We start from the raw sequence: 55,892 nt of genomic DNA on the forward strand, positions 1-55,892 counted from the left end.
ACCGACACCACGCGCTCCAGTTCTACGGCCGGGTGAGGGGAAACCGGCTGCAGAAGGCATCATCGCGACACATCAGCAGAAGATCACGGACCTCGACGTGTGTCCCTCGAATTGGCCACCAGGGTCCACAAGGTCCAGGCCCGGCGGAGCAGGCGACGATGCCACGCCGGCAAGGTGGCCGGGGTTGACCAGCCGATGAGCGCGCAGCACCGCCGGCAACCATCGGGCCAGCGCCGCGAGAACCGCCCGATCGGCCCAGTCCGGCTTCGGGCGCGCGACCTGACGCCGCAGCACCGCCACCTCGTGACGCAACACCATGAGTTCCACGTTCTTCGACGCTTGGCTCCGCCCCGACCCGCTGAGTCGTTGCTCAGCCTGGCCCGTGACGTCGTCCGCCATCTGGAGTGCCTACGCCCGGGTGCCGAGGCCGAGGACGAACAGATCACCGCATCACGGATGCCGGCCTGCGACAAGCGATCTTCCTCGTCCGCGTCCACGACCGCATCCTGCGCACCGGCCTGGCCGAGCTCACCGACCCACGACCACCCACGACGACCTCCCTACGCCAGGCTCAAGCTGCCTAGAGGCCTTCGATCCCGCAGCGCCGCCACCACAGCCCACTGCGTCGCATGTCACACCGGTCTCATGTCACGGACCGGCGAGCAGCTTGCATCTCGTGGTTGTCCGCATGAGAAAGAAGGGCACAACGATGACCACACACCACAAAACCGGCATGGCGGCCACTCATCACGTTCTGATTCTGGGGTCGGGGTACGCGGGCATGGCCGCGGCGATCCAGCTCGCGGCTCGGGTCAAGCGGCGCGAGGACGTGCAGGTGACCCTGGTGAACCCGCAGGAGCGGTTCACCGAGCGGTTGCGGCTGCATCTCTCGGCGACCGGGCAGCAGGTCGCCGAGATGAACATTCCGGAGCTGCTCGAGGGCACGGGGGCGCAGTTCGTGCGCGGCTGGGTGACGGCGGTGGACGCGACCGCGAAGATCGTGCGGATCGACGACAATCGGGTGCTGCACTACGACACGCTGGTCTACGGGCTGGGCAGCATGGCCGACACGACGCAGGTGCCGGGCGTGGAGGACCACGCGTACACCCTCAACAGTGCCGAGGACGCTGAGTTGCTGGCCGAGCGGCTGGCTCGGCTCGGCCGCGGCACGGTCGTGGTGGGCGGTAGCGGGTTGACCGGCATCGAGTCGGCCGCGGAGATCGCCGAGCAGTACCCGGAGCTGAACGTCGTGCTGCTGGGCCGGCAGGAACCCGGTGCGGCCATGAGCCCCAAGCCGAAGGCGTATCTGCAGGCCACGCTCGAGCGCATGGGTGTCCGGGTGCGCAGCGGGATCGAGGTGGTGAAGGTGCTGCCCGACTCGGTCGAGCTGGCGGGCGGGGAGAGCATCGCCGCCGCTGTCGTCCTGTGGACGAGCGGTACGCGGGTGTCGCCGCAGGCGGTCGCCGCCGGTCTGACCGTCGACGAGCGCGGCCGCATCGTCACCGACTCCGCGCTGCGGTCGGTGTCGCACCCGGATGTGTACGCCGTGGGCGACGCGGCCGCGATCCGCCAGGGCTACGGCGTCATGCACGGCACCTGCCAGGGCGGCATGCCGACCGGTGTGCATGCCGCGCTGTCGATCGTCCGCACGCTGAACGGCAAGCAGCCCAAGCCGTTCCGCTTCGGCTACTACCACACGCCGGTGAGCCTGGGACGGCACGATGCGGTCGTTCAGTTCACCCACCCCGACGACAGCCCCCGACGGGTGTATCTGACCGGCCGCATGGCGGCACGGTATAAGGAGACGGTGACTGCTTCGCCCTGGCCGACCTACGGTCGCATGAAGAAGATGCCCGCCTCAGGCGCGTTCTGGCCCCGCGGCGGCCGCTTCACCCGTATCCGGGGTGTGCGGTGACCCACCCGTCGCCTGACCACGACCAGCAGGTGTTCAACCAGCATCGCAACCTGCTGTTCTCGGTGGCCTACCGCGTCCTCGGCACCGTGACCGACGCCGAGGACGCGGTCCAGGACGCCTGGATCAAATGGTCGGCCGCCGACCGTTCGAAGGTGGCCGACCCCAAGGCCTATTTGGCGCGGATCGTGTCGAATCTGGCGCTGCAACGGCTGCGCTCCACCCAGCACCAGCGCGAGACCTATGTGGGGCCATGGCTTCCCGAGCCCATCCTCACCAGCGGCGACACCGCCGACGCCATCACGAACACCGAGTCGGTATCGACGGCGATGCTGGTGGTGCTGGAAACCCTGAGCCCGCTTGAGCGTGCGGTATTCGTGCTGAAGGAGGTCTTCGGCTTCAGCCATGCTGAGATCGCGGAGGCGGTGGAGCGTTCCGAGACCGCCGTGCGTCAGGCCGCGCACCGTGCCCGCGAGCACGTGCGAGCCCGGCGGCCACGCTTCACCGCGGACCGGTCGCAGCAGCGCGACGTCACCGAGCGGTTCCTCGCCGCCGCGACTGGGGGTGACATCAACACCCTCATGGAACTGCTGTCCCCGGACGTCACACTGTGGACGGACGGCGGTGGCAAGGTCCGCCAGGCCCTGCGTCCGGTCGTGGGCGCACAAACGGTGGCCGCCTGGTTCGCCGCCATTGGCAAGGTCACTTACCAGGGCGTCGGGCCGGCCGAAATGAACGCCGAACTGGTCGAGATCAACGGTGGCCCAGGCGTGGTGTTCCGCGGCCTGGGCCGCGTGATCGCCACTGTCACTTTCGACTTCGACGCTGATGGCCGCATCACCACCATCCACAACGTCGCCAACCCGGACAAACTCCAGGCCATCACCGACGGGACCACCCGCGACATCGGCACGCCCTGAGACCTGCGCGGGTCCACCCTCGGCACCGTCTACGGCCGCCAATCGCGCGAGTGGTCCGGCCGGGCTTCGTCCACCGTCTGCCAGCGGACCGGGGATGGTGACGGATGCCGCGCGGCCTTCAGCTAGTACGACCGCAAGAACGCCGGCAGCGCTGTGTGGGGACGGCCTCCCCCGAGCACTGTCCCCGCACGGACCCTCTCGGGCCAGGCGCCGAGGAACCGGCGAGGTGCTCCGTTCACGCCGGTCGGCCTTCATGGGTCCCGTATCGAAGGCCGCAGCACTCATCATGCGGGCCGCAACCGTCGATGTGAATCATGCTGGCGGGCTCGCGCCAGACACTTGTCCACTCTTGACCTCCGTAGCGACCTTCTCCCGGCCCGGAGCATGGCTATGAGGCATGCGATGGCGACGGTCAGGGTCGATCACCTCTCCCAAACGATCTAAAGATCCTTAGGGAGGGAGGTGAGTAATGATCCGACTACGAAGGGTAGGTTCCGGGCGTTCCGACTAGGAAAGGACACTCATGGAACAGCAGCAGGCCCAGCAGGTCGAGCAGCAGTTGCGGCAGAACTGGCAGCAGATCCGGTATCAGATCCTCGACTTGTTCGCCGAGGTCAGTCCATCCGATCTCGACTTCGCGCGCAACGTCAACGATCTCGTGGAGCGGATCGCGGACAAGTCCCACCACAGCGATCGGTACGTGGAGACGCGCCTGATGGAACTCGTCGGCGTCGGGGGCACCACGGCGGGACCGCAGGGCCAGCCGTTCGGCGCCTCCCGGGGACCGCAGGGCGGACAGCAGGCCCGGATGGGGCAGTAACGCTGCGAGCACGTTAGATGAGACGATGAGTTGGTCGGGCGATGCGGCTCCGATCCGCAGCGGAAGTGCGCGCCTGGCCAGCCCATTGCAGGGTTGCACCTTCGAGGGAAGCGAGTCGGTCGCCTCCGGACACTACCTGAGATCAGACAGGCAGCATGGCTCGGTAGTCCAGCAGATCGTCGATGATCTTGGTGACGACCTGAGTGCGAGGCATCTGCTGGAGTTCAGTCAGCATCGCATCCACCTGTTCGACGGTAGGTCGATCGCGCACCGACGCGGCCAGACTCACCAGCCTGCTCATAGGACCTCCAAGGGCTAGTTTGTCCCCATACGGTAATAAATGTACCATTTTAGCTTTCTGTTCAGGTGCGACGTCAACTCCTGCGGCTGGCCCGAGGCGGTCAGCATGAGCGAGAGCCCGGCCTTCAAGCGCGGAAGGGGCCGGGCGCTGCGTACTCCATTGGCGGGCTTGCTGTGTCGGTCGCGCGGGCTGGAGGCAAGAGGTTGAGGCTGGGCTGGGGTGTGGTAGCAGTTGGCCCGCGTGGGACGAGCTTCCCCCGAACGCCGTCCCCGCCTAGGCCCACCCTCGGGACCAGTTGCCGAGAGAACCGGCGCGAGGAAGAGCAGGGAGTCACGCCGGTCGAGCCTTTACATGGGCCACTTCGAAGGCCGCAGAATTCATGATGCGGGCCCAACCGGCGACGTGCATCGCCCCTTGCGCGCTCGCGGCAACCTTTGTCACTTATGACCTCCGGGGTGCGGCGTCCTCCCACCCCTGTGCAGAGTGAACACTCGCAGGTCACACCCCCCAGCGGGTGTTACAGGTGGGTGAGGTCGATGGCGTCGGCCATCGCCTGGTAGCCGACGTCGTTGAGATGCAGGTGGTCACCGGAGTCGAACGTGCCGTCGAGCCTGTCCGGGACGGACGGGGAGGTTAGCGCGCGGTCGAAGTCGATGACGGCGTCGTATTCTCCGCCGGTACGGATCCAGGTGTTGATGGCGGCACGTTTGCCCTCGCTGCGCATGGTGGAGAACACCGAGGGCTTGGCGGGCATCACGGTCGCTCCGACGACCCGCAATCGGGCGGCACGTGCCTGCCGGATCAGGTCGCGGTGGCCGGCGATGACCTCCTCGGCGGAGACCTCGGTGTAGGGCGCGAAGGTCGGAAACGGTGACGCCTCGGCGACTTCGCTGATGCCGATGTCGTTGATGCCGAGCAGGATGATGACCGTCCGCACGCCCGGCTGGCCTAGGACGTCGCGCGCGAATCGGGCGGTGGCCCGCTCGCCGAGCCACTCCGAGTCGACCGTCACCCGGTTGCCGCCTATTCCCTGGTTCAGCACGGCACGTGCCCGACCCGCCGTGACCAGCCGCTGCGCGAGCAGGTCGGGGAAGCGGTGGTTAGTGTCCGGGGTGCTTCCTGTGCCGTCGGTCAGGGAATCGCCGAACACCACGATGCCGTCGCCGGTGGCTCCGGTCACGTCGACTCCGCCGAGGTAGTACCAGGACTGTGAGGTCTCGGTGAACGCGGCGCCGTCACCGTCTCTACGATGGTCACCCGCCGCACGGTATGTCGTGGCCAACGCCTGTGCGTGGTAGGTCGCGGGCCCGGACGGGTCGGCCAGGTGCATCGTGATCGTCACCGAATCCAGCGCGTCGACGGCGTACGACACGGCATCGGTGGCCAATTCGGCGCCCGCGGGGACGGCGAAGGCTGGCTTGCCCGCGACGGTCAGCTCGCGCAGCGTGTCGGGCTTGATCGCCGCGCCACCCGTGGCGGCCGCGACGGTCAGACCGGCCACGTGAAGGGGCGTCGTGCCGAAGCGGTTGGACAGTCTCACCCTCAGCCCGTCGCCGCCCACGCTGAGCCGTACCGTCTGGCGGATCGTCCGGTCGGTGAAACCCTCTTCGGACCAGTTGGGGGCGAAGCCGACGCCCGGCCGTTGCGGTGAGGTCGTCCAGGCTGCGGTCCAGCCGCTCATGCGAAGAACCCCACGATGCTGCTGATGCGGTCGGCGTCGAACTCCACCACGTCGTAGCCGGTGGCGACCCTGTCGAGCCGCCAGGTGAACAGCGCCCGGTCATGGTGCGTGCCGATCACGGTGTCGAGGGCGAAACGCAGGTCGCCGAGCTTGTCGCGAGCCTGGCCGATCGCCTCCGACAGCGCGGCGTGCCCGCGCAATCCCGCGTTGTCCGGGTCGGCGTAGAAAACGTCCTCGGTGAAGACCTCTTCCATCAGCTTCAGGCGAGCGGCAGGGTCCCGCTCATTCCAGATGTCGAGGTATTGCGTGATGAGGTCGGTGGTGGTCACTGGTTGGCTCCTTCGAGGACAGGGGACTGCGAGGTCGAGCGGAGGGTGGGAAGGGCGAGGGCGATCAGGCCGCCCGCGACGGTGAGGGCCGCGGCCGTCCATCCGGCGGCGTGCAGGCCGTCGAGCAGATGGGTCGAGCCGGTGGCGATCGCGACGAAGAGCGACAGGCCGATAGCTCCGCCGATCTCCTTGGCGGTGCTGGCCGTACCTGACGCGATGCCCTGCTCGTGGGGTGCGACGCCGGAGCCGGCGGAGGCGAACAGGGCGACGAAGGCGACCCCGCCGAACAGGCCCCAGACGATGCTGCCGGGCATCAGGGTCCAGAATCCGCCCCCGGTGGTGGTGCCCGCGACCAGGAGGGCGATGCCCGCGCCGGTCCCGACCGTGGAGACGGCCAGGGTGGTGCGGATTCCCCAGCGGCCCAGCAGCGGCGGGGTGAGCTTGAGCGCGGCGAGCATGCAGACCAGCGAGAGCGGCAGGAACGTGAGCCCCGCCTCCAGCGAGCTGTAGCCGAGGACGGGCTGCAGGTAGGAGGTCAGCACGTAGTAGCCACCGCCCAGTGTGCCCTGGAAGATCGCGATCACGATCATCGTGGTGCGGAGGTTACGGCTGCGCGCCAGCCGAAGCGGGATCAGCGGGTCGCGGGTGCGAGCCTCGACCACGAGTAGCAGCACGAGCAGGACTGCCCCGGCCGCCACCGCCCCGACGCCGCGAAGCGACATCCATCCCACCTCTGGGCCGCTGGCCAGACCGAACACCAGCAGCGCCGAACCCGCGGTGGCCAGGATCGCCCCCGGCACATCGAAAGCACCAGGAGTGCGGGCAGGATCGGCGGGCAGCAGTCGCGGCGCGGCCAGGGCGGCGGCGAGAGCCAGGGGCACGTTGACGAAGAACACCCATTCCCAGCCCAGGTAGTTGGTCAGCACCCCGCCCAGCAGCGACCCGGCCGCCAGCCCCGCGCTGCCCGCCATGCCCCAGGCGCCGAGCGCCCGATTGCGCGCCGGGCCTTCGGCGAACCCCCGGTAGATGAGCGCGAGAGTGGCCGGAGTCAGCAGCGCCCCACCGACGCCTTGCACCGCTCGGGCGGCGATCAACAGTTCGGGGTCGGAGGCCAGCCCGCCCGCCAGTGAGGCCACGCCGTACAGCGCCAGCCCGGTCATGAACATCCGGCGTGCTCCGAGTCGGTCGACGGCCCGCCCGCCGAACAGCAGCAGCCCGCCGAGCCCGACGGCGTAGGCGCTGACCACCCACTGCACGGACTGGGGGCTGAAACCCAGCGCGTGCCCGATGTCGGGCAGCGCCACGTACACGATGTTGTAGTCGAGAGCCACGATGAGCTGCGTCAATGCCAGCAGCCCGAGGCGTAGCCTGTCCCGTTTCATTATCCACCTACATGCCGTTGGATTAGTACACGGCGTTCAATCTACATCACGGCGTACAACGGTCAAACACTGTAGACTGGAAGCGTGACCGAGCAGACCATGAGCCGCCGTGACCGGCTGCGCGCCCAGACCAGCGCCGAGATCAAGGCGATCGCCCTCAAGCTCATGGCCGGCGGCGGGCCCGACGCCATCTCTCTGCGCGCCATCGCCCGCGAGATGGGCATGACGGCCGGCGCGATCTACAGCTACTTCCCCACCCGCGACGACCTGATCACGACCCTGATCGGCGACGTCTACACCTCGGCCGTGGACGCCGCCGAGTCCGCCCGTGACGCCATACCGTCAAACGACCCCGGCGGCCGGATCCTGGCCTGGGCCCAGTCCATGCGCGAGTGGGCGCTCGCCAACCCCGAAGGATTCCGACTGATCTACGGCGACCCGGTGGCCGGCTACCAGCCACCCAACGACGGGCCCAGCAAAGCCGCGGGACTGCGGGCCTGCACCGGCCTCACCGATCTCGTCGCCGCCGCCTGGCCGACAGCGGGGCTACTCCAGCGCGACGACCGCACATACGTCTGGGACGACTTCGACCCGGACCTGGTCGCTCACGTCCGCGAGCTCTTCCCGGACCTCCCGCCCGTGGCGCTCGCGCTGACCCTGCGCGTGTGGGGACGCATGCACGGCCTCATGGCCCTGGAGATCTACGGCCACCTGCGCCCCCTCATCCACGACCCGGCGACCGTCTACCGCGACGAAATGCGCGACCTCGTCGCCTCCCTCGGCCTATAGCGGCCCGCCAGGTGGCCGACTCGCGCGGTCGATCTGGGGAAGATCGACGTCGGTCTCGCGTGGTCGTAGTCTCGGGTGAAGTCAGGCTCGTGCTCGGCGAGCCTGGCACGCGTTTCAATGACCGTGGCTCTCAGGATCTCCCCAGCCCGGCCAAATCGGGGCATGGCGACCTGCAGGAGGAGCATGCGTGCCTCGTCCTCTTCTCGCTCCAGGTGGGCGACGGTGAGCAGGTAGGCGATCGCTGGTAGCGGCGCTCCGGGGCAGGTGCGGAGCTTCCATCTCACTACCGTGCGGACAGTGTTGCGACGGAGTCGGTCATGCCGAAGTCCCTTTCGTGCGGGTCAGCCTTCGTGTCCCTTCGTCATCGCGACTCGCAGAGCTTCTCAGCCAAGATCGTTCACAGACAGGCTCTCACCCCCCCACCCACCCAAGATCAGTAACGGTCACCATCACCGCTGCTAGGTGCTGTCCAAAACTGACCGTTAAACGCTGCTACTCGTCGTCGACGAAATCAGCTGGGGCTGGTGGCGGGGCCCGCGAGCAGCGCCGTCACCGCGAGGAGCCCGGCCAGGCGTTCCCGCCGATCGAGGGCTCCTTGGGATTCAACATGCAGCGGACGCGGGTCAGCGCGGTCTCGCCGCCGGCGCCCAGCGCGAACGCGGGCACTCGGCCCGTGGCCAGCCGGACGAGGGCGGCGGCGATGTGGATGCGCGGGTGGCGGCGGGCGGCCAGGTCGTCGGCCACCACCGCGTCGAGGGTGGCGTCGTGCCGCTCGAGCAGGGCCAGCGTGGCGGCGTGCCGCCGGCGTTCCCGCCGGGCGCCCAGCAGGACCGCTCCGCCCGTGTGAGCCAGCCGGGTCAGGGCGAGCCCGCCGGCGATGGCCGACGACCTGAGCTCGGGGATCTCGCATGTTGTCGACGACCTTGACCGAATCGACGCCCAGCTCGCTCGCTTACGCATCTCTAGCGGATTCGATCAGCCGGGCGCCTGCTAACCGTTGAACCGGTCGTTCGGCTGGTTCAGCGGTTCGCCTATCGGGTCAGGATGCGCACCCGGAGTCGGTGCAGCTGCGGCATCAGCCCGTAGATCACGATCGGCACCGCAAGGGTGGCGAGCACGAAGGTGCGCAGGACCGGGGCGAGCGTGCTCAGCCAGTCACCGAGGGCAAGATTGAGGACGGTGAGGGTCGGGAAGACGGCCAGCCAGATCATGAGCGCCAGATGGTGCTTTGTCGGGGGGCCGGCCACGGCGGGACCGGGACTCGGGTTGGGCCCCGGGATGGCGCTGGGGCGGCGGTTCGGGTTGGTCATGTCGCTCCTTGGCTCGTGATGAAGGGTGCGGCGGTGTGTGGAGATGCGGTTCTGTTCCGCGGGCTGTCTGTCTAGGGGTCAGGACACGAGGCCCTGGTTGAGGTCGCGGACGGCGTTGTGCACGTCGTCCTCGACCAGCTCGGCGTTGAGCGCGATGGCGGCCGCGGAGCCGGCGCCGGCGGCGGTGATGACCTGGGCGCGCGGATCCACAAGATTGCCGGCGGCCCAGACGCCGGGGACGCTGGTGCGACCGGTCCCGTCGACTGCGACCCAGCCGTCGTCGTCGACGGCGCAACCGAGGCCGCGGAGGAGGTGGTTGTTCGGCACGAACCGGGGCGGCACGAACAGCGCGTCGCGAGGAACCACACAGCCGTCGTCCATCTGTACGCCGCGCAACTGGTCGTCATCGATGACCAGCTGCGCGATGGTGCCCTCGACCACGCCGATGGTGCGGGCGACCAGCTCGGATCGCTCTGTTGCGGTGAGCATGTCAGGCGGGGTGAAATAGACGAGGTCGTGGGTCCACTGGCGCACGATCTGCGCGTATCGGACCGCGCCCGGGCTGCCGCCGATGACGCCGAGCCGGCGGTCGCGGACCTCGTGGCCGTGGCAGTAGGGGCAGTGCAGGACGTCGCGTGCCCATCGGTCGCGCAGTCCCGGCACGTCGGGCAACTCGTCGCCTAGGCCGGTCGTCACCAGGAGCCGCCGTGCCGACAATCGCTGCCCGTCGGCGAGGAGGACCCAGAACCCGCTTCGACCGTCGGGCACCAGCTCGGTTGCGGCGCCCACGAGGATGTCGCCGCCGTAGCTCCTGACTTCGGCCCGCCCGAACGCCAGGAGCTCACCGGGTGGGAGACCGTCGCGAGACAGATAGCCGTGCATGTGGGCGGCCGGGGCGTTGCGCGGCTTGCCGGCGTCGACCACGAGAACCTTGCGGCGGGCCCGCGACAGGACAAGGGCTGCGGACAGTCCGGCGGCGCCTCCGCCGATGACCACTACGTCGTACTGACTCATGTCCCAAGGCTGAAGCCGCATGGATTTCTCACCAACAAATGTTGCTGTTCCTGGGAATCCGCTATGGGATGAGGCTCGTGGACGACACCTCATCGGCTATCGCCGCCGTGCTCCAGCAGGTGGGGCCGCGGCTGAAGCGGCTTCGCACCCAGCGCCACATCACCCTGACCGGTCTGGCGACCGCGACCGGCATCTCGAAGAGCACGCTCTCGCGACTCGAGACCGGACAGCGCCGACCAACCTTGGAACTTCTCCTCGCGCTCTCGCAGGCCTACCGGGTGCCGCTGGACGACCTCGTCGGCGCGCCCGAAGTGGGCGACCCACGCATCCGCCTCAAGCCTGGCCGCGTCAAGGGCAGGACGGTCATCCCGCTCACCCGGCAGCCCGACGGCATGCAGGTGTGGAAGATCGTCGTCCCGACCAGCAAGGTCAGCCCAGAGCCTCGGGCACACGACGGTCACGAATGGATTTACGTCCTGTCTGGACACATGCGACTCGTCGTCGGCGAGCGGGACTGGGTCCTCGGGCCCGGCGAGGTGGCCGAGTTCGACACCCACGTGCCGCACTGGTTCGGCAGCACGGGGCAGGAGCCGTCAGAGATCCTCAGCATCTATGCAAGACCCGGCGAACGAATGAACGTCCGAACGCCCACCCCGCAGACGTAGGCCACGGTCCACGTCCGCTCCCAAACAGACCCACCCAGCGATCCAGCCGAACTGACGCTCAGACTCTTTCGGCCACCATTGATCCACCGCCGCCGGTGGGCAGAAGCGTTCCCCGTCACCCCCTGCTGGGGGTTGCCTGGGGAGTGGCGGCCAGCGCGGACGTGGTTGCGCCGGCCAGCACTATCAGGGTTCCGATTCCCGCCGTGATGAGCTTGCTGCGTGTGTTCATGGCCCTAGGCTGCCGGTGGCCGCGAAATGCCGCGCTAGCTGATCGTTAAGCGCCGGCTAATGAGCTGGTGCGTATTTCGACTGGCCGGGCAACGCCTTCGTCCTGCTGGACGGCACCGTAGTGTGGTCGAATCCCGGAAGGGTGCGCTCAAGTGAGCTCGGCGATCAGGTCGCCTTCGTCGAGGACGTCGCCTTCGCTGACGGTGAGTCTTGTCACGGTGCCCGCGCATTCGGCCTCGACAGGGATCTCCATTTTCATGGATTCGAGGATTACCAGGGTGTCTCCTGCGGCTACGGTGCTGCCTTCGGACACCAGGACCTTCCATACGTTGGCCGCGATGTCAGCGGTGATCTGGGTCATGTGCCGGCTCCATTTCGGGTTCGGGGCGGTGAGCAGCTGCACGCGCAGTTCCTGGCGTTCCGTCCGGCGCCGCGAGGATCTCGGCCAGCGGGACCGTGCCGATCCCGTGGTCGGTGAGGGCCTGGTGCACCGCCGCCGCGGTCTCCACGCCGTTGGGCGCGTCACCGTGCAGGCAGAGCGAGACGGCCTCGATGTCGAGCTCGGTGCCGTCCTGGGCGGCGACCCTCTGCTCCAGCACCATGCGGACCGCTCGCCGGGCGACCAGCGCCGGATCCCAGGCCAGTTTGACCGGTTCGATGATGAGGCGCCCGGAGCCGTCGTAGTGGAGGTCGGGGAACGCCTCAGGGACCAGCCGGACGCCCTCGGCCGCCACAGCGTCCGCGGTCGCGAGGTTCAGCAGCATCAGCGGCAGCGAGGCGTCGATCTTGGCCACGGCGCGGGCTACCGCGGCGGCCAGGGCGGGATCCTCCGAGGCCATGGCGTACAGCGCGCCATGCGGTTTGACATGGGCCAGGCGTCCACCGGCGGCCCGCACGAAGGCGTCCAGCGCGCCGAGCTGGTAGAGGCAGTAGTCCTCCAGATCGCCGGGCGGGATGATCATGCGCCGCCGGCCGAAGCCCATCAGGTCGGGGAAGGCGAGGTGCGCGCCGATCGCCAGGCCCCTCTCGACCGCGGCCGCCACCGTACGGCGGATGGTCGGCGGGTCACCAGCGTGGTAGCCGGTGGCGATGTTGACCGACGTGAGGTAGGGCATCATGCCGAGGTCGTCACCCAGCGTCCAGCGGCCGAAGCTCTCACCCATGTCACAGTTGACGTCGATTCGGTGCATCACAGCTCCTCGTAGTGGCGTGGGTCGGTCGTGTCGTCGATGCGAGCGGAGAGTGCCAGTGCCTCGTCCAGCGTCACCTCACGGAAGCGGATGGTGTCGCGACCGGGCCGGAGCTGGCCGATCTTCCACAAACCCGCCTGGACCACGGTGCCGATCACGGTGAACCCGCCGGCGGTAGGCCCGTCAGGGCCGAGGATGACCGGGACGTCGCCGTTGGTGTTGATCCCGCCGATCGGATAGCTGCCGTCGAGTACGTTGGACGGGTGCCCGCCGGCCAGGCCGCCGGAGGAGCGGGCCCACTGGAAGCGGTGGGCGTCCAGCCGGGTGCCGACCCGGTTGGAGTTGAGGTCCACCTTCCATTTCCGGGCGAGCAGGTCCTTCCAGTCCTGTTCCGTGAGGAAGTCGGGATCGGCGTGCGGGCCGCGCATCACCTCGATCTCCCAGTCGTTCGCCAGCGCGGGCCGCAGCGAGTCCGGCACCCGGAGGCGGGCAGGCGCGGGCACGGGGCTCCCGTGCAGCACGTCGCCCTTGGTAAGGGCGCGGCCCTGCACGCCGCCGATTCCGCCCATGGTGTACGTGGCACGTGACCCCAGCACCACCGGGACGTCGACGCCGCCCGCCACCGCGAGATAAACCCGGAAGCCTGGGCCCTTGACGATCGAGCAGGCGATCTTGTCACCTGGGACCACGGGCACGGTCTGCCACAGCGGCATGGGAGCGCCGTTGAGTGTGATGCCGGAGCCTTCGGCGCCGGCGACCGCGATCGAGGTCCCGGTGAGCACCCGCAGGGTCAGCCGGCCCATGGGGATCTCCAGCGCTGCGGCGCCGGGATCGTTGCCGACGAGGGCGTTGGCGATGCGGAAGGACAGGTGGTCCATCGGGCCCGCGGGGAAGAATCCCTTGGACTGCAGCCCGCGGCGGCCGGGGTGGTCCTGCACCAGCGTCTGCAGGCCGGGCGAGACGACGTCGAAGACCGCATGCGTACCGGTCATCACGGCACCTCCATTCTGGCTGCGGCGGCCTCCCGGGCGGTGCGCCGTGTTTCTGCCTCGGCCCGCAGGCCGGCGGCACGGGCGAGGTATTCGGCGACGGGGAAGGGATCGTCCTCGATCAGGTACTCGTAGCGGTTCTCCAGGACGTCGCGGCGCATCCCGAGCAGTTGGTCCTCGCTCACCTGCTGGAAACGCACCCGGTCGCCGGGACGGATCAGCAGCGGGTCGCCGCGGAAGACGTCGTGACGGGCGAGGATGTCGTAGATCGGCACGGTACGGCCGAACAACTGATAGCCGCCGGGCGCGTCCACGGGGTAGATCGCCACGCACGGGCCGCCGATACCGACCGCGCCCTCGGCGGTCCAGGTGCGGGTCGGGTTGTACTTCGGCACGGTGATGGCGTTGCGCGGGTCGAGCGGGAACATGAACGGCAGGCCGGGGAAGAAGCCGGTGTAGGCGTTCCACCAGGTGGTGCCGGTCACCGTGGCGTACAGCGCCGCGCGGTCGCGCAGGCCGTTGTACTCGACGATGTAGTCGATGTTGGAGTCGTCCCGGACGTTCGGCGCCTCCTGCCGGATCGTGGTGGCATAGCGGCGCACGGCCTCGCGGCTCGCGGAGTCGTCGAAGGCGATCGGCAGGGTGATCAGCCGGCTCGGGATGACGAGAGATCGCACGGACTGCTGGGCTTCGTGCACCTCCTCCATCGCCTCGATGAGGGTCTGGCGGTCGATGAGCGAGGGCTCGTGGTGCAGCAGCAGCGAGCGGAAACCGGGTGCCGCCTCCACCAGCCCGGGTACGCGGTGCCCGGCGAGTTGGGCGGATACCGCGGTGACGAAGAAGCTCAGCTCAAGGTCCAGGGCCATCTCGCCGTACTCGACGAGGACGTGCCGGTCCCCTGCGGCCCGGTAGGTGATGGCCGGCCGGTCGCCCTGGGCGGGCCGGCTGGTGATGATGGCGGTCATGGTTCCTTTCTCATGGGTCGGGATGCCAGACGGCGGACGTCAGGGCATGACGTCCCCGGAGTTGGGGCCGAGGGTCTGCCCGACGTAGAGGTTGCCGCCGGGTTCACTGGCGAGCAGGACCGCGGTGGGGGCGACCTCCTCCGGCCGGCCGAACCGGCCCAGAGGGAGCTCGGCACGCTTGGCGGCCTTCCACTCCTCGGTGATCCCGGCCACGAGCGGGGTCTCGATGGGACCGGGGGCGATCGCGTTGACCAGCACGTTGTGTTCTGCGACCTCCAGGGCGAGCGACTTGGTGAACCCGATGACACCGGCCTTGGCGGCGGCGTAGTGGGTGAGCGAGTGGCCTCCCTTGATGCCGAGCTGGGAGGCGATGTTGATGACGCGGCCCCACCGCCGCCCGACCATGTGGGGGACGACGTGGCGGCAGCACAGGAAGACCCCGGTGAGATCGACCGTGATCGTCTCCGTCCACATCCGGAGGTCCATCTCGACCAGCGGCGCCTCGGTGAGGATGCCGGCGGAGTTGACGAGCACGTCGATTCGGCCGAGCCGTTCCATCGCGGCCTCGACGGCCACGGCCACAGAGGTGTCGTCGCTCACGTCGACGGCGATGTGGCCGGCCGCTCCGGTTTCCGTGGAGACCTCGGCCGCCCGTTCGGCGTCGCGGTCGGCGACGATCACCTCGGCTCCCTCCCGGACGTAGGCGTCGACGATGGCCCGGCCTATCCCGCTCGCGCCTCCGGTGACGAACGCGGTCCTGCCCGCAAGAACCGGCATGAGATCCTCTTTCGCTTTTATCGATTTATGCAGTCATCTCAAGCGGGCATGCGCACGGTGAGCCCGCCGTCGACGACGACGGCCTGACCAGTGACGTAATTGGCGTCGTCGGAGGTGAGGAACCGGATCACGGACGCCACCTCCTCGGGGCGTCCGACGCGGCCCCAGGGGATGGAATCTCCCGCGCGGGCCAATCCCAACGGGCCCAACGAGTTCACCGGGTCGGAGGACTGCGGGGTGACGATCAGCCCGGGAATCACGGCGTTCACTCGAATGCGCCTGGATGCCAGCTCCACCGCCAGGCTGCGGCACAAGCCGACCACCCCCGCCTTGGCCGCGGCGTAATGCGCGTGCTCGCCCCAGCCGTACACGCCACCGGCGATGGAGGAGACGGCGACCATCGCGCCGTCACTCCCCATGCGCGCGGCCGCCGAGCGGAAGGTGCGCAGCACACCGGTCAGGTCGACCTGCAACATGTCGTCCCAGGCGGCGTCGGTGAGCTCCGCGAGCGCGGCCTTGCGCAGCACGCCCGCGTTGGCCACCGCCATGTCGAGGCGGCCCCACTCGTCGATCGCGCGCTGCGCGAACGCCTCGACCTGCGCGGCGTCGCGCACGTCCACCTCGTGTACGACGCACTCGCCCCCGGCGGCCTTGACCAGGCGGACGGTCTCGGCGGGGTCGTGCGGGTCACCAGGGTAGGCACCCACCACGGTTCGTACTCCGTGGGAGGCGTAGGCCACGGCCAGCGCGCGGCCGATGCCGCTGGCGGCGCCGGTGATGATGGCGACCCGGCCGGAGCGGCCAAACGGGATGGGTGGTGTCATGTCGATCTCCAGTGGTGGCGGGTGGTGTGGGGTGCCATACGGTCCGCTCAGGCGGCGGTGTGCGCGGTGACGGACACGTTGACCTGCTCGAAGGCGTCTCTCACGCTGGCCGGGCCGGCCCCGGTCGCCAGCAGCAGGCTCAGCAGGATGCGGGCCTTGGGGCCGTCGAGGAAGCCCGCAGGGATGAGTCCGCGGGACAGGAGGTCCCGCTCGGAGCCGGGGAAGCCGTAGGTCTCCCGCAGCAGCTCGCCGCCACCGGTGCGCGAGGCCAGGACGACGGGCAACCGCCCGGCCAGGTGCTCGAGCGCCGGGACTACGCGGGCGGGCACGTGGCCGCCGCCGAACGCCTCGACGACCAGGCCGGCGTACCCGAGGGCCGCCACCTGCTCGACCAGGCGGGAGTCGTCGCCGATGGTGAGCTTCAGCAGCGCCACCGCGGGAACCTCGTCGCCCACGGCGGTCGGTTTCCCTTGCAGCTCAGGGGCGCGGAAGGCGATGCGGGGGCGACCCTCCACCATCCAGCCGAGCGGTCCGGCGGTCAGGGAGCGGAAGGTGGCGGGGCTGGAGGTGTGGGTCTTGCGCACGAAGCGGGCGGCGTGGATCTCGTCGCCGAACACGACCAGCGTGCCGAGCCCGGCCGCCTGCGGGGATGCCGCCACCTGCACTGCGGCGAGCAGGTTGGCCGGGCCGTCGGGACCCGCGAGGGTGGGGTTGCGCATGGCTCCGGTCACCACGACGGGTCGTGGGCCGCGGACCAGCAGGTCAAGGGCGAAGGAGGTCTCTTCGATGGTGTCCGTGCCCTGGGTGACGACCACACCGGCGGTGCCTGACTCGAAGCGTTTCGTGATCTCCGTGGCCAAGGAGACGAGGTCGCGCAGGGTGAGGTCACCGGACGCCGTCCGGCGGAACGCCACCGTCTCCAGCTCGGCGACCTCCCGCAGCTGGGGGACCGAGTCCACGAGCTCCCTGGCGCCAAGCCGAGGCGTGACCCCGCCGGCGTCGCCGCCGGAGTCGTTCGTCGAGGCGATGGTCCCGCCGAGGGAGAAGACCGTCACCTGGGGCAGCCCCGCCTGAACCGTCACAGTGTCACTTCACTTTCCGTTGATGGCGAGAAAGGTGTGGAACGAGCGCTCGAGCAGCTGGGTGTCGATGCCGCGGACGATGAGGACCAGCCGCGTGCCGGGAGGGACCGGACCGTCCAGGTGCTCGGGCCGGTGGACGACGTGCTGGACGCCGTTGACGGCCACCGGCCCGGCCCCGCGGATGTCGAGCACGCCCTTGACCCGCAGTACGTCGGGCCCGCGGCTGTGCAGCAGCAGGCTCAGCCACACGGAGAAGGCCTGCCAGTCGAGGGGCTCGCCGGTCACGACCTCCAGGGTGGACACGCCGGCGGTGTGGGTGGCGTCGGCCACGGGCAGGCCGCTCGGCCTGCTCTGGGCGGAAACCGCTTCCTCGGCGCGCAGCAGCTCACCGTTCGCCGTGACGCTCACGCCCGCTGACGGGTTCATCTCGTGCAGCGCCAGGACCAGCTCGTCCACGTCGCCGGGCGCGGCCAGATCCGCCTTGGTGACGATGAGCTCGTCGGCCGCCAGGAGCTGACGAAGGGCGACCTCGTGGTGCTCGACGTTGCCCATGCCGGTCAGGGCGTCGACGGTGACGCAGACCCGGGACAGCGCGTAGTGGTGCTTCAGCACCGGGTCGTGGGCGACGGTGAAGGCGATGGGCCCGGGGTCGGCCAGCCCGCTGGTCTCGATGACGACGTGGTCCCGGCGCGGCGCGCCTCCGCGCTGTTCGGAGTCCAGCAGGTCGGCCAGTGACCGGGCCAGGTCGTCCCGCCGCGTGCAGCAGGCGCAGCCGTCCGGCAGGACGACCGGGCGTTCCCCATCGGTGGTGAGGAGAACGTCGTCGACCATCGTGTGACCGAAGTCGTTGAGGATCATCGTGGGTGCGTTCGCTCCGGCGCGGGCCAGCTCGTGCCGCAGCAACGTCGTCTTGCCCGAGCCGAGGAAGCCGCTGAGCAACGTCACGGCGCGCCGGCTCTGCCCGGACGGGCCGGCCGGAGTGAGGGCGGGCAGTCGCAGGAGACTCACGCGTCCGCCGGACCAGGTGCCAGCGCCTCGAGCAGCGCGGGGTCGAGCACGTCGATGCGCCGGGAGCTCAGCCTCTGGGCCGCCTGCCACACCGCAGGCAGGCCGACGGCGATCTCCGCGGCGCCCTTACGGTTCGCGACCACGCAGTGCGGGCCGGTACCCGGATCGGACACCGTCAGACCATAAGGAGCCAGGACGGCCGACAGGAGGCGCGTGCGCCGGTATCTCGAGCGGCCGGGCACCGCCTCAGAAACCCCGTCCGACCAATGATCCTCGGGGGTCAGCTCATAACACAACACACACATGGAACGCCTACCTTCGCGTCTTTCTGCCTGGCCAGGGGCGGGGTCGGGTGGCCGTGACCATCTGACCCCGCCCTCTGGTCAGGAACCCGGCATGAACGGGCTGCCCTTGGGCCCGGGGAAGGCGTAGCGCTTGCGGAAGTCGTCCGCCGCCGCCTCCATGGTCACCCAGCTGACGCCCTCGTGGCCGCTGATGTACTCGATCAGGCGTTCGAGCATGAGCAGCACCTGCGGCCGTCCGGCGACGTCCGGGTGGATCGTGAAGGCGAAAACGCCGTAGTCCTGCTCCCGATACACCCAGTCGAACTGGTCCCGCCACCAGGCCTCGACGTCGCGGGGGTTGACCCAGCCGGCGCTGTTCGGGGCCTTCTTGATGAACATCATCGGCGGCAGGTCGTCCATGTACCAGTTGGCACCGATCTCGACCAGGTCGATGACCTCGCCGCGCTGCAGCGGCGTCATCCAGGTGCTGGCCTCCTGGGAGTAGTCGATCTTGGTCCAGCTGTCGCCGACACGAGCGTAGAACGGCATGAAGTCGTGGAAGCCCTGGCTGTGGTCGTAGGTGAACCCGTACTTCTTCAGCAGCGACGCGGTGATGTTGGACATCTCCCACCAGGGCGCGACGTAGCCGCGAGGGGCCCTGCCGCTGACCTTCTCGATGAGATCGACGCAGTAGGAGAGCACGTCCTCCTCCTGCTTGGGGGTCATGGCGATCGGGTTCTCGTGGGAGTAGCCGTGCGCGCCGATCTCGTGGCCCGCGTCGACGATCTTCTTGACCGAGTCGGGAAAGGTCTCGATCGAGTGACCGGGGATGAACCAGGTCGCCGGGAGGTCGTACTTCTTGAAGAGGTTCAGCACGCGTGGGGTCCCGACCTCACCGGAGAACATCCCCCGCTGGATGTCCGACGGCGAGTCCTCGCCACCGTACGAGCCGAGCCATCCTCCGACGGCATCGATGTCGACGCCGAATACGCACTTGATGTCCTTGGGCATGTAGATCTCCTCCTAGATGGCGAACACCCCGGGTTCGCGGCGGTCGGGACTGTTGACGGGAACGGGGCTCGGATCAGTCGAGCCGTACCTTGCGGGGGTCGACGTTGCGGGCAGCGAGGATGATCAGACCCGAGGCCAGGATCGGCAGGCAGCCGAAGATGAAGGCCGTCTTGGTCCAGCTCTCACCGCTGGCCAGCGCCCAGGTGATCAGCACGCCGCCCAGGATCGCGCCGACCTGGCCTGCGGCGTTGATGATCGAGCCGCCGGTCGCCCGGGTGTGGACGGGGAAGCTCTCGCCGTTGAAGAACAGCAACGCCGCGTAGGGACCGATCAGGAAGAACAAGCCGGCGCTGTAGAGGGCGATGATCAGGCCGAAGCTTCCGTTGGGGACGAGCAGCATGCCGCTGAAGGAGACCGCGGACATGATCCACCCGATCACGATGGCGTTGCGACGGCCGATCCGGTCGCCGAACCAGCCGTGGAAGAGGTAGCCGGCGAAGGCCGTCGCGTTGGAGATGATCAAAATGGCCAGCGCGTTGTCGAAGGTGATGTCCTTGCCGTCCGCGGCGGTCAGTAGCGAGGTGCCGAGGATCGCGAAGGCGAGGACGCCGAGCCAGTTGAACAGGGTGGCCAGGCCGATCACGAGGGTGGAGCGCAGCGACTCGCCCTTGAACGCGGACGCCAGCGGGGCCGACTGGTCGGTCAGGTCCACGCCGGCCGTAGCCGCGAGCGCCTTGGCCTCCTCGGTGTGTCCTTCGGCCAGCAACTGCTCCGCGCGGCGACGCACCGCGAACTGCGGGCTCTCCTTGAGGTAACGAGCCGCCCACAACATGAAGATGGCCGGGAACACGGCGACGATGAAGCACAGTGCCCAGCCGCCGATCGGGAACAACACGTAGATCGACACGGCCGCGAGCACGGAGCCGATCGGCCAACCCGACTGCACCAGGGAGTAGATGAAGCCGCGGCGGCGGGCCTTGGCCGGATCGGAGTACACCTCGGCGAACATCTCGTTCAGGTAGGTCGCGTTGATCGCCTGCTCGGCGTAGCCGAGACCGGCCAAGGCGCGCACCAGGATCAGGATCACGACGCCTATACCGGCGACCACGCCGACGACCCAGCCCGCCAGCGCGGTGAGGAGCGAGGCCACGGCCGCTCCGATGACGGAGATGATGATGCCCTTGCGGCGGCCGACGCGGTCCACGAAGGGCCCGATGCCGAAGGCGACGAGCGCGGTGCCGGCGGTCACCCAGGTGTTGATTCCGGTCGATTGGGACGATGACCAGCCGTGGTCGGCAGCCAGTTCGGGAAGGAGGTTGCCGAACAACACGAAGTCGTAGACGGCGAAGGTCCAAGCGAAGAAACACACCCAGGTCGCGATCTTCACGTCCTTGGCGGTGACACGATGCGGCTGGGAGGCCTGCCCGGCAGGAGCACTCAGTGACGCCGAAGAATCCATTTGCCTTTGTTCCGTTTCCTAGAGTCCGCACCGGGCCGGTGACACGGGGGCGGCGGGGGGTGGGTGCGGGCTACCCAGCGGTGACGCGGGAGGGCAGACCGATACGCGCGGCCGGTCGTCGGGGGAGCGATGAGGTCTGTCTATCCAGCGGCGCGCCTTGTTAGACTCATGACCAAATCGGCGAATATGTAAGGCCATTTATAGCCAGGGGATTGTGGCCGGTCAAGGGTCTGTTTGCCGCTTCTTGCGGCGGCCTTGATGTTCCGGCGCAGTACGCGCGGCTTGCGGATCGCGGCGGAGACCAGAGGGCCGGCCGTCAAGGATCTCGGGTGCCGCCTGCAAGAGTCAGCATCGGGCTGCTCGGGAGGGTTGAAAGAATCTACGATGTTGTCCAGCATTTGGTACAACAAATGCGTCCCGCTTGACCCAGCGCTAGGAAGGAACCCGGTGAGCTCAGCGGCGAAGACCGAGCCGGCGTTCCGGCGCGTTTGGGGCGACCTCCGAGCGCAGATCCTGGGTCACGCGTTCCCGCCGGACACGCCCCTGCCCACCGAGGCCGAAATCGCCCGCCAGTACGCCGTGAGCCGCCAGACCGTCCGGCGTGCCTTCCAGGACCTGGTCGCCGAGAACCTGGTGTTCCGCGTGCCGGGCAGGGGCACCTTCGTCATCCCGGCCTCGGGCCGCTACCTGCGGCAGTTCGGCTCCGTCGAGGACCTGATGGGCCTGTCGGCGGACAGCCAGTTGCAGGTCGTGCACCCCCTCGCCGCCGCGGTGGACACCAACTCGGCCAGCAGGCTGCGTCTGCCCGACGACCGGGTCGTCACGATGTCCTTCCTGCGTCTCCATCACGCTGAGCCCTTCTCGCACACGAGGGTCTATCTGCCGCCGCGCGTCAGGGCGCACCTGGGTGAGGTCGAGGAGTTGACGACACCGGGGACGGTCAGCGAGGTCACCGTCATCGGGCTGCTCGACCAGTCCCTCGAGGCTCCGATCCAGGACGCCGAGCAGAGCATCACCGTCGGCAACGCCCTGGCCGAGGTCGCGGAGAGCCTGGACCTGCCGGTGCACACCCCCCTGCTGCGGATCGACCGGATGTACTTCGACACCAACGGTGATCCGGTCGAGCTGGCGATCAGCCACTTCCACCCTGACCGCTACTCCTACCGCACCCGGCTTCGCCGCCACCACGCGTAGGGCTTCCACCCCTGCTGGCTAGCCGGTGCCTCTGTTTCGCGGCATGGTGCTGAGAGGTGTTGACGCCTGACCAACTTTCTGCCTAAATGGCCGTACATTTACGTTCATAGCCATCGCACATCCGAGGAGCTGACGCTGTGATGTCCGTTGCCCGGGAGGTGGCGAACTGGGCCGCAGGCCTGCGCCCCACCGCTGAGGATCTCGAACTGGCGGACCGTTCCCTGCTGGACACGGTCGCGGTCGCGGTGGCGGCGCGCAACGAGCCCGTGGTCCAGGCGGCCTCGTCCCTGTCAGAGGCGGGCCGATGGGCGGTGGCCGCGCACGTGCTCGACTTCGACGATCTGCACATGGAGTCGACGACCCACATCAGCGCCGTCTGCGTGCCCGCGGTCCTGGCAGCCGGGGGAGACGCGCGTGCCTACCTCGCCGCCGGCGGAGTGCTGGCCCGGCTGGGCGGTGCGCTCGGCTGGTCGCACTACACCTCCGGCTGGCACGTCACCACCACCGCCGGCGCACCGGCCGCGGCCGTCGGCGCCGGTGTGGCCCTCGGGCTCGACGCCGACAGGATCGCCACGGCCATGGCTCTCGCGGTGCCCGCGGCGGGTGGTGTCCAGCGAGCGTTCGGCACCGACAGCAAGTCGCTGCAGGTCGGCTTCGCCGCTGACGCGGGCGTCCGGGCCGCGTATCTGGCCGCCGCCGGAGTCAGTGCGGACGTCTCCGCGCTGGACCAATGGCTGGAGCTCGTCGGGGGCGACCCGAATGCCCTGGATTTGACCGGCCCGGCGATTCCCGGCGGCATTGGCATCAAGATCTTCCCTTGCTGCTATGCCTTGCAGCGCCCGATCAGCGCCCTGGCCGAACTGGCCGGCAAGGTGGACGCCACGCGGGTCAGCCGCATCGTGCTCAAGACGCCCAAGGGTACGGTCACCCCGCTGATCCACCACCGGCCGGACACGGGGCTGCAGGCCAAGTTCAGCCTCGAGTACGCGGCGGCGACCGCCTTGCTGGACTCCCATCAAGGCTTCGCGAGCTTCACCGACCACGCCGTACAACGACCCGAGGCCCGTCACCTGGCGGACCTGGTCGACGTACGGCTCGGCGAAGGTGACGACGGGCTGCTCGCCGGAGAGTTCGAGGCGGAGGTCCACCTCGGCGACGATGTGCTGCGCGTCAGGTCCCGGTTCCCGCCCGGTTCACCGCAACGTCCTCCCACGCGGGAGGAGCTCCTGCGCAAGGTCGAGGACTGCCTCGACGGCACCACGCTCGACCCCGAGACCATCCGATGGTCCTCCGCGAGCCGGATCCTGCGCGACCACCTCTGAGACCGAACCGCGTAGCGCACTGAGGCGCCGCATCGACCACGAACGGAGAGGAGCTCCCGTGGAGGGACTGCATGAGGACGAGCAAGCGATCGTCGAGATGGTCCGGCACTTCGTCGACCGGGAGGTGAAGCCGGTCGCGCGGGAGCTGGACCACACCGACACCTACCCCGAGAAGCTCATCGAGCAGATGAAGCAGTTGGGCGTGTTCGGCCTGGCGATCCCTGAGCCCTGGGGCGAGGCTCGCGTGAGCACGCCCTGCTACGCGCTCGTCACCGAGGAGCTGGCCCGCGGCTGGATGAGCCTGGCCGGCGCCATGGGTGGTCACACGGTGGTCGCGAAGCTCATCCTCGATTACGGCACCCAGGAGCAGAAGGACACGTACCTGCCGCGGATGGCGACCGGTGAACTGCGCGCCACGATGGCGCTCACCGAGCCCGGCGGCGGCTCCGACCTGCAGGCGATGCGTACGTCCGCGTCCCATGCCGGTGACGAGTACGTCATCAACGGCTCCAAAACGTGGATCACCAATGCCCGCACGGCAGGGCTCATCGCGTTGTTGTGCAAGACCGACCCGGCCGCCACCCCGGCGCACACGGGCATCAGCATCCTGCTGGTCGGGAAGGGCCCGGGCTTCTCACTCTCCCGTGACCTGCCCAAGCTGGGATACAAGGGCGTGGAGAGCTGCGAGATCGCCTTCGACGACTTTCGCGTCCCGGAGTCGTCCCTCCTGGGCGAGCGCGAGGGCGAGGGGTTCGCGCAGATGATGCGCGGGCTGGAGATCGGCCGCATTCAGGTGGCCTCCCGGGCCCTCGGCGTCGGCCGAGCCGCGCTGGAGGACGCGCTGCGCTACTCCCAGGAGCGGGAAAGCTTCGGCAAGCCGATCTGGAAGCACCAATCGATCGGCAACTACCTCGCCGACATGGTCACGAAGCTGACCGCCGCCCGCCAGCTCGTTCTCCACGCGTCGCGCCGTTTCGACTCGGGCGAACGCAGCGACATGGAAGCCGGCATGGCCAAGCTCTTCGCCTCCGAGGCCGCCATGCAGATCGCGCTCGACGCCGTCCGGATCCACGGCGGGTACGGCTACTCCACCGAGTTCGACGTGGAGCGTTACTTCCGGGACGCGCCCCTGATGATCGTGGGCGAGGGCACCAATGAGATCCAGCGCAACGTCATCGCACGCCAGCTGGTCAGCCGCGGCACGGTGGCACCCTGACATGAGCGCACACGCCGAACCCCGCCGGCCCGCGACGGTGGATGTGCTCAGCGCCCGCTCCTGGTTGTTCGTCCCTGGTGACCGCGGCGACCGGTTCGCCAAGGCGGCCGCGAGCGGCGCTGACGTCGTGGTCTGCGATCTGGAGGACGCCGTCGCCGCCGATGCCAAGGAATCGGCCCGCGCGGAGGTCGTGCGCTGGCTCGGTGCGGGCGGCGCCGCCTGCGTGCGGATCAACGCCCACGGCACTCCGTTTCACGATGCGGACGTCTCCGCGCTGACCGGGATACGGGGCCTGCGTGCCGTCATGCTGCCGAAGGCCGAGGATCCGCGGGTTCTGGCCGAGCTGGGCGACGTCCTGGGCCCGGACACGCCGGTGGTCGCGCTGGTCGAGACGGCGTTGGGCCTGCACCGCGCATTCGAGCTGGCCTCGGCGCGGTGCGTGGCCCGCCTGGCCTTCGGCTCGATCGACTTCGCTCTTGACCTCGGTGCCGAGGATGCCCCGACGCCGATGTTGTACGCGCGTTCCTCTCTCGTGGTGGCGTCGCGCGCGGCGCGGGCAGCCGCACCGGTCGACGGTGTCACCGTCGTCCTGGACGACCCTGCCGTCGTCGAGGCGGAGGCGGCCACCGCGGCCGGTCTGGGCTTCGGCGGTAAGCTGTGCGTCCACCCGCGCCAGGTGAGCGCCGTCAACGCCGCGTTCAGCCCCAGCGAGGAGGATGTGCGCCGGGCCTGCCGGATCCTGAACAGCGCTGCTGACGGCGGTGCGGGACGGCTGGACGGCCAGATGGTCGACCGGCCGGTCGTGGCAGGCGCCCGGGCGGTACTGCGACGGGCCGGCCTGGAGCCCGTCCCTGACGACCCGAGGAGGTCCTAGTGCTCCCGTTGGAGGGCATCACCGTCGTCGCGTTGGAACAGGCCGTGGCGGCGCCGTTCGCCACCCGCCAGCTGGCCGACCTCGGCGCACGCGTGATCAAGGTCGAGCGTTTGGGCGGCGGGGACTTCGCCCGTGGCTATGACGGTGCGGTCAAGGGCATGTCGAGCTACTTCGTGTGGCTCAACCGGGGCAAGGAGAGCATCACGCTCGACATCAAGGCACCCGATGACCGCGCGCTCCTCGACGCGATGCTCGCGCGGGCGGACGTGTTCGTGCAGAACCTCGCGCCAGGGGCGGTGCAGCGGCTCGGCCTGGACGGGGAGACCCTGCGGGCGAAGCACCCACAACTGATCACCTGCTCGATCTCCGGTTACGGCTCGGCGGGTCCCTACCAGCACAAGAAGGCCTACGACCTGCTCATCCAGTGCGAAGCCGGCCTGCTGTCGGTGACCGGCACGCCCGAGGCGCCCGCCAAGGCCGGCATCTCGGTCGCGGACATCGCGGCCGGCATGTACGCCTACAGCGGTGTGCTCACCGCCCTGTACGAGCGCGAGCGCACCGGCGCCGGCACCGGCTTCGAGGTGGCGATGCTGGACGCACTCGGGGAGTGGACCAGCCAGCCGTACTTCTACGCCGGCTACGGCGGCACGCCTCCGAGCCGCACCGGCGCCCGCCACGCCTCCATCTCTCCCTACGGGCCGTACCGGGCCGGCGACGGGGCGGAGGTGTTCGTCGGCTTGCAGAACGAGCGCGAGTGGGCGGTCCTCTGCGCCGACGTGCTGGGCCGGCCAGAGTTGTCGCAGGATCCCCGCTTCGTCCGCAACTCCAGCCGCGTGCAGAACGACGCGGAGCTGCGCGTGATGATCGAGGACGCCCTGTCCGGCCTGACGGCCCAGCAGGTCACCGAGCGCCTCGACGAGGTTGGCATCGCCAACGCCCGCATGCGTACCATGCTCGAGTTCGCCGAGCACCCGCAGTTCGAGGCCCGCGACCGGTGGCGCGAGGTGGACACGCCTGCCGGCCCCGTCCGCTCCCTGCTGCCTCCGGTCACCGTGGCGGGACGGGAGGCGGCCATGGGCGCGATACCAGCGGCCGGCCAGCACAGCGACGCCATTCGTGCGGAGTTCGCCGCCAGGGCGACCGACTCGACGGAGGACCAGACGTGATGTCGAGCGAAGCCGCCGCAGGGCAAGGCGGAGCCCAGACCAGCCGTCGCACCGAGCTGATCACCCCCGAGCCGGCCGAAGCCCTCGCCGGCCTGCTGGACATCGACCCACCCGCCAGCGGCGAGGAGCTGCCAGCCCTATGGCACTGGGTCTACCTGCTCGAGCGTCGCAGGCAGGCAGACCTGGGCCCGGACGGGCACCCGACGCACGGCACACCGGATCCCCCGGGTCCCGGCCGGCTGCGCATGTTCGCCGGCGGGCGGGTGTCCACGCACACCCCGCTGCGCTTCGGCGAGCCCGCGACTCGCACCACGTGCGTCATCCGTACCGCGGAAAAGGAAGGCAAGTCCGGGCCGCTGACGTTCGTGACCCTCCGCAGCGACATCGAGCAGGGCGGCCGGCTGGCGATCGCCGATGAGCAGGACATCGTCTACCGGACCCTCGGATCGGCGCTTCCCGCGAAGGCCGGCACCGCCGAGACTTCCGTCTTCACGGCTCCCGAGGGGAGCCTGGGGCTCGATGTGGACTCCGTGGTGCTGTTCCGGTTCTCAGCGCTGACCTACAACGCGCACCGCATTCACTACGACCCCGCGTATGCCGCGCGGGAGGGCTACCCTGGCCTGGTCGTGCACGGGCCGTTGCAGGCCCTGATGATGGGCGAGCTGATCCGTCGCTCGGGCGTGCCGTTCGCCGGCCAGGAGTTCGCCTACCGACTGGTCGCGCCGATGTTCGGCGAGCAACGCCTGACGGTGACCCCCGACCCCGCGGAGCCCTTCGTATCGGCGCACGTCATGGACGGCGCGGGCAGGGTCACCGCGACGAGCACGCTGCGCCCGTGGAGCACATAGGACTGCGCGCCCAGGACATGGGTGACGATGGCACCAACGATCTGCTGGTCTCCGACGTCATCCGCACCGGTGAGCTGCTGTCCTGGTTCCTGATCGAGCATCTGGTCGACACCCCGCTGGTCGAGGCGCCCCACAACTGACCAGCCGCCTCTTGCGCCATGCGGCTGATTGTGCGCTGCGGTGGCCGGGCACCGTCATCATCAACCGCGCCACGGCAGAGGCACGCGCGGCCGGATAAAAGATCTTCAACCACAGGTGTTGATGATTGCTCCTTGGTGCCAGAGCGGATGCGAATGTCGTGGAATAAGAGTGGGGGAGAGGGAATGAGTAACGAACCACCGAACACGACCACGGACGCCGGTATCCCCGCGCCCAGCGATGAGTACGCACTCACGGCCGGCCCCGCCGGCCCTGTGCTGCTGCAGGATGCCTACCTGAACGAGAAGCTGGCCCACTTCGTCCGCGAGCGTGTCCCCGATCGCGTGTACCACGTCAAGGGCGGCGGCGCCTTCGGCTACTTCGAGGTGACCGCCGACGTCACCCAGTGGACCAAGGCCGCCTTCCTCAACGAAGTCGGCAAGCGCACGCCGATGCTCGCGCGCCTCTCGTCGGTGGCCGGCGAAGAGGGCTACCCGGACTCGGACCGTGACGTGCGCGGCTTCGCCCTCAAGTTCTACACCGAAGAGGGCAACTATGACCTCGTCGGCAACAACACGCCGGTCTTCTTCGTGCGCGACCCCATGAAGTTCCCTGACTTCATTCACTCGCAGGAGCGCATGCCCGACACCGGCCTGCGCAGCAACAACATGCAGTGGGACTTCTGGACGCTGTCGCCCGAGTCGGCCCACCAGGTGACGATCCTGATGAGCGACCGGGGCACGCCGCGCTCCTGGCGGCACATGAACGGCTACAGCAGCAGCACGTACCTGTGGGAGAACGCCGCGGGCAAGAAGTTCTGGGTCAAATACCACTTCAAGACCGAGCAGGGCATCCAGAACATGACCGACGCCGAGGCCAGGGCCATGCGCGCCGAGGACCTCGACTACCACCGGCGTGACCTGTGGGAGGCGATCGCCCGCCAGGACTACCCGTCCTGGCGCCTCGAGATGCAGATCATGCCCTTCGAGGACGCGGCCGACTACCGCTTCAACCCCTTCGACCTCACCAAGGTCTGGCCGCAAAAGGACTACCCGACGATCCCCATCGGCCGGATGGTGCTCGACCGCAACCCCGAGAACTTCTTCGCCCAGATTGTGCAGGCCGGATTCGAGGTGTCGAACATGGTCCCGGGCATCGGGCCCAGCCCGGACCGGATGGTGCTGGGCCGGATGTTCGCCTACGGCGACTCGAGCCGCTATCGCACCGGCCCGAACTATGACCAGCTGCCGGTCAACCGGCCGATCAACGAGGTGCACAATTACAACAAGGACGGCCCGATGCGCTACCGCCACAACGGGAACCAGCCGGTCTACGCACCGAACAGCTACGGCGGCCCGCGGGCCGACCCGCAGCGCTACCGCGATCCGAGCTGGTTTATGGAGGCCGCCGAGATCATGCGCACGGCCTACGTGGCGCACAAGGACGACAACGACTTCATCCAGCCCGGCACGCTCTACCGCCAGGTGATGTCGCCAACCGATCGGGACCATCTGGTCGGCAACATCGTCTGGCACCTGAGCCAGGGGGTGGAGCGCTTCATCCAGGAGCGCGCCGTCAACGACTACTGGAGCAAGGTCGACCCCGACCTCGGCACGCGCATCGCCCACGATCTGGGTCTGGCGACTCCACCGCGGTAGAGGAGACAATCCGCTCGCGGCGCCCGAGCAAGCGTTGCCGCTCGTCCGCCCAGACGTAGACGTAATCCGTGCCGGACAGGTCCCGCTCCTGGAATACGGCGTGGTCGGCCTGCCACTGGGCGGTCAGCCGGGTCACGGTGGCCGAGGAGAGGCCCACCGAGGGCCCCAGGAACTGCGCCAGGGCGGGCACGAAGTCTCCGGTTGCCGAACCGGCAAAGCCGCACGCCCCGAACAGCAGCCACCCTGTGACGCCTTGACCGCGACACCATGGCGGATCATCTCCACCACGCCTTCGTTGGTCTTGGGGCGGAGTCGGCGCCGGATCGCGTGCTCTGCCCCCGACATGGCCTCGGCGAGTACCGCCCGCATGCCCATCGTGACCAGCAGCGATAGAATTCAATGAAGGCTTGGGCCGGGCAGGGGAATGGGCCTAAGCCGGATACGCGGACCGGGGGCTGGCGTGGGGAGCGGTTTGACCCAGCGGGCGGTGGCTGCGGGGATCGTGCTGGCGCTGGTCGTCGGGGCCACCTTTGTGACACTGCTGTTCTCGATCGCTGACATGCACCGGTCGCAGCTTCGCACGAGGCACTCCACGCAGGTCCTGGTGGTGGCCAACCGGTTGGAACGTCTGATCATCGACATGGAGACGGGCCCGCGCGGGTTCGCCCTCACAGGTCAGCAGCAGTTCCTTCAGCCGTGGCAAGAGGCCGTCGCGGCATACCCCGGGGAGATCGACAAGCTGGAGCGGCTGGTCGCCGACAATCCCGCGCAGCAGGCTCGCGCCCGGCGGATCGCGGCCGCGGGTACCTCGTACATCGACGACTACTCGACGCCGCTCGTGGAGGCCGTCCGCCGCGACCCCGATGGGATCCCGGCCACGGTGGTCGTCGAGGGGAAGCGGCGCGTGGACGCGATGCGCGCGGACTTCGGCGCGCTGGTGGCGGCCGAGCAGGCGGTGGTCGATGCCCAGCAGACGCGCTCCGACGCGGCCGCGCGCCGCGCCGGCGTCGTCGGCGCGGCGGGCCTGATCGCGTCCATCGCGCTCATCGCGGCGTATACGGGCTACCTCACCCGCGCGGTGGTCGCGCCGGTCCGCCGCGTGGCCGCGATCGCCGGGCGGCTGGCGGGCGGCGACCTCGCGGCGCGCGTGCCGGGTCGCGGTGCCGGTGAGATCGGCCTTCTGACGCGTAGCTTCAACACGATGGCGGCCACCCTGGCCAGGAACCGGGAGGAGCTGGCCGCCTCGCGCTCACGCATCGTGACCGCCGCCGACCAGGCCCACCGGCGTATCGAACGCGACCTGCACGACGGCATCCAGCAGCGGCTGGTCTCGCTCGCGCTCGACATCCGGTCCGCCCAGACCGCGCTGCCCGAGGACCAGGCGGAGCTCGGTGAGCAGCTGAACCGGCTGGCCGACGGGTTGGGGGAGGCGGTGGACGAGTTGCGCGAGATCTCCCGCGGCATCCACCCGGTGATCCTGAGCCGGGCCGGCCTGGTTCCGGCCCTGAAGGCCCTGGCCCGCCGCAGCCCGGTCCCGGTCGAGCTGGATGTGAACGTACCCGTCCGGTTGCCTGAATCGGTCGAGGTGGCCGCGTACTACGTGGTTTGCGAGGCGCTTGCGAACACGGCCAAACACGCCCGCGCGACGGTCTCGACGGTGCGGGCAGACGCCCGGGACGGGGTCCTGCATCTCGAGGTACGCGATGACGGCGTCGGAGGCGCTGCAGTCGGCAGGGGGTCCGGGCTGGTCGGAGTCACCGATCGGGTCGAGGCGCTGGGCGGAGCCATCACCGTCATCAGCCCGCCTGCTCAGGGCACCGCGCTCATCGTCGATCTCCCGTCGGCGGTCGATAGCCAGCAGATGCTGCCCACGGGCTGACCAGACATGAACGGAAGCCGGACGCGGGTGGCGTTGGCGGACGACGACGTTCTGCTGCGTGAAGGGCTCGCAAGCCTGCTCGCGAGCTCGGGGTTCGAGGTCGTCGGCCAGGCCGGAGACGCGCCGGGGCTCCTCGCCCTGGTCCGGGAGCGAAGGCCGGGCCTCGTCATCGTGGACATCCGGATGCCCCCCGGTCAGGCGACCGAGGGTCTGGAGGCGGCCTGGGTGATACGGGAGGAGTCGCCGGAGACGGGGATCCTGCTGCTGTCGGCCCACGTCGAGGTCGAGCAGGCGATGGAGTTGCTCGCCGCGGGCCACCGGGTCGGCTACCTGCTCAAGAGCAGGGTGATCAATGTGGGTGACTTCCTCGAGGCGCTACGGCGCATCGTCCATGGTGGCTCGGTCGTCGATCCCAGCCTCGTCCAGGAACTCATCGCGGCCCGCCGCAGGGAGGGCGAGTCCCCGCATGACCAGCTCGGTCGCCAGCCGGATCACCCGGGTCGGTGGTTCGCCCGCGTCGATGCGCTTGACCCCGGCGTTGACGATCCCCTGGACAAGCTCGGCCAGGACGTCGGGATGTGAGTGGCCGAGTTCGGTGAGCACGCCGGCGATGCCGGGTGCGAACCGCTCGTGCAGGTCGCCGATGCGCCGCCACGCTTCGGGCGACAGGTCCGTGTGCTCGACCGCCAGCGCGAGGCGATGCTCACCGACGGCGGCCGCCTCCAATTGTGCGCGGATGAACGCGGTCAGCCGTGAGCGCGGGGTCCTGGCCCGTGACATCGCCTGCTCGATGCGTTGCAGGAACTTGGGGAGTTGGTGCTCACAGGCTGCTACGACCAGGTCGTCCTTGGATTTGAAGTAGGAGTAGACGCTTGGGCGGGCCAGGCCTGCCCGGGTGGCGACCTCGCTGAAGTTGAGTGCGGCGTAGCCGTGCTCCAGCAGCACATCGATTGCGGCATGGACGATGGCCGTCCGCTGCATGGCGCGGTGGTCGGCCACCGTCTCGGCGGAGATCTTCGGCATGTTCCAAGGATACAGACCGGATGTCGGCATGATGGCAACTCGTCGTCGGAAAGATGGCAATATTGCCAACATGATGTCGGCATGATATCAACACACTGTTCGTATCATTGGAAGCCGTTAGAGAGGGGAACACATGATGACGGTTTCCGGGCAACCCCTGTCCGAGACCACGAGAGGTGCCCCGTCCAGTCGCCGCTGGGTGGCCCTGGTGGTGTTGTGCCTGGTGCAGTTCATGCTCACCGTCGATGACACCATCGTGAACGTCGCGATGCCGGCCATCCGGCATGACCTGGCCTTTTCTGTGTCGAGCCTGGCCTGGGTCGCCAACGCGTACTGGTTGATGTTCGGCGGGTTCCTGTTGCTCGGCGGCCGGATTGGCGACCTCGTCGGCCGGCGTCGGCTGCTGCTGGCCGGCCTGGTCGTCTTCACGGTGGCGTCGCTGATCAACGGGCTGGCATGGACTCCGGGGGTCCTCATTGGAGCGCGCGCCGTGCAGGGCCTCGGCTCCGCGATGGTCTCCCCGGCGGCGCTCGCCTTGATCACGCTGATGTTCCGCGAGCCAGGGGAGCGGGCCCGCGCGTTCGGCGTGTGGGGCGGCATCGCGGGGGCCGGGGGTGCGCTGGGCGTGCTGCTCGGGGGTGCCCTGACCGACCTGCTGTCCTGGCGGTGGATCTTCTACATCAACGTCCCGGTCGGCATAGCCGTGCTGGCGCTCATCCCCGCGCTGATACCAGCCGACCGAGCCGCCGCCAGGCGGCGCTTCGACATCGCCGGGGCGGTGACCGTGACCGGCGGCCTGCTCGCGCTGGTCTACGCCCTGCTCGGAGCCACCACCTACGGGTGGGACTCACCGGTCATCCTGGCGAGCCTGGGCGGCTGTGCCGTCCTGCTGGCCGCCTTCGTGGTGGTCGAGGCGCGCCAGCGCGAGCCACTGGTGCCGCTGCGGTTCTTCGGCCAGCGGATCACCTCGGTCGCCGTCGTCGTCGGATTACTCACCCCATCCGCTTTCGCGGGCATGTTCTTCCTGCTCACCCTCTACCTTCAGACCCTGCTGAACTACAGCCCGTTCCAAACAGGGGCCTCCTACCTGAGCCTGGTCATCGCCATGATGGCCGCCATAGCGGTCGGGGCCGGCCGGCTGATCCCCCGCCTGGGTGTGCGGCCCGTACTGGCGTCCGGGCTGGCGATCATGGCGGTCGGCCTGGCCACCTTCATCCGGCTTCCCCTGGCCGGGAGTTACTGGCGTGACGTAGCCCCCGGCCTGGCGCTGGTCGGCTTCGGCGCCGGATGGGCCTTCATCTCCGTGACGATCGCGGCACTGGCCAAGGTCCGGCACGAGGAGACCGGCCTTGCCTCCGGCATCATCAACGCCGCCCAGCAGGTCGGTGGCGCGCTGGCACTGGCCGTGTACGTGCTCGTGGCCACCACCTCCACCACCGGTCTGCTGGCCAGTGGCGCCTCAGTCGCCGGCGCGCAAGTCGGCGGCTATCGCGCCGCGTTCCTTGTCGGCACCATCATCGCCGCCGCCGGCGCGCTCATCGCCGCGGCCGGGCTGCGTGGCATCGGTCCCGAAGATTCCCGCCGAGCCGCCGCCGCGCTGCACGGCTGACCATGCTGGAATATCCACAGCTCGATCTCGCCGGCTTGGCCACTCATCTGACCGTCAATTGCGGGCGATCTCGGGGACGTGGACGCCGTTGGCCCGGAGGCTGCAGGCGTAGGCAGCCATGTCATCGTCGAAGACCTCGGGGCATCCTTCAAGTCGGTCGTGTTCGCGGGGCGCTTGGCCTTCTTCGCGCGGATGCACTCGCGTTCGGCTCGGCCATGCCGGCGAAGAAGGCGAACAGGGGGCGGCACTGGCGACCTCGCGTAATCAACTGCCGCATGTCGGCCACTTGGTGATGGAGGACCAACCCCACCAGGTCGCAAGCCTCAAACCACCGCTGAGATTGAGAAGGGAAGACCTCGCCATGTCCACGCCCACACGGCCAGCTCTGACCGTTGTGGGTGCGGCGGTAGGCGTCTTCTACCTGTCCAGCAGTCTCGCGCCGGGCGCACCGCTGCCCCCGCCGGCCATTTCTGGCTGGGTGTACCCCGCCCTCGCTGGCGCGCCCTGTCCTGGTGCGCCTTCTCTACTCACGGAAACGGAGATTGAAATGGAAAGCCTGACTCACGACACCCCCGGCACCCCGGCGACGTCCGACGCACGAGTGCCCGGACCCCGCGTGACGCTGCAGGTCCTGCGGGTGGTCGCCGTCATGCACGCGCTGTCGATGATCGCGCAGTCTGCTCTGGCCGGCCTCTACCTCAGCGGCAAGGTCGACGCGCTCGCCGCCCACCAGATCAATGCGGTGATCGTTACTCTGTTCGACCTCGTGCAGGTGATCGCCGCGGTCGCGTTCGCGTGGAAGGGCCGAGGCCGGTTCTGGCCGCTCTGGGCGAGTCTCGCCGTCCTGGTGGCAGGGGAGGTCCAGGTCGGCGTGGGCTTAGAGGGGATCGTCGCCGTGCACATCCCGCTCGGGGTGTCGATCATCGCGATGCAGATACTGCTGACCGTGTGGCTGTTCCGCTCGGACACTGCGGTCGCGCGGGTGCGGCGACCGCGCGGGCAGCGCGTCCGATGAAGATCACGCGTCGTGCCTTCCTCGGAGTGGCCGGGCTGTCCGCGCTGGGCGCCGGCAGTTTCGGCGTCAACGAACAGACGGGCGCACTGCTGCGCAGCCGGGTCCGGCTCCCTCAGCGGTTCGACGTGCCGCTCCCCGTCCCGCCGATCGCGCGCCCGGTACGCAGCGACGCGGCGGGCGACCATTACGTCATCACACAGCGCCAGGCGGAGGCGGAGATACTGCTGCGTACGCCGATATTCGGTTACGACGGGATCTACCCTGGCCCGACCCTCGCCACGCGCAGCGGGCGACGCGTCACCGTGACGCATCGCAACGAACTCCCGGTTCCCTCCGTCGTCCATCTGCACGGTGGCCACACTCCGCCGGACAGCGACGGATTCCCCACCGACCTGGTGCTGCCGGCGGCAGGCTGGGAATCTCGGCTCGTTCATGACCTGGCTGCGGCACGCGAGGACGGGATGCTCTCCACGTGCGCCGCAGGCCCATCCTCGGCGGACTGATCGGTGAGTACCAACACGCAGCCTGACTCAGAAGACAACAGCTCAAGACCAAATCCTATTTTCGAGCGCCACACCAGTGTTGGCCGACACCTTCCCGGTCTGGCTCGCGGCGCTGGTCGCGGGGGCGGTGCTCGACCCTGCGGCGGCGTCGTCGGGGCTCGATCCGCGCGCAGCGAGAGACCGACGGAAGAGGACCCGGCCATGGGCACCTCGCCGGCGGTCGACTTCACCCGGGAGGGCGGCACGGGGAAACAGGCCGATGGCAACACCGGAAACTGCGCCCCGTGCCGACCCACACCGGCCACGCCAGGCCGGGCAACGACCACCTGATCAAGACGAGCAGGTTATGGTGCCGATCGAACGCCGCAAAGTGCTCTGCGGAGCGATCAAGGAGTATCGCCGAGCCGCGTGACTGATCCTGTGATGCACCAGTTCAAACCATACGTGCGAGTTTTGAAGCACTACAACGTGCAGCTCGGGCGCGCGTTGTGATCATAGCCAGCCGGGCACAACCAAGATGATCCAGGTGGCGAGCGGAGCGAGAAGCACCATGCTGAAGCCCCACCGCATGAGGCCCTTGTAAACGGCATCTCGCTTGTCCTCCGGCGAATTCGCGACGACGAGCGCGCCGCTGGTCGAGAACGGGCTGGAGTCGACAACCGAGGAGGAGATGGCCAGGGCGGCGATGAGACCGACCGCTCCGACGGCACTGCCACCGGTGAGGAAGGGCACAGCGAGCGGGATGAGCGCGCCAAGGATGCCGGTGGTGGAGGCGAAGGCGGACACCGCGCCCCCGATCAAGCAGATGATGAGCGCGGCCAGCAACGGAGTGCCGATGGTGGCGACCTCATTGCCCAGCCATTTGATGGTGCCGATGCTCTCCATGACGCCGACGTACATGACGATGCCGCACACCAGCAGCACCGTGGGCCAGGCGATCTGGTTGACGCTGTTCTTGGCGGAGGCCGGCGAGATGAGCGCCAGGAGCGCGGCCACGGTGATGGCGACCAGGCCGACGTTGAGGTCGAAGAACAGCGCACCGATGGTCAGGAAGACCAGGCCGATCAGGGTCAGGATCCGGTCACGGTCCAAGGCGATAGCCGTTCCGGCCACGCCGTCCGGCGCGATCGTGGCGGTCGCGGCGCCTCCGCCCGACGATCCGGAGGCCGAGGCGGCGGCGACGGTTTCGCCGTCTGGGCGGGTGGTGTCGCTACCGCCCTCGGCGGCCTCGCCGCCGGTGTCATCGGCACGGCGGCCGAGCAGCTCACGGCCGCCCCAAAGGAAGAAGACCACCAGGCTGATGGCGAGGTTGAACAGGAACGATGCCAGGAACAGCAGCGTCGGGTTGCCCGGCAGGCCGGCCTTCGCGACCACGCCGTTGGTGATGCCGCCGAAGATGCTCATGGGCGAGAAGCCGCCCGCGCTGGCCCCGTTGATGATCATCAAGCCCATCAGGATCGGGTTGATCTTGTAGCGGGCGGCGAAGCCCATCCCTATCGGAGAGATGATCGCCACTGATGCCGGCACCACGGCGCCGATCGCGGTGAGGCAGGCCGTGACCAAGAACATGACCCACGGGATCAGGCCGATGCGGCCGCCCACCGCCCGGATGGCGGCATGGACGAGCCAGTCGACGGTTCCGTTGTTCTTTGCGATGGCGAAGAGGAATGTGACGCCGGCGAGCACGACGAACAGGTCGCCGGGGAAGCCGGCGAAGATCGCGTCGGTCTTCTCTCCGACGTCCGCTCCCGGGAGCACCGAGATGCCCAGGATGAAGGCGGCGACGATGGCGAGGGCGCCCAGGTTCACGGGCCGCACCGTGGCTAGGAGGAAGATGCCGGCCAGGACGAGGATTGAGATGACTTCTACGGACAAGGAAGCCTCCCGGATGGGGGGAAGGAATCTGTGGATCGTCGTGTGCGAGGTCTGCCTCGCTGTCCCCGGCGCCAGGGAATTGTTTCCGTAATGTGAAATTGCTATTCCGTTTTGGTGAGTATGGGGTAGCTCACATCGAGCGGTCAAGCCCCACTGTGCGATCGCGAACGTGGACGCGGCGGTTGTCGCCGCACCCTCTCGCGAGATGTGTCTTGCGCATCACGGCAGCAGGCGACGTTGAAGGATACTCCGGCGATGACGCCAGGCGGTCGCCACTTTCCGCAGGTCACTGGCCTGATCGGCACCCCACGGGCGGGTGTTGCGCGCCTGTCGCGGTGTCGGCCCTCGACCACAGTGGCCCGGTTTTCGCCGAGCTCGGCTGGGAGATCTTCCAGGCCATCGAGCCGATACCGCTCGTCCGGTCGTGATCTAGCCTGCGTCGGCGCAGGCGCCTGGGAGGCCGAGGCCGCCCGATCACATTCAGGCGAACTCTTGGATCAGCCGTGCTGCGGCTGCCTTGAGGTGGGTCACGACTCGGGGGATCGATTCGGAGGTGATCCGGCCTTCGGGACCCGAAACGGAGATCGCCGTCAGCGTCGGCGCGCCTATGACCGGGACGGCGAGGCAACGGACACCGGTCTCCTGTTCGGCGTCGTCGATGGCGTAGCCCCGGCTCCGGGTACGGTCGAGTTCTTTCTCGAGGATGTCCGGGTCGGTGATGGACCGTGCGGTCGCGGCGGGCATTCCGGCGCGGAGCACGATCTCGCGTGCCGTCTCGGGTGGGAGTTGCGCCAGCAGCGCCTTGCCGACGCCCGTGTCGTGCAGAAACACGCGGCGTCCCACCTCGGTGAACATTCGCATCGAGTGCCGGGAAGGCACCTGCGCGACGTAGACGGCCATATCACCGTCGACCATCGCCATGTTGGCAGTCTCGCCCACGGTCTCCACGAGATCGGCCAGCACTGGCCGGGCCCATGCGCCCAGCTTGCGCGAGGCGCTTTCCCCCAGCCCGATGAGGCGTGGTCCCAAGGCGTAGCTACGGGAAGGCAGTTGGCGAACGTAACCCGAGTCGACGAGTGTTCGGATGATGCGGTAAATGGTCGGCAGAGGCAGCCCCGAGCGGGCGGCGAGCTGGCTCAGGGGCATCTCACCGTCGGCGTCGGCCATCAGCTCCAGCAGGCCGAACGCGCGATGCAACGCCTGTACACGGTCGGGAGAACCCGGGTCACGCGACATGCCCTGCGTCCTCCGGTCGCCGCTGTTCATGGTGTACCGAAGCGTAACCTATCCCGGATGGCAGCTGAAAAAGCCCTGGATACGGGGAACGCTTGACGGCCGGCACGGCGCGATGAGGTCCCCTGGGGCGGCGGCAGTCGAGAGCGTTTTTCCACAATATGGAAAATTTTTTCCTCTTTGACGTTCGCGGCAATCGACAGTTAGGGTTCGTATAGCGGTATTTACTTTCCGTATTGCGGAAAATGGGGTGTCGGCCAAGGGTGGCCGAGAACCGAAGGGACCTCTCATGAGCTATGCCGGCGGCCGTCACTTTCTCCAGATTCCGGGCCCGACGAACGTGCCCGACTCGGTACTTCGGGCGATGTCGGCACAGACCATCGACCACCGGGGTCCGGAGTTCGCCGAGCTAGGCCGTGCGGTGCTGGACGGGATCAAGCCGGTGTTCGGCACTCAGAGGCCGGTTGTCATTTACCCGGCTTCGGGCACGGGAGCGTGGGAGGCGGCGCTGGTCAACACCTTGAGTCCGGGGGACCGGGTGTTGTGCTTCGAGACGGGTCACTTCGCCACCCTGTGGCAGGAGATGGCCACCGGTCTCGGGCTTGAGGTCGACTTCGTGCCCGGAGACTGGCGCCACGGGGTGAACCCCGAGGTGGTCGCCGAGCGGCTGGTGCAGGACACCGGGCACACCATCAAGGCCGTGTGCGTCGTGCACAACGAGACCTCGACCGGCGTCACCAGCCGCGTCGCGGAGGTACGGGCCGCCATCGACGCGGCCGCTCACCCCGCACTACTTCTGGTCGACACCATCTCGTCGCTGGGATCCATCGACTACCGGCACGACGAGTGGGGTGTCGACGTGACGGTTGCGGGCTCGCAGAAGGGCCTGATGCTCCCGCCGGGGCTCAGCTTCAACGCCATCAGTGAGAAGGCGTTGAATGCATCACGCTCGGCACGGCTGCCCAAGTCGTTCTGGAACTGGCAGCCCATCCTGGCGGCCAACGAGCGCGGCTTCTTCCCGTACACCCCGGCCACGAACCTGCTCTACGGCCTGCGTGAGGCGCTGCGCCTACTCGACGCCGAGGGGCTCGACGCCGTGTTCGCGCGCCACGTCCGGCACGCGGAGGCCACGCGCGCCGCGGTCACCGGCTGGGGATTGGAGGTGCTCTGCGCTGACGAACGCGAGCATTCGAGCTCCTTGACCGCGATCATGGTGCCGGAGGGGCATGACGCCGACAAGATCAGGGCGATCATCCTCGACCGTTTCGACATGTCTCTGGGGGCAGGTCTCGGCAAGCTGGCAGGACGCGTCTTCCGCATCGGGCATCTGGGCAGCTTCAACGACCTGATGCTGGCCGGGACGCTCGCCGGGGTGCAGATGGGCCTGACGCTCGCCGGCGTGCGGATCGACCCCACCGGCCTCAACTCGGCGCTCGATCGCCTGCAGTCGCTGTGAAGAACACGGCGATGAGCCCGAAGGATCCAGTGATGACAGCACAGATCGACGGCGTCGGGCTCGCCCACACGCTGAGCCGCGACCTCGATGGCGAGGTCGCGTTCGACGACTACACGCGGCACCTGTTCTCCCGCGACGCGAGCATGTACTCGATCACGCCGGTCGGTGTGGTGTTCCCCAGGCACGCTGACGACGTGGCGGCGGCGGTGCGGGCCGCGGGGGAGGCAGGAGTGCCGGTCGTCCCGCGCGGGGCGGGCACCAGCCTTGCGGGCCAGACGATCGGCCCCGGCTTGGTCCTGGACTTCTCCCGGCACATGAACCGCATCCTCGACCTCGACCCCGAGGCCCGTACCGCGCTCGTCGAGGTGGGCGTCGTGCAGGACCAGCTCAACCAGGCTGCGGCCGCGCACGGGCTGATGTTCGGGCCGGACACCTCGACCAGCAACCGCGCCACCATCGGCGGGATGATCGGCAACAACTCCGCGGGCAGCGGCTCGCTCACCTACGGGATGACCATCGATCACGTCCGGGCATTGGACGTCGTACTCGCTGACGGCTCACGCGCCCGGCTCGAGCCCGTCGACGAGGCCGAACGTGCGCGTCGTGCCGGCCAGCCCACGCTGGAAGGCCGCCTGTATCGCGAGTTGCCGGAGCTGATGCGCGCCAACGCCTCAGCCATCGCGACAGGCTTCCCGCCGTTTTGGCGCCGGGCGTGCGGATACCGGCTCGATCGGCTGGCCGCAGGCCCGGAATTCGATCTGGCGAAGTTCGTCGTGGGTTCGGAAGGCACCCTGGTCGTCGCGACCCAGGCCTTGGTGGACCTGGTGCCCAAGCCGCGCAGGACGGTGTACGCGGTCGGCCACTTCACCTCGACGGCCGCCGCGATCGCCGCCACTCAGGATGCGTTGTCCTGCGACCCGGCGCAGGTCGAACTGATGGACCGCACCATCCTGGACCTGTCTCGCCAGAAGATCGAGTACGCCGAGCTCGGCGGCATCCTGCAAGGTGACCCGGACGCGCTGCTGTTCGTGTCGTTCAGCGGCGACGACGAGGACGCGCTGATCGCCAAGCTCGACCAGGTCACCGAGGTGTGGAAGCGCAACTCGCACGGATATCACACGCTGCGGGCGGTGACCCCGTCCCAGCAGACCGCCTTGCTGAAGGTGCGCAAGTCCAGTCTGGGACTGCTCATGGCCGCGAGCGTCGGCACGCGTCGTCCGCTGGCCTTCATCGAGGACACGGCGGTCGACCCGGCGCATCTCGTGGACTACACCCGCCGCTTCCGGGAGGTGCTCGACAAGCACGAGCTGACGGCGGGCTTCTATGGTCACTGCTCGGTCGGCTGCCTGCACATCCGTCCGTTCGTCGACTTGGCGAAGCCGGATGAGGTGCGCAAGATGCGCGCCGTGGCCGGGGAGATCAAGAACCTCGTCGCCGAGTACGGAGGGGTCAACTCCAGTGAGCACGGGGACGGCCTGGCCCGCAGCGAGTTCAACCGGGAGATCTTCGGCGACGAGCTGTATGAGGCGATGCGCGCGGTGAAGCGCGTCTTCGATCCGGCCAATCTGATGAACCCCGGCAAAATCGTCGACGCCCCGCCGATGACGGATCACCTCAGGGATTCCGCGTTGCCGCCCGCGAAGCCGTTCGACACCCGGCTTCAGTTCGAGGTGGTCGGTGGGATGCGGGGCGCGGCCGACCGGTGTATGAACATCGGGCTGTGCCGTAAGAGCACGACGGGAGCGATGTGCCCGTCCTACATCGCCACGCGCCAGGAAGAGCACTCCACGCGCGGCCGGGCGAACGCGCTGGTCAAGGCACTGTCCGAACCGGACCCTCGGGCGGCGCTCGGGGACGAGCGGCTGCACGAGATCCTCGACCTCTGCCTGATGTGCAAGGCCTGCAAGAGCGAGTGCCCGATGAGTGTGGACATGGCCACCCTCAAGGCCGAGACCCTCTCACATCACCACGACATCCACGGAGTGCCGCTCCGTTCACGGATATTCGGGTCGATCCGGGCGCTGAACCGCCTCGGCTCGGCCACCGCGCCACTGTCGAACCTGCCCGCACGAGTCGGGGTCCTGCGCTCGCTGCTGGACCGCACGATCGGCATCACCTCGGCCCGCCCCCTGCCGGTCTACCACCGGCTCAACCTCGTGCGCTGGTTCCGCAAGCGTCGCGGCCCCGAGGTGCCCGCCGCGCAGGGGACCGTGACGTTCCTGGCCGACTCCTTCACCACCTACACCGAACCCCACATCGGCCGGGCCGCCATCGAACTGCTCGAACAGGCCGGGTGGGGCGTACGGCTGGCCGGCGGGGGCTGCTGTGGCAGGTCGAGCCTGTCCAAAGGACTGGTCGACGACGCCAAGGCCAAGGCAGGCAAGCTGATCGCCGCGCTCGCCGAGACCGACGCCCCCATCGTGGGCTGCGAACCGTCGTGCCTGTACACGTTGCGCGACGAGCACGTCGCGATGATGCCCGACGACCCGCGGGTGCGTCAGGTCGCGGACCGGGTCCGGCAGGTGGAGGAGTTGCTGACCGAGGCCATCGATGCGCGCCGGTTGCGCTTGCGTGAGGACTCCTGGCTGGCGGGCAGGCGAATCCTGTTCCACGGCCACTGCCACCAGAAGGCGGAGGTCGGCACCGCCGCCACGATGGCTCTGTTGCGCCGTATCCCCGGCGTGGAGGTCGTCGAACTTGACGCCGGTTGCTGCGGTATGGCCGGTTCCTTCGGCTTCGAGTCCGAGCACTATGACGTCTCGATGACCGTCGGCCAGGACCGCCTGTTCCCGGCGCTCGCCGCCGAGCCCGAGACCACGGTCGTCGCGGCCACCGGGGTGTCCTGCCGCCAGCAGATTTTCCACGGCGCCCAACGCGATGCGTGGCACCCGATCGAACTAGTGCGTGCGGCTTTGGCCGGCGCGGAGGTGAGCAGGCACCGATGAGAATCGTGCGATACGACCATGCCGGGCACGTCGGGTCCGGTGTCGTGATCGGCGACGCCGTACACGAGCGGAGCGGGGGACCGATCGTGGCCGCGCTGCGGGAGGTGACGCTGCTCGCGCCATGCGATCCCCGGGTGGTCGTCTGCGCGGGGAGGAACTATGGGCAGCCGGACGGGACCGGGAAGCCGAAACTGTTCCTCAAAGCGGTCAACGCTGTCACCGGACCCGGATCCGCGGTGCGCTTCCCACCGGATCTGCGACGCCTGGAGTACGAGGGCGAACTGGCCGTCGTGATCGGCAGGACAGCGCGCGAGGTGCCCGAGGAGTCCTACCGCGACTACATCCTCGGCTACACCTGCGCCAACGACATCACCGCCGACGACTGGCGAGCGGACGGGCAGTGGGTGCGGGCCAAGAGCGCGGACACCTTCTGCCCGCTCGGGCCCTGGATCGAGACCGACGTGGACGATCCCGCCGCGCTGCACATTCGTACGAAGGTCAACGGCCGGCTCGTCCAGGACAGCCCCACCAAGGACATGATCTTCGGGGTCGGCGAGTTGCTGTCCTACGTGACCCGCTGGATCACCCTGCAGCCGGGCGACGTCCTGCTGACCGGCAGCCCCGCCGGTGTCGGGCCGCTGGCCCCCGGGGACGTGGTGGACGTCGACATCGAAGGCGTCGGCACCCTGACGAATTCCGTCGTGTGACCAACGCAGACGTCGTGTGACCAACACAGACACGGAAGGAGCCGCCGTGCGATACGCGGTGAACTGTTCGATCCTGCTGACCGACCTGCCGCTGCTGGAGCGTCCGGATGCGGCCCGAGCCGCCGGTTTCGACGCGGTTGAGTTCTGGTGGCCGTTCAGCACCTCCGTACCCGCCGACGGCGAGGTCGACGCCTTCGTGCGAGCCATCGACGACGCGGGCGTGCAACTGATCGGGCTCAACTTCGCCGCGGGCGACATGCCCGCGGGCGACCGCGGACTGATGTCGTGGCCCGGACGGTCCGCGGAGCTGCGAGACAACATCGCGGTGGTGGCCGACATCGGCCGACGGCTCGGATGCCGGTCCTTCAACGCCCTCTACGGCAACCGCGTGGACGGCGCCACCGCCGGGCAACAGGACGACCTCGCCGCCGAGAACCTCGCCCTGGCCGCCTCGGCCGTGGCAGGCACCGTTCTCGTCGAACCGGTCAGTGGCGCCGACCGTTACCCGCTCAAGACGTCCGCCGACGCCGTCGCGGTCATCGAGCGGGTGACCCGCGACAGCGGCGTCACCAACCTCCGCCTGCTGGCGGACCTCTACCACCTGTCGGTCAACGGAGACGACGTCGACGCGGCGATCAGCGCGCACGCCGGCCGCGTCGGTCACGTCCAGATCGCCGACGCCCCCGGACGCGGTGAACCCGGAACCGGCGACCTGCCGCTCGATCGTTGGTTGGCCGCGCTCGAGCGAACCGGTTACCAGGGCTGGACCGGGCTCGAGTACCGCGCCACCACCGGGGATCCCTTCGCCTGGCTGCCCCGCGACCGTCGCTCCGCGACCACCTCCACGCGCTGAAGGAGAACTCGTATGACCGCCGTCACCGTCATCGGGCTTGGCATCATGGGCGGCCCGATGGCCGCCAACCTGGTCAAGGCCGGTTTCGACGTCACCGGATTCAACCGGAGCAAGGCCAAGGTCGACCGATTGGTGGAGCAGGGCGGCCGAGGGGCCGCCGGCATCGCCGATGCCGTTCGCGAGGCGGATGTCATCGTCACCATGCTGCCGGACTCACCCGATGTCGAGGACGTCGTGCTCGGCGAGGACGGGATCCTGGCACACGCGCCGACCGGCAGCCTCTGGATCGACGCCAGCACGATCCGCCCCGACGTCAGCGTGCGGCTCGCCGAAGCCGCCGTCGCTCACGGTCTGCGCGCCGTGGACGCCCCGGTCTCCGGTGGTGAGAGCGGAGCGATCGAGGCCAGCCTGTCCATCATGGTCGGTGGCGGCGCCGCCGAGTTCGAGGCCGCCCGCCCGGTCCTCGAAGCCGTCGGGTCAACCGTGGTGCACGTGGGACCCGCCGGTTCGGGGCAGACCGTCAAGGCGGCCAACCAGCTCATCGTCGCGGGCACCATCGAGCTCGTCGCCGAGGCCATCGTGTTCCTCGAAGCCCATGGTGTGGATACCGAGGCCGCGGTCAAGGTCCTCGCGGGCGGCCTGGCCGGTAACCGGATCCTCGACCGCAAGGCCGCCGGGATGCGCGCCCGCGCCTTCCAGCCTGGATTCCGGATCGACCTGCACCACAAGGACATGGGCATCGTCACCGCCGCCGCCAGGGAGGCGGGCGTCGCGATCCCACTCGGTGCCGCCGTCGCCCAGCTGATGGGCGCGGCACGCGCCCAAGGACACGGGAACCTCGACCATTCCGCCCTGCTGCTGATCGTGGAGCAACTGTCCGGCCGTACGAACCGCTAGGAGATCTGTCATGCCACGTATGCGAACCGTCGACGCAGCGGTGAAGATCCTGGAACGCGAGAACGCCACTCAGACCTTCGGGCTACCGGGCGCGGCCATCAATCCCTTCTACTCCGCGATGCGGGCGCACGGTGGTATCAAGCACATCCTCGCGCGTCACGTCGAGGGCGCCTCGCACATGGCCGAGGGCTACACCCGCGCCCGCGCCGGAAACATCGGCGTGTGCGTCGGCACGTCCGGTCCGGCGGGCACCGACATGATCACGGGTCTGTACTCGGCGTGGGCCGACTCCATCCCCATTCTGTGCATCACCGGGCAGGCGCCGGTCTCACGCCTGCACAAGGAGGACTTCCAGGCGGTCGACATCGCCTCCATCGCTAAGCCCGTCACCAAGATGGCCATGACCGTTCTGGAGCCTGGGCAGGTGCCCGGCGCCTTTCAGCAGGCCTTTCACCTGATGCGGTCCGGTCGTCCCGGCCCGGTCCTCATCGACCTGCCGGTCGACGTACAGCTGGCCGAGATCGAGTTCGACATCGACGCGTACGAGCCGTTGCCCGTCTACAAACCCGCCGCGACCCGCGCGCAAGCGGAGAAGGCCCTGGACCTGCTCGCTGCGTCCGAGCGCCCGCTGATCGTCGCGGGTGGCGGTGTCATCAACGCCGACGCCGCCGACCTGCTGGTCGAGCTCGCCGAACTGCTGGACGTGCCGGTCGTGCCGACCCTGATGGGGTGGGGAGCGATCCCGGACGATCATCGGCTGATGGCCGGCATGGTCGGGCTGCAGACCTCGCATCGGTACGGCAACGCGACGATGCTGGCATCGGACTTCGTGCTCGGCATCGGCAACCGATGGGCCAACCGCCACACGGGAGGCCTGGACACCTACACCCGCGGACGTACGTTCGTGCACATCGACATCGAGCCCACCCAGATCGGGCGGGTCTTCGCTCCCGACTACGGCATCGTCTCCGACGCCGCCGCGGCCCTGGAGCGGCTGGTCGAGGTCGCACGCGATCGGAAAGAGGTGGGCCTCCTGCCGGACCGCGCGGACTGGGTCGCCGATTGCCTCGAACGCAAGCGCACCATGCACCGGCGCACGGACTTCGACAACGTGCCGATGAAACCCCAACGGGTCTACCAGGAAATGAACAGGGCATTCGGCAGGGACGTGCGTTACGTGTCCGCGATCGGGCTCTCCCAGATCGCCGGCGGACAGTTCCTACATGTGTACGCGCCACGCCACTGGATCAACTGCGGCCAGGCCGGTCCGCTCGGCTGGACAGTGCCGGCGGCACTCGGCGTGCGCGTGGCCGAGCCCGATGCCACCGTCGTCGCCCTGTCCGGCGACTACGACTTCCAGTTCATGATCGAGGAACTCGCGGTCGGCGCCCAGTTCAACCTGCCCTACATACAGGTGCTGGTGAACAATTCCTACCTCGGCCTCATCCGCCAAGCCCAGCGCGGCTTCGACATGGATTATCACGTGCAACTGGCATTCGACAACGTGAACTCCCCCGACCTCGAGGGATACGGTGTCGACCACGTCAAGGTCGCCGAAGGACTCGGTTGCAAGGCCATCCGCGTGCGTACAGCGGCCGAACTGCCGGAGGCGTTCGAAGAGGCCGTCAAACTCATGACAGAGTTCCGCGTCCCGGTCATCGTAGAGATCATCCTCGAGCGCGTCACGAATATCGCCATGGGAACCGAGATCGACGCGATCTTCGAATTCGAAGACCTGGCCGATGCCGAGTTCGAATCGTACCCCGCCTCCCTCGACTAGTGCGGTGACCATTTAGGTTCACCGGGTTGGGGACACGCCGCGAATGCGCTTGGGCGTGCGATGGATCGAGTGCGGCGCCGTAGTGATCAGCGACACCTGCACGGGGCCGAAGTCGCTGATGCCGACCTGAGCCCTAAAGTCGCACCCCACCGCTGGATCGCAACGTAGCGGCTGGCCGGATGCGGATGATCTGGATGTGCGCCGGTCCAGCCGAGGGACGGCCAGAAGCGGCCACCAGTCGATCATGTCCGTAATCTCGGAAGCGGATCTGGACCCGGGTATCTCCCGCGAACCAAGACGTCGGGGTGGAGGGGATCAGGAGCCGCGGGGGTCGGGGAAACCGATCCAGCGCAGCAGGATCATCCGGGCGTCGGCGGGTGCGTTGTCGCGGTCGGTGCCGAAGCGGTGCACCAGTTTGAGGTACTCCTCGTGGAATTCCTTGAGCTGTGCCTTGGTCATGAAGGTGCTGGCGCGGGAGCCCTGCTGCCAGTCGCCGGCCTCGTCCCGGTTGTGGGCAAAGGCTGACAGCAGGTGTAGGTCCTCGGCGAGTTTGGAGTCGCCCAGTCGCTCGGCGAGGTCTTGTTCGGCGGCGGTCAGTTCTTCGCGGGCGGGCATCCGCCGGTCGGCTTTGACGACGTCCCACCAGCGTTCCCGCCCTTTGGCGCGGTCGCGCAGCTCGGTCACGAAACCGGTGTCGGACAACATCCGCAGGTGGTAGCTGGTGGTCCCGGTGTTCTGGCCCATGGCTTTGGCCAGCGTGGTGGAGGTGGCCGGGCCGTGATTGGCGAGGTGGCGGAGGATCTCTCGCCGCAGTGGGCTGGCGAGCGCCTTCATCGCCGCCGGGGTGTGCATGACCGGTTCCGTTGACATGCGATCAGCTTAGCCGTACCGAGACAATTATGCAGAAAGATTCATGCAGAGAAAAACTTGCAGAAAAAATTCTGTAGAGCTAGGGTCGGCGTCCATGAACTGGAAACGAATCGCCGGGCTGTCCTTCGTCACCGCACCACTGTTGGTCCTGGCCGGCTGGGCTTTGATGCGCCTGGGCGGTACCGGTGGTCAGGAACCCGGCTGGACCCTGGCCCACATCGCCTGGGTCCTCAACAACGTCATGTACGCGATCGTCTGCGTCGAGCTGTATAGACGTGCCAAGGACACCACCTCGGGAGGGCGGATACTGGCCACCGGCTCGCTGATCGTCGGTGTCATCGGCGCGGGCTGCCTGCTCATCCAGATGGTGATCGATCTGGTGGTGGGCTTCTCCACCGACAACCGCACCGACATGCGGGCCCTGAGCGGCCAGATCCACGACCTGCCCGGGGTTCAGTTGGCCATCTACGACGTCGGGCCGGTGCTGCTGTTCCTGGTGCTGATCGTGCAGGCGATACACCTCGCGGCGCAGGGCAAGGGCACCACACGCTTCGCGACCCTGGTGACCGTGGCGGTGCTGGTCAACGGCGCCGAGCTGCTGGTGGAGATCCCGTTGCGGCTGGCGCAGGCCGGATCGGCGCTGATTCTGTGGCTGGCCCTCCTGCCGGTAGGACGTGAACTGTTGCGCCGCAGCTCATCCGACCCGACCCGGACGGCGACGATGACCTGGCCAACCCTCGCCGGGTGGGCACTCATCCTGGCGCCGGTGGGGCAGCTCGGCGGCTGGACCTTCATGAGGTTCGGCGGCAACGAAGGAGTCGAGCCATGGACGACGATCGCGCATTCGGTGTGGCTCATCGGTTTCGTGCTGCTGGGCATCGCCTGCGTCGAACTGTTTCGCCGGGTCCGAAGCCGCGGTACCGGGCAGATCCTCGCCAGGGTGAGTCTGGCGGTGGCGCTGATCAGCGTCACCGCCTCGATCGCCGAGATGCTCGTTGACCTGTATGTCGGATTCGCCACCGACACTCGCGCACAGTTGAAGGTCCTGGACCAGCAGATCCGAAGCATCCCGGGAGCCGAGCAGATCCTGTACGGATTCGGCACCCAGCTTGTCTACCTTGGGTTCCTGGCCCTGATCATTCAGTTGGCCGCCCTGAAGCGAATCAGCACGACGACCCTGACACTCGTCCTGGCCACCCTGGTCCTGTTCATCTGCTACGAAGTGCTGGACGGACCCGGCCGCCAGGCCCTCATGCCGTTCGCGGTCCTGTGCATGTGGCTGGCCCTGGCGCCCTTGGGATGGCGACTACTGAAGCCGGCGACCCCGGCCGCCGACGCGATCACGCCGTAGCGGTTCGCGGCCTGATGGTCCCGCAGGTCCATCAGGATCACGTCGGGTCGCAACTCCTCGGCGAGGCTGACCGCCCGCGCGCCGTCAACCGCCACGCCGACCACCTCGAAGGCGATGGCCGCCGGGCCGGCCGGTTTCGGGGAGCTCGTGGCGCGGACGTCGCTGCCGATGGTCGCCCGCGCCCATGCCTTGCATCTGCTCTGGCATCGCAGGCTCGGAGTCGATCTCTCGCGTCCGTTGTCGGATCGTTCGCTGGTGTGGTCATCGACTGAAGGAGGCGGAGGATGACCCGACAGGCGCGACTGCTGGAGCTGTCGCTGAGGTCGACGCTGCGATTGGACGGCCGGGAGTGGGCGGTGGAGGCGATCGAGCCGCAGTTTCAGTCGGGTGCTGCTGCGGCCGATGGTTGGCGAGCCAGAGTGGCGCACCATCCGTTGGTTGGCGCATCATCCCGACTGCCAGCCGGTTCCCGAACCGCCCGCAGGGCCGAAGGAGCGGCCGCGTGACCTGGTGAGGCGATGGCCGAAGTCGCGACAGACGAGGCCGTCCGCGCATACCGCTGGATTTCCGCGCGCCTGCCGCGACCGTCCGGCATAGCGCGTAGACACGAAAAACGTGTTGCCGCAGATCCCCCCAAAACGTATGGTTTTGCGCTCGTGATCACAGTGGTGGAGAGGATCCTGCCTGCCCGGCTGGGGACAGGATTCCGATGGTTGCTGGCGTCGAGCTGGCTGACGAATCTCGGTGACGGGGTCGCGGCCGCCGCAGGCCCGCTGCTGATCGCGACGTTGACCCGCGATCCACTGATGATCTCGCTGTCGGCCCTGGCGGGCTGGGCGCCGCCGCTGCTGTTCAGCCTGTATGCGGGCGTGCTGTCGGATCGGCACGACCGGCGCAGGATCGTGCTCGTCGCGAACGCGGTGCGGGCTCTGGTGCTGGCGGCGCTCATCGTGCTCATGGTGACCGGCACGGTGACCGTGGTGACGGCGCTGGTGGCGCTCACGCTCCGGTCCATCGCCGAGGTGTTCGCCGACAACGCGACGGCCACGCTGACGCCCATGATGGTCAGCAAGGACGATCTCGTCATCGCCAACGCCCGCCTGGGCACGGGGTTCATCACGCTCAATCAGCTCGCCGGGCCACCGATCGGCGCGGCACTGTTCGGCCTGGGCTTCACCTGGCCATTCGCGGGCCAGCTGCTCCTGGTGATGGCGGGGATCGTCCTAGTCTCCCGGATCACGTTGCCACCGCACGGCCGACAGGCCGACGATCCCATGCCTAACACCGTACGGGAACTCATCGCCGGGTTCACCTGGGCCATCCAGCACGCGGCGATCCGCACGCTGGCGCTCACAATCCTGATCTTCAACTTCACGTTCGGCGCGGCCTGGTCGGTTCTCGTCCTCTACACCCAGGAGCAGCTCGGCCTCGGCGCCATAGGCTTCGGCCTGATGACCACCATCGGCGGAATCGGCGGCTTGATCGGCACCGGCCTGTACGGGGCCATCACCCGCAGAGTGAGCCTCGGCGCCCTGATGCGGATCGGACTCATCATCGAAACGTTCACCCACCTGGGCCTGGCCCTTACCCATTCGCCGTGGGTCGCCGGGGGCATCTTCCTGGCCTTCGGCGCGCACGCGTTCATATGGGGCACGACCTCGGTCACCGTCCGCCAGCGCGCGGTCCCGCGCGAACTCCAGGGTCGAGTGGGCAGCGTCAACACCATCTGCGTCTACGCCGGTCTGGTGGTCGGCTCGTTGATCGGCGGTGTCCTGGCCGCCCGCTTCGGTGTCGCGGCGCCCTTCTGGTTCGCCTTCGCTGGTTCCGCGGTATTCGTGGTGCTGCTGTGGCGGCAGCTCATGCTCATCGCCCATGACGACTGACCCATCTTGACGTCGCGGCCGCACATGGGCTTAGATCTTGCTTTCTCGTACTGGTGAGCGAATGAATGGAATGATCATGTCTTTGCGATTAGCGCGGCGACTGCTCGCCTGCGGCGCAACCACCGCGATCGCGGCCGCCCTGCTCGTCGCCCAGGCCCCCGCCGCGACGGCCGCCGACTCCTTGATCGACCTCGGTGTCGACATCGACTACATGTACGGCTCCGATGTCGTAGCCGGCAACGACAGGGTCTATGCCTCGGTCGACGACCGGATCGTCGCCGCGGACTCCCGTGGCGTCTTCACTGGGGCCATCACTGGCCTTGCAGGCGCTGGCGGCCTGGCCGTGACGCCTGACGGCACCCGCCTGTACGCGGCGCTGAGGCTCTCGAACGAAGTCGCCGAGATCGATACCGGCTCCTTCTCCATCACGCGGCGGTTCGATCTGGCGGCGTACCCGTGCCCGCGGCGCGTGGCCTGGTCCGGCGGTCGCCTGTACGTCGGCTACGGTTGCTCATCGGGGAATGGCGGTCTCCTCGGACTCGACACGACGGCGGCACAGCCGGAGCCCACTCCGATTATCCCGCGGCTTAACAGTTTCCCCGTGCCCGCCGCTGCAGGGTCGACGCTCGTCGTCAGTGCCGATAACGAGACCCTCGTCTACGACACCTCCGGCGCCGACGTCACCCTTCGCGGGATGCTCGGCCAGCCCTCGTCCATCGAATCCAGCCAGCCGGACATCACCCTCACGTCGGACGGCTCGACCGCGCTGACCTTGCACGGCTCTCCCAACACATACAACGCCTGGGACACAACCAGTCTGACCCTCGTCCGCGGCTACGGCACGGAAGGCTCGGCACGAGCCATGGCAATCAGCCCGGACGGCACGTCGGTCCTGGGCGCCCAATACTTCAACGGTGTCAGCAGCATCAACGTGTTCGACGCCGCGACGGGCGAGAACACCTTCACCTACGCGGACTCCGACGTGGAGGTGTTCATGGGCGCCCTGACCAACCTCGGCAGGGTCGCCTTCGCTTTGGTGAAGGACGCCTCCGACCGTGTCCACCTGTGGCGGGTGCCAGATGTCGACCTCCCGGCGTCCACGCTCACGCTGACCGCCCCGTACGCGGTGGACGCGGTCGCTCCGCTCACGCTGACGGGCCGCCTCGCCCTGGCGGAAGGGTCGGCTTCCGGCGGGCAGCGGGTGACGGTGGCCCGCCGGGTGGAATCGATAGACGGGAACGGACCCCGCGAGCCCGTCGCCGAGGTGACGACAGCCGCGGACGGCTCCTTCACCCTCACCGACGCCCTGCCCGCCGCCGGCAGGTTCAGGTACGAGGCGGTCTGGGACGGCGACGCGGAGCACCGGTGGACCAAGGCGTACACGTACGTCACCGCGGCCAAGGTGAGGTCCTCGGTCACCCTGGACGTTCCCGCCTCCGCGACCCTCTTCGAACCGCTCACCCTGACGGGCCGGCTCACCCTGGCGAACGGCGCGGCCCCCGGCGAGCAGCGGCTCACGGTGACCCGCCACGCTCCGGACGGCACCCGTCTGACCCTCTCCGCGGTGACGGCCGCGGACGGCGCGTACACCCTCACCGACACCCCGCCGGTCGCCGGACGGTACACGTACTACGTGTCCTGGTCGGGCAACGCCGCATACGAGCTGAGCTACACGTCGCGAAGCGTGCCGGTGGCCAAGGCCCCCGTGGTGCTCACCCTCACCGGCCCGGAGCAGTCGGTCGCCGACCGCAGCGTCGAGCTCAGCGGCACGCTGTCGGGCGCGGGCCTGGATCCGGCAGGCACCACGCTCCTGGTGCAACGCACCGTCTCCAACCGCGACGGCACCGTCACGACCGGGCTGCCGAACATACGGCTGACGTCCGCCGACGGTTCGTTCACCGTCGCCGACACTCCCCAGGTGGGCGGCGACTACACGTACAGCGTCCGCCGCCTGGGCGACGACACGCACCTGCCCGCCGAGGCCGTCCACACGCTCACGGTGCGCGGCCCCCTCGACTGACCCGAGCCGAGGGTGTGCTTCCCCCGCACACCCTCGGCCACAGCCGCGACCACGGCGAGTCCAGCAAGCCCATAACGGCGCCCGCCCCCACACCACCCCTACGGCGGGTCCAGCGGGCCGGAGGCACGCATTGCGGCGCCCGGCCCGAGGTGTTGCCAAAAAGGACTTTCAGCCCTGACTGGCGGCAAACTCCGCACCGGCGCCCGGCCGAACGGGACGGCTGGCGCCCCACACCGTCAGAGAAGAACACCGCAGCGGCCCCATGACCTTGCGCCTGCCGAAAACTGCGTCCATGCAGTTCAAGCGGCATGATGGTATGCATGGAGGGCTCCGCCGAGCCGGTCTCGTCGGCGTACGTTGAGGTCGACGATTATGACTGGATCGATGATCGGATCGGAGACGGCGCGTAGGGGAGCCGCCTGGTCCAGGGCTTGATGGGTTCGGTGCTGGTTGTAGAAGTGTTCGTACTCGCGCAAGGCATGCCGCAGGTGGCGTTCGTTCCGGAGCAGGCAGCGGTCCAGGAGTTCGCGGCGGCAGGACCGCACCCACCTCTCCATGACCGCGTTCATACGAGGCACTCGGCGGGGGAGGGGGCGCGGGCTCGGCGGCGTGTCGCAGCGGATTCCCGACGACGCGGGCCGAACGGCATCCCGGTCAATGCGATCTGCGCCCTGCCGATACCCTTGCTCCCGAGGCACGAGTGTCCCGCCGATGTTTCGGGGGCGTCGGCCGCAATCTGAGAGCGAGACGCAACATGAGTAGTGCTCGCAAAACCGACGATCACGCCGCCACGGAACCGGTCCAGCGCAACGAGGCCGGCCAGCAGGCTGAGCACGCCGCCAACGCGCAGTGGCTCAAGGACAACCCGGCCGCGGTGCCACAGGTGGGCGCAGGTCGCTGGGCCGTCTACGATGACGCCGGCCATCTGCGCGGTCACCTCGTCGGCGACGGTCCGACCCGCGATACCCGCTTCAAGGCGATCGCCGCGGCGAACGAGGGAATGCCCCCCGGCAGCGCGCCGGGCAGCTACGGCATCACCTTGCACGACGCCGGGGCGCATCTTCTCGATGGCGGTGCGCGCGACGGCATCGACGAGGGGGAGGGCTCCTGACCACAACCACGGCGAGCACTGTTCCTACGCGCTCAGGCGTCGTGTGTCCCGTACCGTTTCCGATGGTGATCACGGTGTCCGCCGCCTCCGGGCAAGGATGCGCTCGGACACAGCGCCGAGGGTGATTCTCCGGCCGGTCGGATGATGGTCCACCCTGAAGACTGAAGGCGTCGCCACCAAAGAGGCTCCGGGAGAACACCTGCTCGTGCGAAGGGCGCCCGCGGGGGGAGGCCAGCCACGAAGGTCCGGGGCCGGGTCGTGGCTGTTTCAGTGGGAGGTGGCCGAGATGGCTTCCATCAACTCGCCGACCTTGTCTTGGGGCAGCTTCGCCGCGAGGTCGGCCTGACTGATGATGCCGACCAGTTCCTTGTTCTCCAGCACCGGTATACGGCGGATTTTGTGCTCGGCCATCTGGTGCAGGACCTCGTCGATGTCGGCGTTGGCGTCGATGGACCGCACCGGGGCTTCGATGAGGTCGCCAGCCTTGACCTCGGCCGGGTTCTTGCTCTTTGCGGTGCATTTCACCACGATGTCGCGGTCGGTGATGATCCCCTTGAGCTGGCCGTTCTCATCGCATACCGGCAAGGAGCCGACATTCAACTCGGCCATCCGCCGGGCGGCCTCGGCAAGGCTGTCGTTGATTCGCAGGCACTCGCAGCCGCGGTGCATGACATCCCGTGCTGTCGTCATAGTCGATCTTCTTCCTCATCTGCGTCCTTTTCGCCTTCCTTGCTCTGCCCGCCGGGCTGGGAAACCTCGCTCAACGGGTCTTTGACCTGCACCTTCGACAACCGGATCCGGAACATGGACAGCGCTGGGGACGCCCCTTACCGCCTCCTCCGACAACGAACCCGCCGCGGGGAATCTGCGCCTGCCGAGAACTCCATCCGTGCAGTTCGTGTGCCACGAGCGCCGAAGGAGGCGTCGACGTAGAAGCCTCTGGAAGCGGTGCTGTGCAGGAGATGGAGGTAGGTCCTCCGGGATCGCCCTGCAGGGGGAGGTCCCAAACCACCACAGGCTGCGTCGGTTAAGTGCCGTTCGTGGTGAGCGCTGTGGCAAAAGGCGCGACGTGATCGCGTCAGGTGTGGGTCAGGAAGGCGAGCGGGAGCGAACCGCTGATGACGTGTCGTAATGGATTTCAGTGGCGTCGAAACCGGGGCAAGGACTGGGCTCCGGGACAAGTCTGGGGGGAGCCTGCCGACTGCCCAGACGGCGTCCGGCATGTAGGCGGCGCGAGTCTGGCCTGGGCTCTTGCATGGAACGTGGGAACCTGTCGCCCCGATACTGTCGCCGACCCGTCAGGGTGGCGGCGAGAGGGAGATCCTCAAGCGGTCCACGCCGCAAGAGGTCGAGTACCGTCGCGGGGCACGGGGGCGGACCGTCTCGTAGTAGTGATGAAGGTGTGCCACGAACGTGGAGAGGGGCTTGTGATGTAGGTAGAGCTTCTTGAAGCGGTGCTGCGTGGAAGATGAAGGTGATGGCCCTTCAGAGCCGCCCTGCGGGGGGAGGCTCTAAACCGCCCACAT

At 68.4% G+C, this 55,892-nt stretch carries 51 protein-coding genes and 3 pseudogenes; 28 read left to right on the forward strand and 26 right to left on the reverse strand.

Annotation, left to right across the window (positions count from 1 at the left end; genetic code table 11):
* Nucleotides 1–72 precede the first annotated feature (72 nt).
* The gene (locus ACFLIM_RS45160) at nucleotides 73–399 is read right to left on the reverse strand and encodes a hypothetical protein (protein WP_393176103.1); all 327 of its coding nucleotides are present in this window, start codon (nucleotides 397–399) and stop codon (nucleotides 73–75) included.
* Nucleotides 400–709: 310 nt separating this feature from the next.
* Between ACFLIM_RS45160 and ACFLIM_RS45165 the strand changes: the two genes are divergently transcribed.
* The 3 genes from ACFLIM_RS45165 (at nucleotide 710) to ACFLIM_RS45175 (ending at nucleotide 3,652) form a co-directional block, all read left to right on the forward strand.
* The gene (locus ACFLIM_RS45165; RefSeq protein ID WP_393176105.1) at nucleotides 710–1,915 is read left to right on the forward strand and encodes an NAD(P)/FAD-dependent oxidoreductase; all 1,206 of its coding nucleotides are present in this window, start codon (nucleotides 710–712) and stop codon (nucleotides 1,913–1,915) included.
* Nucleotides 1,912–2,832: an RNA polymerase sigma-70 factor gene (locus ACFLIM_RS45170; RefSeq protein WP_393176107.1), complete on the forward strand. Its 921-nt coding sequence runs from the start codon at nucleotides 1,912–1,914 to the stop codon at nucleotides 2,830–2,832. The genes ACFLIM_RS45165 and ACFLIM_RS45170 overlap by 4 nt, the downstream gene beginning before the upstream one ends.
* Before the next feature lie 523 nt (nucleotides 2,833–3,355).
* Nucleotides 3,356–3,652, forward strand: coding sequence for a hypothetical protein (locus tag ACFLIM_RS45175; RefSeq protein ID WP_393176109.1), 297 nt, complete (start codon nucleotides 3,356–3,358; stop codon nucleotides 3,650–3,652).
* Between the two features lie 142 nt (nucleotides 3,653–3,794).
* Here ACFLIM_RS45175 and ACFLIM_RS45180 read toward each other — a convergent pair whose 3' ends face one another.
* The 4 genes from ACFLIM_RS45180 to ACFLIM_RS45195 all read right to left on the reverse strand — a co-directional run bounded on the left by ACFLIM_RS45180 (nucleotide 3,795) and on the right by ACFLIM_RS45195 (nucleotide 7,345).
* Nucleotides 3,795–3,953, reverse strand: coding sequence for a hypothetical protein (locus ACFLIM_RS45180; RefSeq protein WP_393176111.1), 159 nt, complete (start codon nucleotides 3,951–3,953; stop codon nucleotides 3,795–3,797).
* A 517-nt stretch (nucleotides 3,954–4,470) separates the two neighbouring features.
* Nucleotides 4,471–5,634: an SGNH/GDSL hydrolase family protein gene (locus ACFLIM_RS45185; protein ID WP_393176113.1), complete on the reverse strand. Its 1,164-nt coding sequence runs from the start codon at nucleotides 5,632–5,634 to the stop codon at nucleotides 4,471–4,473.
* The gene (locus ACFLIM_RS45190; protein WP_393176115.1) at nucleotides 5,631–5,963 is read right to left on the reverse strand and encodes a nuclear transport factor 2 family protein; all 333 of its coding nucleotides are present in this window, start codon (nucleotides 5,961–5,963) and stop codon (nucleotides 5,631–5,633) included. The genes ACFLIM_RS45185 and ACFLIM_RS45190 overlap by 4 nt, the downstream gene beginning before the upstream one ends.
* Complete coding sequence (locus ACFLIM_RS45195) at nucleotides 5,960–7,345, reverse strand: MFS transporter (RefSeq protein WP_393176117.1); 1,386 nt, start codon at nucleotides 7,343–7,345, stop codon at nucleotides 5,960–5,962. The genes ACFLIM_RS45190 and ACFLIM_RS45195 overlap by 4 nt, the downstream gene beginning before the upstream one ends.
* Before the next feature lie 84 nt (nucleotides 7,346–7,429).
* Here ACFLIM_RS45195 and ACFLIM_RS45200 point away from each other — a divergent pair, with 84 nt between their 5' ends.
* The gene (locus ACFLIM_RS45200) at nucleotides 7,430–8,134 is read left to right on the forward strand and encodes a TetR/AcrR family transcriptional regulator (RefSeq protein ID WP_393176119.1); all 705 of its coding nucleotides are present in this window, start codon (nucleotides 7,430–7,432) and stop codon (nucleotides 8,132–8,134) included.
* 549 nt (nucleotides 8,135–8,683) lie between these two features.
* Here the strand turns inward: ACFLIM_RS45200 and ACFLIM_RS45205 are convergent.
* From ACFLIM_RS45205 to ACFLIM_RS45215, 3 genes are all read right to left on the reverse strand, one after another.
* Nucleotides 8,684–9,094 carry a hypothetical protein gene (locus tag ACFLIM_RS45205; protein WP_393176121.1) on the reverse strand — a complete coding sequence of 137 codons (411 nt, stop codon included), beginning with the start codon at nucleotides 9,092–9,094 and terminating at the stop codon, nucleotides 8,684–8,686.
* A 71-nt stretch (nucleotides 9,095–9,165) separates the two neighbouring features.
* Nucleotides 9,166–9,444 carry a hypothetical protein gene (locus ACFLIM_RS45210; protein WP_393176123.1) on the reverse strand — a complete coding sequence of 93 codons (279 nt, stop codon included), beginning with the start codon at nucleotides 9,442–9,444 and terminating at the stop codon, nucleotides 9,166–9,168.
* A 78-nt stretch (nucleotides 9,445–9,522) separates the two neighbouring features.
* A complete protein-coding gene (locus tag ACFLIM_RS45215) occupies nucleotides 9,523–10,458 on the reverse strand; it encodes an NAD(P)/FAD-dependent oxidoreductase (protein ID WP_393176125.1) in 936 nt (311 codons plus the stop codon).
* Between the two features lie 38 nt (nucleotides 10,459–10,496).
* Here ACFLIM_RS45215 and ACFLIM_RS45220 point away from each other — a divergent pair, with 38 nt between their 5' ends.
* Nucleotides 10,497–11,123, forward strand: coding sequence for a helix-turn-helix domain-containing protein (locus ACFLIM_RS45220; RefSeq protein ID WP_393176127.1), 627 nt, complete (start codon nucleotides 10,497–10,499; stop codon nucleotides 11,121–11,123).
* A 376-nt stretch (nucleotides 11,124–11,499) separates the two neighbouring features.
* Here the strand turns inward: ACFLIM_RS45220 and ACFLIM_RS45225 are convergent, their stop codons facing one another.
* The 11 genes from ACFLIM_RS45225 to ACFLIM_RS45275 form a co-directional block, all read right to left on the reverse strand.
* Nucleotides 11,500–11,712, reverse strand: coding sequence for a biotin/lipoyl-binding carrier protein (locus tag ACFLIM_RS45225; protein ID WP_393176129.1), 213 nt, complete (start codon nucleotides 11,710–11,712; stop codon nucleotides 11,500–11,502).
* Nucleotides 11,693–12,541 (reverse strand): LamB/YcsF family protein, encoded by an 849-nt coding sequence (locus ACFLIM_RS45230; protein WP_393176131.1) that lies wholly within the window; start codon nucleotides 12,539–12,541, stop codon nucleotides 11,693–11,695. Before ACFLIM_RS45230 ends, ACFLIM_RS45225 begins: the two co-directional genes overlap by 20 nt.
* Complete coding sequence (locus ACFLIM_RS45235) at nucleotides 12,541–13,533, reverse strand: 5-oxoprolinase/urea amidolyase family protein (protein ID WP_393176133.1); 993 nt, start codon at nucleotides 13,531–13,533, stop codon at nucleotides 12,541–12,543. The genes ACFLIM_RS45230 and ACFLIM_RS45235 overlap by 1 nt, the downstream gene beginning before the upstream one ends.
* A complete protein-coding gene (locus ACFLIM_RS45240; protein WP_393176135.1) occupies nucleotides 13,533–14,495 on the reverse strand; it encodes a carboxyltransferase domain-containing protein in 963 nt (320 codons plus the stop codon). Before ACFLIM_RS45240 ends, ACFLIM_RS45235 begins: the two co-directional genes overlap by 1 nt.
* 39 nt (nucleotides 14,496–14,534) lie before the next feature.
* Entirely contained in the window at nucleotides 14,535–15,272 is a 738-nt protein-coding gene (locus tag ACFLIM_RS45245) for an SDR family NAD(P)-dependent oxidoreductase (RefSeq protein ID WP_393176137.1), read from the reverse strand.
* Nucleotides 15,273–15,310: 38 nt separating this feature from the next.
* Nucleotides 15,311–16,096: an SDR family NAD(P)-dependent oxidoreductase gene (locus tag ACFLIM_RS45250; RefSeq protein ID WP_393176139.1), complete on the reverse strand. Its 786-nt coding sequence runs from the start codon at nucleotides 16,094–16,096 to the stop codon at nucleotides 15,311–15,313.
* A 47-nt stretch (nucleotides 16,097–16,143) separates the two neighbouring features.
* Nucleotides 16,144–17,178 (reverse strand): asparaginase, encoded by a 1,035-nt coding sequence (locus ACFLIM_RS45255; protein ID WP_393176141.1) that lies wholly within the window; start codon nucleotides 17,176–17,178, stop codon nucleotides 16,144–16,146.
* A 9-nt stretch (nucleotides 17,179–17,187) separates the two neighbouring features.
* Nucleotides 17,188–18,186 (reverse strand): CobW family GTP-binding protein, encoded by a 999-nt coding sequence (locus tag ACFLIM_RS45260; protein ID WP_393176143.1) that lies wholly within the window; start codon nucleotides 18,184–18,186, stop codon nucleotides 17,188–17,190.
* Entirely contained in the window at nucleotides 18,183–18,359 is a 177-nt protein-coding gene (locus tag ACFLIM_RS45265) for a hypothetical protein (protein ID WP_393176145.1), read from the reverse strand. The genes ACFLIM_RS45260 and ACFLIM_RS45265 overlap by 4 nt, the downstream gene beginning before the upstream one ends.
* Nucleotides 18,360–18,569: 210 nt before the next feature.
* Nucleotides 18,570–19,481, reverse strand: coding sequence for a polysaccharide deacetylase family protein (locus ACFLIM_RS45270; protein WP_393176147.1), 912 nt, complete (start codon nucleotides 19,479–19,481; stop codon nucleotides 18,570–18,572).
* Nucleotides 19,482–19,554: 73 nt separating this feature from the next.
* The gene (locus ACFLIM_RS45275; protein ID WP_393176149.1) at nucleotides 19,555–20,868 is read right to left on the reverse strand and encodes an MFS transporter; all 1,314 of its coding nucleotides are present in this window, start codon (nucleotides 20,866–20,868) and stop codon (nucleotides 19,555–19,557) included.
* Nucleotides 20,869–21,387: 519 nt separating this feature from the next.
* Between ACFLIM_RS45275 and ACFLIM_RS45280 the strand changes: the two genes are divergently transcribed.
* The 8 genes and pseudogenes from ACFLIM_RS45280 (at nucleotide 21,388) to ACFLIM_RS45315 (ending at nucleotide 29,356) form a co-directional block, all read left to right on the forward strand.
* Complete coding sequence (locus ACFLIM_RS45280; protein ID WP_393176151.1) at nucleotides 21,388–22,134, forward strand: GntR family transcriptional regulator; 747 nt, start codon at nucleotides 21,388–21,390, stop codon at nucleotides 22,132–22,134.
* A 140-nt stretch (nucleotides 22,135–22,274) separates the two neighbouring features.
* Entirely contained in the window at nucleotides 22,275–23,456 is a 1,182-nt protein-coding gene (locus ACFLIM_RS45285; RefSeq protein ID WP_393176152.1) for an MmgE/PrpD family protein, read from the forward strand.
* A gap of 58 nt (nucleotides 23,457–23,514) precedes the next feature.
* Entirely contained in the window at nucleotides 23,515–24,672 is a 1,158-nt protein-coding gene (locus tag ACFLIM_RS45290) for an acyl-CoA dehydrogenase family protein (protein WP_393176154.1), read from the forward strand.
* A gap of 1 nt (nucleotide 24,673) precedes the next feature.
* The gene (locus tag ACFLIM_RS45295) at nucleotides 24,674–25,546 is read left to right on the forward strand and encodes an HpcH/HpaI aldolase/citrate lyase family protein (protein ID WP_393176156.1); all 873 of its coding nucleotides are present in this window, start codon (nucleotides 24,674–24,676) and stop codon (nucleotides 25,544–25,546) included.
* The gene (locus ACFLIM_RS45300; protein ID WP_393176158.1) at nucleotides 25,546–26,712 is read left to right on the forward strand and encodes a CaiB/BaiF CoA transferase family protein; all 1,167 of its coding nucleotides are present in this window, start codon (nucleotides 25,546–25,548) and stop codon (nucleotides 26,710–26,712) included. Before ACFLIM_RS45295 ends, ACFLIM_RS45300 begins: the two co-directional genes overlap by 1 nt.
* Entirely contained in the window at nucleotides 26,709–27,560 is an 852-nt protein-coding gene (locus tag ACFLIM_RS45305; protein ID WP_393176160.1) for a mesaconyl-C4 CoA hydratase, read from the forward strand. Before ACFLIM_RS45300 ends, ACFLIM_RS45305 begins: the two co-directional genes overlap by 4 nt.
* 11 nt (nucleotides 27,561–27,571) lie before the next feature.
* A pseudogene (locus ACFLIM_RS45310) lies at nucleotides 27,572–27,700 on the forward strand (DNA starvation/stationary phase protection protein); the annotation flags it as partial.
* A gap of 183 nt (nucleotides 27,701–27,883) precedes the next feature.
* Nucleotides 27,884–29,356 (forward strand): catalase, encoded by a 1,473-nt coding sequence (locus ACFLIM_RS45315; RefSeq protein ID WP_393176162.1) that lies wholly within the window; start codon nucleotides 27,884–27,886, stop codon nucleotides 29,354–29,356.
* A gap of 43 nt (nucleotides 29,357–29,399) precedes the next feature.
* Here the strand turns inward: ACFLIM_RS45315 and ACFLIM_RS45320 are convergent.
* Nucleotides 29,400–29,567, reverse strand: a pseudogene (locus ACFLIM_RS45320) (IS256 family transposase); the annotation flags it as partial.
* A gap of 261 nt (nucleotides 29,568–29,828) precedes the next feature.
* On the opposite strand from ACFLIM_RS45320, the gene ACFLIM_RS45325 reads away from it, so the two are divergent.
* Together ACFLIM_RS45325 and ACFLIM_RS45330 are read left to right on the forward strand one after the other, a co-directional pair.
* A complete protein-coding gene (locus ACFLIM_RS45325; RefSeq protein WP_393176164.1) occupies nucleotides 29,829–31,235 on the forward strand; it encodes a CHASE3 domain-containing protein in 1,407 nt (468 codons plus the stop codon).
* A 6-nt stretch (nucleotides 31,236–31,241) separates the two neighbouring features.
* Nucleotides 31,242–31,565: pseudogene (locus ACFLIM_RS45330) on the forward strand (response regulator); the annotation flags it as partial.
* 45 nt (nucleotides 31,566–31,610) lie between these two features.
* Here the strand turns inward: ACFLIM_RS45330 and ACFLIM_RS45335 are convergent.
* A complete protein-coding gene (locus ACFLIM_RS45335) occupies nucleotides 31,611–32,258 on the reverse strand; it encodes a TetR/AcrR family transcriptional regulator (protein WP_393176166.1) in 648 nt (215 codons plus the stop codon).
* Between the two features lie 133 nt (nucleotides 32,259–32,391).
* Between ACFLIM_RS45335 and ACFLIM_RS45340 the strand changes: the two genes are divergently transcribed.
* The 3 genes from ACFLIM_RS45340 to ACFLIM_RS45350 all read left to right on the forward strand — a co-directional run bounded on the left by ACFLIM_RS45340 (nucleotide 32,392) and on the right by ACFLIM_RS45350 (nucleotide 35,385).
* Nucleotides 32,392–33,867, forward strand: a complete 1,476-nt coding sequence (locus ACFLIM_RS45340; protein WP_393176168.1) for an MFS transporter — start codon at nucleotides 32,392–32,394, stop codon at nucleotides 33,865–33,867.
* Between the two features lie 547 nt (nucleotides 33,868–34,414).
* A complete protein-coding gene (locus tag ACFLIM_RS45345; protein ID WP_393176170.1) occupies nucleotides 34,415–34,882 on the forward strand; it encodes a hypothetical protein in 468 nt (155 codons plus the stop codon).
* Nucleotides 34,879–35,385, forward strand: coding sequence for a multicopper oxidase domain-containing protein (locus ACFLIM_RS45350; RefSeq protein WP_393176172.1), 507 nt, complete (start codon nucleotides 34,879–34,881; stop codon nucleotides 35,383–35,385). The genes ACFLIM_RS45345 and ACFLIM_RS45350 overlap by 4 nt, the downstream gene beginning before the upstream one ends.
* Before the next feature lie 492 nt (nucleotides 35,386–35,877).
* On the opposite strand, the gene ACFLIM_RS45355 is transcribed toward ACFLIM_RS45350, so the two are convergent.
* Complete coding sequence (locus ACFLIM_RS45355; protein WP_393176174.1) at nucleotides 35,878–37,260, reverse strand: SLC13 family permease; 1,383 nt, start codon at nucleotides 37,258–37,260, stop codon at nucleotides 35,878–35,880.
* A gap of 480 nt (nucleotides 37,261–37,740) precedes the next feature.
* Nucleotides 37,741–38,526, reverse strand: coding sequence for an IclR family transcriptional regulator (locus tag ACFLIM_RS45360; RefSeq protein WP_393176176.1), 786 nt, complete (start codon nucleotides 38,524–38,526; stop codon nucleotides 37,741–37,743).
* A gap of 256 nt (nucleotides 38,527–38,782) precedes the next feature.
* On the opposite strand from ACFLIM_RS45360, the gene ACFLIM_RS45365 reads away from it, so the two are divergent.
* The 6 genes from ACFLIM_RS45365 to gcl are packed head-to-tail and all read left to right on the forward strand — an operon-like array spanning nucleotide 38,783 to nucleotide 47,131.
* On the forward strand, nucleotides 38,783–39,949 hold the full coding sequence (locus ACFLIM_RS45365) for a pyridoxal-phosphate-dependent aminotransferase family protein (RefSeq protein ID WP_393176178.1): 1,167 nt from the start codon (nucleotides 38,783–38,785) through the stop codon (nucleotides 39,947–39,949).
* Between the two features lie 32 nt (nucleotides 39,950–39,981).
* Nucleotides 39,982–42,894 carry an FAD-binding and (Fe-S)-binding domain-containing protein gene (locus ACFLIM_RS45370; RefSeq protein ID WP_393176180.1) on the forward strand — a complete coding sequence of 971 codons (2,913 nt, stop codon included), beginning with the start codon at nucleotides 39,982–39,984 and terminating at the stop codon, nucleotides 42,892–42,894.
* Entirely contained in the window at nucleotides 42,891–43,601 is a 711-nt protein-coding gene (locus ACFLIM_RS45375) for a fumarylacetoacetate hydrolase family protein (protein WP_393176182.1), read from the forward strand. Before ACFLIM_RS45370 ends, ACFLIM_RS45375 begins: the two co-directional genes overlap by 4 nt.
* Nucleotides 43,602–43,647: 46 nt before the next feature.
* Nucleotides 43,648–44,454 (forward strand): hydroxypyruvate isomerase family protein, encoded by an 807-nt coding sequence (locus tag ACFLIM_RS45380; protein WP_393176184.1) that lies wholly within the window; start codon nucleotides 43,648–43,650, stop codon nucleotides 44,452–44,454.
* 12 nt (nucleotides 44,455–44,466) lie between these two features.
* Entirely contained in the window at nucleotides 44,467–45,351 is an 885-nt protein-coding gene (locus ACFLIM_RS45385; RefSeq protein WP_393176186.1) for a 2-hydroxy-3-oxopropionate reductase, read from the forward strand.
* A gap of 10 nt (nucleotides 45,352–45,361) precedes the next feature.
* On the forward strand, nucleotides 45,362–47,131 hold the full coding sequence (gcl, locus tag ACFLIM_RS45390) for a glyoxylate carboligase (protein ID WP_393176188.1): 1,770 nt from the start codon (nucleotides 45,362–45,364) through the stop codon (nucleotides 47,129–47,131).
* Between the two features lie 315 nt (nucleotides 47,132–47,446).
* On the opposite strand, the gene ACFLIM_RS45395 is transcribed toward gcl, so the two are convergent.
* Nucleotides 47,447–48,001 (reverse strand): ArsR/SmtB family transcription factor, encoded by a 555-nt coding sequence (locus ACFLIM_RS45395; RefSeq protein ID WP_393176190.1) that lies wholly within the window; start codon nucleotides 47,999–48,001, stop codon nucleotides 47,447–47,449.
* Nucleotides 48,002–48,095: 94 nt separating this feature from the next.
* Between ACFLIM_RS45395 and ACFLIM_RS45400 the strand changes: the two genes are divergently transcribed.
* From ACFLIM_RS45400 to ACFLIM_RS45410, 3 genes are all read left to right on the forward strand, one after another.
* Nucleotides 48,096–49,352: a hypothetical protein gene (locus ACFLIM_RS45400; protein WP_393176192.1), complete on the forward strand. Its 1,257-nt coding sequence runs from the start codon at nucleotides 48,096–48,098 to the stop codon at nucleotides 49,350–49,352.
* 656 nt (nucleotides 49,353–50,008) lie between these two features.
* Complete coding sequence (locus ACFLIM_RS45405; protein WP_393176194.1) at nucleotides 50,009–51,235, forward strand: MFS transporter; 1,227 nt, start codon at nucleotides 50,009–50,011, stop codon at nucleotides 51,233–51,235.
* A gap of 76 nt (nucleotides 51,236–51,311) precedes the next feature.
* Nucleotides 51,312–53,255 (forward strand): hypothetical protein, encoded by a 1,944-nt coding sequence (locus ACFLIM_RS45410; protein ID WP_393176196.1) that lies wholly within the window; start codon nucleotides 51,312–51,314, stop codon nucleotides 53,253–53,255.
* A gap of 299 nt (nucleotides 53,256–53,554) precedes the next feature.
* Here ACFLIM_RS45410 and ACFLIM_RS45415 read toward each other — a convergent pair whose 3' ends face one another.
* The gene (locus tag ACFLIM_RS45415) at nucleotides 53,555–53,953 is read right to left on the reverse strand and encodes an integrase core domain-containing protein (protein ID WP_393176198.1); all 399 of its coding nucleotides are present in this window, start codon (nucleotides 53,951–53,953) and stop codon (nucleotides 53,555–53,557) included.
* A gap of 56 nt (nucleotides 53,954–54,009) precedes the next feature.
* On the opposite strand from ACFLIM_RS45415, the gene ACFLIM_RS45420 reads away from it, so the two are divergent.
* Nucleotides 54,010–54,366 (forward strand): hypothetical protein, encoded by a 357-nt coding sequence (locus tag ACFLIM_RS45420; RefSeq protein ID WP_393176200.1) that lies wholly within the window; start codon nucleotides 54,010–54,012, stop codon nucleotides 54,364–54,366.
* Nucleotides 54,367–54,633: 267 nt separating this feature from the next.
* Here the strand turns inward: ACFLIM_RS45420 and ACFLIM_RS45425 are convergent, their stop codons facing one another.
* Nucleotides 54,634–55,056, reverse strand: a complete 423-nt coding sequence (locus ACFLIM_RS45425; protein WP_393176202.1) for a CBS domain-containing protein — start codon at nucleotides 55,054–55,056, stop codon at nucleotides 54,634–54,636.
* Nucleotides 55,057–55,892 lie beyond the last annotated feature (836 nt).

The sequence above is a fragment of the Nonomuraea marmarensis genome, assembly GCF_043197025.1.
GTDB lineage: Bacteria > Actinomycetota > Actinomycetes > Streptosporangiales > Streptosporangiaceae > Nonomuraea > Nonomuraea marmarensis.

What these genes read in the sequence shown, in the direction of transcription:
- ACFLIM_RS45220 (WP_393176127.1), top strand. Translation starts at nt 10,497, where the DNA reads ATGTTGCTGTTCCTGGGAATCCGCTATGGGATGAGGCTCGTGGACGAC.
- ACFLIM_RS45365 (WP_393176178.1), top strand. Translation starts at nt 38,783, where the DNA reads ATGAGCTATGCCGGCGGCCGTCACTTTCTCCAGATTCCGGGCCCGACG.
- ACFLIM_RS45410 (WP_393176196.1), top strand. Translation starts at nt 51,312, where the DNA reads ATGTCTTTGCGATTAGCGCGGCGACTGCTCGCCTGCGGCGCAACCACC.
- ACFLIM_RS45205 (WP_393176121.1), bottom strand. Translation starts at nt 9,094, where the DNA reads ATGCGTAAGCGAGCGAGCTGGGCGTCGATTCGGTCAAGGTCGTCGACA.
- ACFLIM_RS45160 (WP_393176103.1), bottom strand. Translation starts at nt 399, where the DNA reads ATGGCGGACGACGTCACGGGCCAGGCTGAGCAACGACTCAGCGGGTCG.
- ACFLIM_RS45400 (WP_393176192.1), top strand. Translation starts at nt 48,096, where the DNA reads ATGAACTGGAAACGAATCGCCGGGCTGTCCTTCGTCACCGCACCACTG.
- gcl (WP_393176188.1), top strand. Translation starts at nt 45,362, where the DNA reads ATGCCACGTATGCGAACCGTCGACGCAGCGGTGAAGATCCTGGAACGC.
- ACFLIM_RS45250 (WP_393176139.1), bottom strand. Translation starts at nt 16,096, where the DNA reads ATGACACCACCCATCCCGTTTGGCCGCTCCGGCCGGGTCGCCATCATC.
- ACFLIM_RS45270 (WP_393176147.1), bottom strand. Translation starts at nt 19,481, where the DNA reads ATGCCCAAGGACATCAAGTGCGTATTCGGCGTCGACATCGATGCCGTC.
- ACFLIM_RS45340 (WP_393176168.1), top strand. Translation starts at nt 32,392, where the DNA reads ATGATGACGGTTTCCGGGCAACCCCTGTCCGAGACCACGAGAGGTGCC.
- ACFLIM_RS45165 (WP_393176105.1), top strand. Translation starts at nt 710, where the DNA reads ATGACCACACACCACAAAACCGGCATGGCGGCCACTCATCACGTTCTG.
- ACFLIM_RS45175 (WP_393176109.1), top strand. Translation starts at nt 3,356, where the DNA reads ATGGAACAGCAGCAGGCCCAGCAGGTCGAGCAGCAGTTGCGGCAGAAC.
- ACFLIM_RS45295 (WP_393176156.1), top strand. Translation starts at nt 24,674, where the DNA reads ATGAGCGCACACGCCGAACCCCGCCGGCCCGCGACGGTGGATGTGCTC.
- ACFLIM_RS45370 (WP_393176180.1), top strand. Translation starts at nt 39,982, where the DNA reads ATGACAGCACAGATCGACGGCGTCGGGCTCGCCCACACGCTGAGCCGC.
- ACFLIM_RS45385 (WP_393176186.1), top strand. Translation starts at nt 44,467, where the DNA reads ATGACCGCCGTCACCGTCATCGGGCTTGGCATCATGGGCGGCCCGATG.
- ACFLIM_RS45285 (WP_393176152.1), top strand. Translation starts at nt 22,275, where the DNA reads ATGTCCGTTGCCCGGGAGGTGGCGAACTGGGCCGCAGGCCTGCGCCCC.
- ACFLIM_RS45185 (WP_393176113.1), bottom strand. Translation starts at nt 5,634, where the DNA reads ATGAGCGGCTGGACCGCAGCCTGGACGACCTCACCGCAACGGCCGGGC.
- ACFLIM_RS45345 (WP_393176170.1), top strand. Translation starts at nt 34,415, where the DNA reads ATGGAAAGCCTGACTCACGACACCCCCGGCACCCCGGCGACGTCCGAC.
- ACFLIM_RS45230 (WP_393176131.1), bottom strand. Translation starts at nt 12,541, where the DNA reads ATGCACCGAATCGACGTCAACTGTGACATGGGTGAGAGCTTCGGCCGC.
- ACFLIM_RS45335 (WP_393176166.1), bottom strand. Translation starts at nt 32,258, where the DNA reads ATGCCGAAGATCTCCGCCGAGACGGTGGCCGACCACCGCGCCATGCAG.
- ACFLIM_RS45225 (WP_393176129.1), bottom strand. Translation starts at nt 11,712, where the DNA reads ATGACCCAGATCACCGCTGACATCGCGGCCAACGTATGGAAGGTCCTG.
- ACFLIM_RS45425 (WP_393176202.1), bottom strand. Translation starts at nt 55,056, where the DNA reads ATGACGACAGCACGGGATGTCATGCACCGCGGCTGCGAGTGCCTGCGA.
- ACFLIM_RS45210 (WP_393176123.1), bottom strand. Translation starts at nt 9,444, where the DNA reads ATGACCAACCCGAACCGCCGCCCCAGCGCCATCCCGGGGCCCAACCCG.
- ACFLIM_RS45315 (WP_393176162.1), top strand. Translation starts at nt 27,884, where the DNA reads ATGAGTAACGAACCACCGAACACGACCACGGACGCCGGTATCCCCGCG.
- ACFLIM_RS45235 (WP_393176133.1), bottom strand. Translation starts at nt 13,533, where the DNA reads ATGACCGGTACGCATGCGGTCTTCGACGTCGTCTCGCCCGGCCTGCAG.
- ACFLIM_RS45180 (WP_393176111.1), bottom strand. Translation starts at nt 3,953, where the DNA reads ATGAGCAGGCTGGTGAGTCTGGCCGCGTCGGTGCGCGATCGACCTACC.
- ACFLIM_RS45375 (WP_393176182.1), top strand. Translation starts at nt 42,891, where the DNA reads ATGAGAATCGTGCGATACGACCATGCCGGGCACGTCGGGTCCGGTGTC.
- ACFLIM_RS45395 (WP_393176190.1), bottom strand. Translation starts at nt 48,001, where the DNA reads ATGTCAACGGAACCGGTCATGCACACCCCGGCGGCGATGAAGGCGCTC.
- ACFLIM_RS45360 (WP_393176176.1), bottom strand. Translation starts at nt 38,526, where the DNA reads ATGAACAGCGGCGACCGGAGGACGCAGGGCATGTCGCGTGACCCGGGT.
- ACFLIM_RS45350 (WP_393176172.1), top strand. Translation starts at nt 34,879, where the DNA reads ATGAAGATCACGCGTCGTGCCTTCCTCGGAGTGGCCGGGCTGTCCGCG.
- ACFLIM_RS45245 (WP_393176137.1), bottom strand. Translation starts at nt 15,272, where the DNA reads ATGCCGGTTCTTGCGGGCAGGACCGCGTTCGTCACCGGAGGCGCGAGC.
- ACFLIM_RS45195 (WP_393176117.1), bottom strand. Translation starts at nt 7,345, where the DNA reads ATGAAACGGGACAGGCTACGCCTCGGGCTGCTGGCATTGACGCAGCTC.
- ACFLIM_RS45420 (WP_393176200.1), top strand. Translation starts at nt 54,010, where the DNA reads ATGAGTAGTGCTCGCAAAACCGACGATCACGCCGCCACGGAACCGGTC.
- ACFLIM_RS45215 (WP_393176125.1), bottom strand. Translation starts at nt 10,458, where the DNA reads ATGAGTCAGTACGACGTAGTGGTCATCGGCGGAGGCGCCGCCGGACTG.
- ACFLIM_RS45240 (WP_393176135.1), bottom strand. Translation starts at nt 14,495, where the DNA reads ATGACCGCCATCATCACCAGCCGGCCCGCCCAGGGCGACCGGCCGGCC.